A 54,498-nucleotide genomic window follows, 5' to 3' on the forward strand; every position below is an offset into this window, starting at 1 on the left:
TCAGCGAGCTTGGCCGCCATTCCCTCTGCAGCCTGTTGTGGCGTCAGATAGGCGTAGTCACCGCGCCGGTCACCCAGCGGGTGGATATACGGATGCACACACACGAATCGGCCACCGGCCTGCAGCAGCCCCTCCATGGACGTCCGCAGAGCGGCCACGCCGGAAGCTGTTGTCGCAACAGGGTTGGTGGAAATAGCCACGGATCCTTTCACCGCGTTCAGCCGCGCCGTGCTGTTGTCCAGTTCTCCGGGGGCAACTGCATGGCAATCCTGCAGACCTTCGTGGACGGCCTGCAGGGGTTGTGGAGTTGTAAAAGTAATGTCTGTCCAGGGCATGGTTATTCCTTGTTCCAGAAGCACCACCCGAAGGTGCGGACAGTTGCCCATACTATCCAGGCCACCACCGGCTTGCCCTGATCTTTGATGCATTCGCGTAGTATCCAATCGGCGTCTGAGCGGGAATAGCCCAGCGCATAGGCGATATCGTGCTGGTTGCAACAGCCCTCGAAGGACGTCCTCCAGGGAAGGCCAGTGCAGCCGTTGGTGCTAGGCGACATAGGACACCTGCATGCCGTCTATGGCCGCAACCTTCTCGGCGTCGGTCTTGGAGTCATCGTCGCGGATTTTGTCAAGCTCCGCTTGGTAGTTCCTGCGCTGCCGGGCAACGATGCCGGAGAGGGTGGACCAAGCTACGTCGTTTGCAATGATTTTGGCGGCCAAGGCATTTTTTCCCTCGGCGGTCTCGGTTGTGGCATCAAGCCAGGGGGTTGTCTCTGTGGAGTTGTGATTTTCATGTGCCTCAGCCTCCTTGAGCTGCTTGGCCCATGATGTCTGTTCGAATGCGCCGTACTTAATGGCGTGCGGCTCCAGGGCCGCGTCCGAACCGGACACGATCTCGCCCTGCCTGCTTGCGTAGGCGGCATCCAGGTCAATGTTCCACTCCGATCCGTTCCAGATGGAGAACTGCTCATGGGGCGGCTCCAAGGGGGTGTAGTTCTCAGGAACATCCGCACCCTCGGAAAAGTATTTCACGGCCAGATTGCCGGTGTGCCAATGCGGCACCTTGGCAACGGGGTTCGGGTAGCTGATGACCAGCCAACCGTTCGCCTCGGTTTCCATCGGGCTGCCCTGGTCGTGCGTATTGGGGTCGCCGGAAAACGGCTCGCGCCGCACCGGTATCGTGCCGACCTTTGCCAACCGCGAAAGCCAATCCGCTTCGGGCTCACCGTCCCTGCGGTTCAGGTAGTTCGCGGGAATGGTCGAACCGTCGAACTCAAAGTCCGAAGCCTGGCCGACATCACCATTGGGAAATCTGATTTTAGTCACGTTCATGGAGTCCTCGCTTTATGCGTCAATGATTTGTTTGAGGCCGAACCCGTCACCTCCTGCCCCTCCAAGGGCCACGGAAGTGCCGCCCGAAATGTCGATGGTGATTGTGTCGGCTATTTCGCTGCTCATGAGGATAGTAGCCCCGCCACCAGTGGACCCACCGCCACAGAGCAAACCCTGCGAACGATCTTTGGATCCCCTGCCGCCTAGTGATCCTTTGGATTCAACTGCACCTGTTCCAAGAATCTTTCTGGCGCAGATAAATATCGGTGCAGCCGTGCCTTCCTCGGCTGCCTCGCCCCCGGCGGCACCGGTGTATGTGGCTCCGCCGGGGTTGCCAGCGCCAGGACCTCCTGTGGCCACACCACTGGACGGATCGTCGGAACAACCGCCCTGACCGCCATATGGCTGGCCGTCACCGGGAGGCGTTGAATTGTAGCCGTTGTAATGGCCGCCGCCACCCACTCCGCTGGAGAAACAGGTGGCCGCCGAACCAGCCCCGGATTTAATGGTGCCGGATATGCCGATGTTCACCGCACCGCCACCGCCGCCGCCCAATCCGCTGGCCGCTGTCTGACCGGGATTGCCTGCACTGGTACTGACAGTGAGCCGGGCACCACCCAATCCGCCCACGGGTTGGATGGATACAACTACGCCGTTCCCGAGCACTTCCGGCTGATTTGCCTCGCTGATCACGGCGTCGGTCCCACAGCCCGACATGTCGGAAAGGCCGGACTCCGTAAACCCCTTGGCAAACCGTGCCCAGGTAGGGCCATTCGGCCCAACGGCGCTGCCGTCGGACGGGGCAACCGGCGTGTTGCTTGTGATTACGGCATCTGCGGGATTGGCTTTGCATCCACGTGCAGTCATGGACACAGTGCCGTCGATGGTCAAAGTGGCGTCGAACAGGAGCTGCAATCCCCGGCAGCGATTGGTTGTGGTCAGGGTATACCCAGCGTCGATTTGGCCGTTTACCCCATTGATGATGACCATATCGCCGTCCTCGACGGACGGGACCATGGCCACGCTGCCAACGATGGTCCAGCCTGGAATGGGCTGCCATGTGACGCCACCGTCGTACGACTGCTCGGCACCAGCAGACGAAACAATGCGGATGTCGCCGTCGCTACGGTCCCCGAACCAGTTCCCATTGCCCTGCCTGGACCTTTGAATTTTTCGGCGCAGCCAAGACATTAGGCTACCGCCTTGAAATTATACTCAACGGATGCCAGGGGCTTGACCGTAGCGTCGTTGGGGGCGGTGAAGGGCGCAATATAAATGCGGTCGATGGCAAGCGGGTCGGCAGTCCCTTCATAGGCTGTTTCATCCGCCCACAAGATCACAGCCGGTGTCGCGCACGCCCACCCGCCAGTGGCATCCTGAACCACGGTCAGGTCATAAGACCCGCCGGGCTTGTAGTTGGAAATGGTGAAACTGGTCACATCCGTGTCCAATAGCAGGACCGCGCTGGGGTTGGCTTCGCAGTCCCACACCACGGCCCCGGCGGTTATTCTCAGGAGAGTCTGGGCGTACCGCTGGCCTTTGGCGAATTCGTGGGGATCGGAGAGTAAGTCGACAACTTCATCCGTCGTGTGGTCGTGATCTTTTACCGCGTAGACGTTCCCCAGCTCTCCGTCCGGTGTCATGGGCCGGAAGTCGGTAACGGTCCTGTCTGCAGCGATTTCGGCAATCTTCTGGCCGTAGTGGTTGTCGTTGGTCCCGTCCACATAGTCGCCGGGATCCGTGTACACAACCTGGACCACGGCTACCCGGTCGGATCCCTGGGGCTGCAGGGCAACGTCCAGGAACACTTCGGCAGGAAGTGTCGGAGCCAGCTCCTGGGACGCTGCCTGAACAATACGGATCCCCTCAACATAGCCGAGGCCGAGCTGCAGCTTGAAGGTCCCCGCGTCGTCAATGACCAGAAAACCATCGTCGAAGAAGCAGGCCCCGCCGTAAATATCGAAGTTAGAAAGTCGTTCGCGTTCGTCTATGCCCTTCATCCGCGCCGTGAAATCAATCTGCCAGGTGTCCGCATTCACGTTGATCTGTGTCACGTCCTGAATGCCGGAGTATTCCAGCATGAAATTGCGAGTAAGAGCGTTGCCCATGGTCGGGTGAGCCGTTTTCCACTTGGAAAGGGTAGGGCAATACGTGATAGCTACCACGGCGTCGTCCTCGGATGAGTATAGCCCGATCCAGTTGAAGTCGAAGTCCCCGATGTCCGAGGTCAACAGCATGGAATAAACCACTTGATTCGGGTTGATGTAGCCTCTGTTTTCTTCCGGGATCGGATACGAATAGACGATATCCCCGACATTCGGCATTCCCTCGGTCCGGTCTACGGCTGCAGCCGCGTCGAGTCCGTCCACATTGGCGAGGATGAACGTGTCGATGACCAATCCGGTTTCCTGATTTTGGTGCAGGGCGATAAGGTTCTCGCCTGCGTTGGTAATGGCACTGCTCATGGTGGCTCCTTACAGCTTGGCGGCAATGACCGCCGAGTCGTTGTTGAATTCTTCCAAGCGTGGCCCGATGGTCAAGGGCGGGACGCCTGCGCAAAATGTCTGATAGTCGTTGTCAAATGTCTCCACCCTGACGTTTACAGTCAGTGGCGAGATGAGGGTCCATTCATATCGTCGGCAGGTTCGGCTATAGTGTTGGATGAGTTCCTGCAGCAGGGCCTGATTGTCCGCCAGTTGGGTGTCGGAGAGTTGTAGGCCGATGACGTCCCAATCCCGGCCCGGCATCCGTTCCTCTATTTCGAGGTAGTCCACACCCAAACGCTGGAAGATGCGTTTGAACCCGGCCACGCTCCCGGCGTCTTTCGCATTGACGTAGGCGTACTTCACGCGCAGTCGGTACAGGGCAAGCGGCTCGCCGGAGAAGCGGTCAATGTCCCGTTGCCAGGCTATGAGATCCAGGACTGTTTCGGTACAGGTTCCCGGGTTCATCTGCTGGGCAGGCCAGATAGCCCAGGCCATGACCCTGGAGAACCACTTCTGCGCGGCCTTGGCGAGCTTGCTCAACTCCACCCCGGACATCCAGAAGGGCAGGGTTACTTCGGGCGTTGTCTGTTCGTCTGCCATTACGCAGCCTCCTCATCCGGCGGTAGCGCTACGGAGAGTGTACCGAGGACGGGCAGGTCCATTGCCGACACAATGTCCGTTGCCCTGTCGAACTCAACAGAGAGAAGGTCGGTAAGATTTGCATGCAGCTCCTTGTCCATTTGAGAAAATGAAAAGCGGCTGTACGGCTTGGTCTTGGTCATGTCGAAGTCGGTATTTTCCCTGAATGCACATCGGATTAAGTCGTCCGCGTCCTGCTGCAGGGCCTCCTCCCGCTCTTCGGAAAGGTTGGGCTTTGGGTAGACGATGACTCCCAGGTCGTAGGCCGTTTCTGGCATGGGGTAACAAATCATGTCGTCGCCGTGGCCGTGGTTGCCTGAATCACGCACGTAGGTGTTGATGTTGTCCACGAACTCCTGCGGAGGCGCGCCGGTGTCCAGCATAATGAAACAGTTGGCGGTGCCGGGGCCGCGAGGTCCGTCATGCTCGAAGTACAGGTAGTCGAGCCGGATCCCGGTGTAGCCCCCGATGATGACCTTGTAGGCCGCGTCATGGTGGAGCTGCCCCACGGCGCTGAATTGATTGCGGCAGCGCAGGCGCAGCTCCTCGTTGCTCTCTTCGTTGGCTCCTGGGGTGGACAGCCAATCGGCTGCGTTGGTGACGGACGCAACGCCGGGAATGGGCGACTCCAGGATGGAATAGTACCCAGGACCGAGGTTATACGCGGCCCCTACCTGCTCGGCCTCCACGGGGGCGGTGAAGGTCAATGAGCCATCCGGGCAGGTGGTGTCCTGGGTGACGAGAACGCGATAGATGTACCCGGCCAGCGTCGGGCTTTCGATGACCGTTCCGGCGGGAATGGTCAGTTCTCCGGCGGACGTCTCGCGGGTGAAGGTGACGACGCCTAGGGCCTTGGAAGCGGCTTTGCGCTCCAGATCCACGGCCCAGGCGTAGACGTCGAGCCATGCGCCTTTGGCGTATTTCAGAAAGAGATTCGGCAGGGCCGTCTCGATGAGCAGGTCGACCAGCATCTTGCAGGGAGCGGTAACAATGGCCGTGATGAGACGCCAGAAGGGACTCCAACTGGAATCGTTGGTGATGAGGCTGCCTTCGTCCTCGTTGATCTGCTTCCACTGCGCCTCCATCTCCGCTTCGGTGGTGGGGACGCCTGCTTCGGTCAGCATTTTCTCGAATAATTTCTGGCTCATGAAATCTCCACGGTTGTGTAGATGGGACCGAACTCGACAGTTTCGGCCTGCAGGTAGAAAACACCCAAGGACGGTTCAGTGATTGCGCATGTTCCAGGAACAATCCGCTCATCGTTGTCCACATCCATGGTCAGCTTGACCACGTTCTCGGCTTTCTTCCGTTCGTCCCGATTGCCCACCAGCTCGACCAGCAGGCCGGTTTCCCGGATCATGTGGACGATGTCCTGGGCGATGGAATCCCGGTTAGAACACCGCTCCGGGATGCCTCCGGCGTCAAGTGTGATGTCATCGTCTGTGATGAGGAGGTCAAAATACTTTTCTTCAGCCATGGCCTAGCCTTCCATCATAAGTTGTTCTTTCATCGTCATAGTATCCACGCCATGGAAGTGGTTTTCCTGTTTGCCGATGGTGCGGGATTCGCTTCGGTTAGCGTTCACGGTTTTGGCTATCTGGTTGGCGACACCGCCCGGTGGGACTACAGCCCGTCTGGACGCGTCCAGAGAAGGGGAAGACGTAGGGGCCTCTGATTCGGATCCAAACCCCAGAAAAGAAGCGATGGCGCTGAAGTTGTCCACCACGAAGCCAATGGGGTTGATAAGGGCCATCAGTCCATCAAGGACCCAATCAATGACGGACATGATTGCCTGACCCCAGGACGTGTCCAGGAATGCGGCCTTCAGGTCATCCCACCAGTAGACGGCAGCAGCCACGGCAGCGATAAGGGCGATGATGGCGAGCGTGATGAGGACAACGGGGTTTGCGGCCATGGCCGCGTTGACGAGCCACATGACACCCTGGAAAGCCATCATGACGGCTTTGCCGAGTATGCCTTCCTTGGTAAACAGGGCCATGGCCCACTTGGCCGCGCCGATAGGACCGGCCAGAGAAATCATGGACAGTTTCATCAAACCACTCACCAACGCCAGCGCACCCATGGCGGCGACCATGGCTGTGACCACGATAATCCCGTAGCCGATCCACCGCGTGAGGTTGGGGTATTTCCCCATCCATTCAACCATGGAAGCGGAAGCGTCGGCAAAGCCGTTAATAATCGGGTCCAAAGCCGGAGCCAATCCATTGCCCAGAGCGATGGTAATTCCCTTGACTCCTTGTGAGGCCCGTTGCAGCGGGGTGACCATGTGCGCGGCCATTTTTTCAGCCTTTTCCATGCCCTTGACCTGGCCGAGTTTGTCCATGGAAACGGCAAGCCCTTTGGTATCTGCCATGAGGAGCTTGATAAGTGACACGGCTTCATCGGAGCCGAATGCGTCCTTCAGAAGGTCGGATTCATCCACACTCATGCTATCGCCGAATTTTCCTTTGAGCTTACCCAAGATATCCAGCATGCCAAGCATGTTGCCGTTGGAATCAACAAAGGAAAGATTGAGCTTGTCCTGGGCCTTGCCTGCGCCGGTCAGAAAAGCCTTGTACTTGGTTCCAGCCTCGGAGCCGGACATGGTGGCCTGGAGTTTGCCAAGCACGGCCATTTGTTCGGTGATTCCAACCCCTGCGGAGGTGGCGTTAGCCCCTAATGCGGTCCATCCAGCAGCCCACTTGGAGCCGGTTGTCTTGAACATCTGCACCGCTGTAGCTGTCTGTCCGGCCAACTGTTCGATCCAGTTGCCTTTGCCCATGCGTTCGGCTTCCTCCTGGAAGATGCCATACATGGTCCCCATGTAGTCAGTGATGGTTCCCCCGTCCGACTTGGTGGCGGTTGCCAGGACGTTGCCTGCATTGGTGAAGAGGGCAAGTTCGTTGCCTTGCAGCCCATTGATGGCAGACTGGATGTCATAGGAAGAGGACACAAACCCATCGGCGGCACGGCCATACTTGATGGAATATTGCAAAGCACTGCTGGAAAGCCCTTTCAGAACAGCCGGGTCAACTTCCAGGGATGCAACTTCGCCCACGGCTTGGCGCATTTCCTCGGCTGGCTGGATGAATTTGAGCAAGCCATAGCCTGCAGCCCCCATCCCAGCCGCGCCGGTGCCGACCTGGGAAAAGGCTTTTTGCGAGGCGTCAGCCATGAAATTGAGCTTCTTCTGGATTTTGCCCACCGGGCCGGACACCCGGTCCAGCAGGTCAATAATAAAGGAGAGCTTTTGCAGCTTCGCGCTCATCTTATCCCTTCATGGCTTTGGCAATGCCGTTGGTTATGGCAATGCTCATTTTGTCCCAATATTCCTTTTCCAAAAACAGGGCGGTGCCCATGCTTTCCGTGGACGTTTCCTGGCCTGGCATCCACTTTTGATGCAAGGCCAGGAGCTGGGCCACGGCGTCGCCGCCTATTCGTTCGGCGACTTTTTCGACTTTCCCACGATGATGGACAGATCAGGGGTGTATTCACTGACCAGGCTGCCAACGAGTTCGAGAGCCGCGCCAGGCTTCTTGAGCAGATCCTTCAGGTCGTCTTTGGTGTCGTCGGTCACGGTGCGCATGAGCAGCGAGTGGGCAGGGGCCACTTTGTTGGTGGGCTGCATCTCATTGATGAACTTGTTGTATGCATCCGGGGTCATTTCGAAAGTCAGGTCCGTGCCGTTGACTTCCAGGGTAATGGTCTTGTTCATAGTTTCCTCCAGTTACTTAGTTTTTCATGATCTCAATCGCCGTGCGGACTCCAATCGCGGCAACAAATGCCACGCAGCCCCACACCATGCGTTCAAGGGTCTTTATTTTTACCTGGTTGCTTGCACACTGCCGGGACTCGTTGATCTCTCGGATGTCGGATTGAATGGCTTTCACCCGTTCATCGATGCGGACAAGCATGTTCTGCAGGTCTTGACTGTCCATTGCGCTCACTTGCCTCTGGTCTCCATGAACTTGGTGAAGAGCGGCATGAGGTTTTTCACGGTCCGTTCCCCGAACAGGAAGCCCAGGACAAGAATGTTCAGCACGATGATGAGGATGCCTTCAGCGGTGAATTCGCCGGTGAGCGTGGTCATGGACACGTCCCAGGAGTTGCTGAATATCTGCCAGTCAACAAACAGGGTGAAGTATCCGAATAACGGGCGCAGGCAGCCCCGTGCGAAAATGATGAAGCGACCGACAACAGGGAGTGAAGCCAAATCCTTGGCAGTGCCTTCCAGTTCGGCAGCACGGCGGGTCACCTCCTTGTCTGCATCCACGGCCAGAGCCATAAGGGCTTTTTCCTGCTTATGCTCTGCCTCGCTAATCCGTGCAGCCAGTTCGGCCTTTTCCTTGTCGCTCATGGACGGGGGGAAGTAGGCCTTCACTGTGTCGGTGATGGTGCCGACCAAGCCCTTTTCTCCAGTGAAGAATCCGGTGACTGCGGAGAGAAAGCTCATCGCACACCCCCGGAAGCATCTGTAATATGCATCTGGGCGGACTCGTTGTCGGCCATGGTCTGCAGGAAGCTCTTGAACGTATTGCCGGAACTCAGGACAGCTCGGTTGGGGCCGAGATGCCCGAAATTCCGGCCCAGAAGGACGCAGCCTTTCGTATCTGTCTCGGTGTTCCCAGGGTGCAACAGGATGTGAGATCGGCCCGGTACGCCAGTGATCTCGAAGGTGTCTCCGTACTTGGGCGAGTTGACCCGCTTGACCACATAGTCGCCTTCGGGGATGCAGGACACGTTTTGGGCGTTGCCTCTGTCTTCGGGTTCCAAGGTCACGCAGGAGGCTTTGCCGTCAATCTTGAGGACTCCGAATGTCCCGGCTTCGCTTTTTTCAACGCGGATGAGTTCTATAGTAGTGATCATTCTTCCTCCAGCTCGACCTGGCACTGTATGCACAGCTCCACGCCGGGGATGGCTTTGCGGCGGGCCTCCGGGATGACGTTGCCGCATTCGGCGCACGTCTCCCGGCTGGGCCTTCCGGTGTTCTTCAGTCCGGCCTTGGCAAGAGCCGATTTCAGGCCCAGGCGTTCAGCTTCGGATCCCATGTCGCAAAAATCAGCCATGCCAAGGCTCCTAGATCAGATCTTTGGTTTCGGAGGAGGCCAGGTACGGGACGCCATTGATGCGGATAAAATCCGGGCTGGTCACATCAAAGGGCAGTTTCGTCGTGTGCTTTTCACCGCCCTTTTGGTCGATATCCAACAGGGACTCGATCTTGAAAGCACAGCCAAAGGCCTCCACCTTCATTTCTTCTTCGCTGCCGGAGTTGGCATAAAACAGGCAATCAAATGGTTCGAGTTCCCGGAATGAACCGGCAGACTTGGCCGCTTCCGTGATGATGCCCAGGCCGGTGGCGTCCACCTCGATTTCTCCCGAGGCTTCGACGTCTCCCAGAAGCCGCCCGTTAGGTATGCCCCGGTCCTTGGCAACGCTGGAATTATCTGTGATGGACAGGGTTGCCTTTTCAACGTGGAGCAGCAGGTCGCCGATGTTGATGTCAAAAGATTTTCCGCTGATACGGTTCATGATGCCTCCTATTCAGCGTAGTTGGTCAGGTCCAACAGGATGTTGCAGGTGATGTCCTTGGGGCAGTTGTAGGGCCGGACAGTCATGTGGATTTTCACCACGGTTTTCGTGACCCATGTGATGACGATGTCGCCGTCCTTGGGTGGCTCGATTTCACCGGGGAAGGTGATGTTCATGATTTTTACGGATTTGCTCATCTCGCGCAGGGGCCGCATAAAATAGTTTTCATGGTAGGCGGTAGAGGTCGGGGTGGAATTAAGCTTGCGGTCTCCGATCTTGGCAACGGCCAGCGGGTAGACTTTGCGCATGGCCTTGTGGACAACGCGTAGATATTCGATCACCTGAAAGTCACCGCCCGGTACGTCCAGGACATTGCCGTCACCGAAATACACGCCGGGGTAGTCGGGATACCATTGCGGTACTGACCAGCGTTCAGCGTCCAGGGCCTTGAGGACCGACATGTCAACGGCGCGCCCGTCCTTGTCCTTGGGTTTTTCGGAGCGGATGCCCACCACCGGGCCGGTGTTCACGCGCATGGGCGTGTCGGCAACAGTGACGGATCGGTTGCAGAGCCGTCCGCAGTAGGCTCCCAGGTCGTCGGGCCATATGGTCGCCACCGGGTTAACCTGGTCGCAGGCCAGATTGTTGAGGATGGCGTTGCGGTCGGTGGTGAAATCGCTCCACGATTCCGTGTCCTTGATGCCTTCGCATGTGGGGATGAAGATCGCAGGCCGCATATACTGCGCCATGATGTTTTTGGCCTTGAGCTGGAAGGCCTCGACCTCGGCGGAAGTCTTGACCGGATCGGTGATGGCAATGGCTTCCGCGTTCATGTTTTCCATGGCGTAATCCACTGCCGCGTCCACGGTGACAATGTCATCCAAAGGCAGGACCGCTGCCGCCCAATTTTGTCCTGCATTGGCCTTGGCCGCTGCAACCTGTGTCTTCAGGTTGGAAGCGTCCGCGCCCAGAACTTCGTCCAGTTTCGTGTCGGTGTTGACGGTCAGAATGGAACCTTCGTTCGTCCCTGCGCCACGTCCGAGAAACAGGAAGTAGCGTTCGACGTCCGCGATATCTCCCTGCAGCAGATTGAGTTTGTCTACCTGTACAATGCCCAGCGACATGGTGGTCTCCTTTTAACGGTTGGTGATCTCGGCCATGGTGTCTCTGGCGAGTTCGTTGAGAAATTCTTTTTCTGTTCCGGGTTTCGGTCCGAGGAAGGGGCGCGCAGCCGGTTTGACTTCCCATTGCTGTTTGCCGCGCTTGGTGCCTGTTCGCATGTCTCGCAGGATGGCCCCGGCCTGACCAACAGACAGGTGGTCCATGATCCATTTGATGGACACGCGCCGGAGTGTGCAGCCCTTGCCGCGTTTTTTCTGGACGCGCAGCCGGTAGCCTTCGGCCTTCAATGCCTTGGCCTGCGCTCTGGTGGTCGGGGCTTTATAGTCGGGCCGCTTGTAGATTTTTTGGGCCTTGGCCGTGGTCCATGGTTCCGCGATACCGTATTGATGGCGTCCGGCAAGTCGTGCGGTGTAGTCATTGCCGAAGGTGACTTCCACCCGGTCCGTGCCGCGCATGTACGGTTTTATGTGTCGTCCGAATCCGCGCAGCATCTTGCGTTTGTTGCGGGAGTCCTTGCGTGGTTCCATGGACGTTCCATGGATGGTTTTTTGCTGGCGAATGTTCGCCTTGGCGGCTTTGGCCACCTTGCGGCCCATGCGCATGGTGATGTTGCGCCGGGTCCGGGGAGACATGGACAGGATGTCCAATTGCTCATGCAGTCGGAGCCGTCCACGCGGATCCGTTTTGAGGCGAAGGGGGGCGTTACTCGACGGCATCAGCTGCCCCTTCCAAGGTTTCCAGCGTGTCGGCTACGTCGATGAGAACGTCTGCAATACGCCATTTTTTGCCGTTATAGGTGATAGGGCCGTCTTCGTACGGCACGATCTCCAGGGCTTCCTCGAACTCTATGGCCATATCAATGTCGGCGGTCCGGTCATCGTTCAATGAAATATCTATGTCGGGATCCTTGAGGCCCATGTTTTCGCGTTCCGGGTCGTTCTCCTGAAGCCACGCCGTCACAAAGGCTATAAACAACCGGCCATCGTCGCTGTAGTCCTCTATCTGGATCACGCCTTCATACTTGAAGCGTCCGACCTCGATGCCGTGGCCGAGGTTTTTGCCCGTGGGGATGATGGTCCCTTCGTCGGCAAAGGAATGGATGGCGTTGCCGGTTGCGCCTGCATCCTTCAGAGCTTCGGTCAGAGCTTGCAACAGCCTCATATAAGCTCCACGGTGACGGGGCTTTCACCCTTGAAAGAGGCAATGGCATGCTGTGCGTAGGCAAGGAATGTGCTTTCGGTTTCCTCGTTTTCCCGCGCCTCGTTTCTGGCGGCTTCGCGCCGGTTAACAGTAGAGAATTGTTGCAGCAGGAAGGCCTTGGCGTGGCAATACACGGCCCGGCGGTAATGGATGAGCTTGACGGATTCGCCACCCAGCGCGTCAGAAGGAACGGCGGCAAGGTTCTCGTAGTCGAATTCGGCCAGCCCCTCGCGCCAGTGCTTGAGCTGGGTGTTTGCCCAGGCCATGCCGAGCTGCAGCCCATCCACAAGGATCATTTCCTCGTAGTCGAAGGGGAGCCGGTATCGTTTCTCGAAATCCGCAACAGAAAGGTCAGGCCACCATCCGTCATTATTCACGGTGGTGGTTGATTCTTTGGTGGTATTGCCTGAAAAGCTCATTGTTGGTCCTTTGTTGGCTGCCCCCTTCGGCCTGGTCACAGGCTATTGCCCGAGCAGGCCTTGGGGGCAGCAGCGTATGGAGGAGCTACTTGTCGGAGTCCTTGGGATCTTCGCCGTCCGGCTTGGCTTCGGCAGCCGTGACCTTCTCGGCTTCAGCGGCCTTGGAGTCGTCGAGTCGTTTGGTCACTTCTGCCAACTTGGTCTTGACGGATTCGCCGAGGTCGTAGGCCTTTTGCAGATACTTCTGCGCGGCTTCAAGGTTGCCTGCTTCGTCTTCGAGCAAGCCCCTGAGCTTGTAGATTCGGCGGGAAAGTTTATCGGTGATGTCCCATGCGTCCGAGCCGTCCGCGCCGGTCATGGCGTCGAACAGGGTGGAGAAATACGGTTCCACGGAATGGTCGGAATCCAATTGGTTCTTGGTCCACGTTTCCATGCACCGGGTCATGACGGTTTGGACATCGCTTTTGTACATATCCGTGGGCATGTCGATGTTGTTTTCAATGCAATAGAAGCCTATTTTGAGGGCCAGTTCCACGCTGGCGACATCAAAGGACCAAACCATGTAATAGGGCAGCAGGTCGTGCTTCCAGCCCTGATCCATGAGGCGGTGGACATAGTCGATATACCTGGGGATAAGCGCGTTCAGCTTGTGCTGGGTCTTGGCCTCACGGGAGTTGAAGCCCGAAAGGGTTTTCAGATCTTCGCCCAGGGAAGCGTCGAGCAGCTTGGAGAGCTGGTCTTTGCCCATGGAAGTCTTTGCGCCGCCGGGTGTGCCGACAACAGATGCGGACGGGGGCGTTTGGCCGTCTTGAAATTTCTTCTGGTTTTTCTTCATCAAACTCATGGCTCACTCCTCCAGAGGTAAAAGGTGGGTGAGGGGGCAGCAGGGCCACCCCCTCTGTGCAAATCAAGGAAGATTATTCCCAACCGTCGCCAGCGGCGTTCGGCATTTTGACGTTGTTGTCCTTGAATTCCATGCCTGCGAAAGCGCGGGGTTCTTCAACCACGTAGCCTTCATTGCGGGAGTTGAAATCTTCCCAACGGTCCTTTTCAGGCTTGTCCTTGAGGTAACGACGCCAGGAGCCGGACTGGTGGTAGATGGAGAGGTTTTGGTAGCTGGTCACGATCATGGTGCGGTCCGGGATGAAACTCGGAGAGTCCCAGGGCATGCCGCCCATCAAACTCAACGCCTGATCAACACCGGCTTTTTCGGAAGGGGTGTTGCCCCATTTCTTGTAGAAGGTGCCGGTGCGGGTGCCGATCAATTCTTCGCCGACCAGTACGACAAGATTGTTGCGCAGATAGGTGGGGATTCCCTGTCGCAGGTCATGGGCTGCATCGTCCAAATTCTCGTAATCGCCGCCGGGACCGATGCGGATTTCTCCGGCGGTCGCGCCTTCTGTCAGGATGTTGCCAGCCAGCTTTTCACGCATGTACTGGAACCACCCTTTGTTGACGTCCTGCAGGAGTGGGTAAGTCTCAATGTTGGTGTTGGCTGCAGCCTCGACACCGTGCCAGCCGATCATGACTCGGTCGTTGGCAATCTGTTGCTGGACATACGCGGTATACAACGCGCCGAGGTTGGGGATCTTCTTGGCCCATGCGTCGAGTGTTGCGTATTCGATGTAGACATCGGAGTTGGTCTTGTGGAGCTGGTATTCCCATTCTTCAAGACCGAGGATGTTGCGGGGCTGCCGTTCGGTGTTGCCGTCCGAAGTGTTGGTCCGTCCGGACGCAGGGCTGTTGGCAGAACCAAGGACGTTCTTTCCGGCAAGCTCTTCAACGCCAACCACGTTAATCTTGCGGAGGAAATCTTCCTTTTCAACGATCTTGTCCTGGAATCGCTGTTCCAGCTCCGGGGTCACGCTGAACTGTTTTTCAACGCTTCCCACATTGTAGTTGGTTGCGAGCTGGGTGAGGAACGCGGCAAACAACTGTTGGGTTGCAAAATTCATGGCCCCTCCTACAGGAAGTCCGCGCCGGGAGTGGCGGGAGCATTGTTTTCAGGGGCATTGGTGCCGGGGTTGACCTGCTCGAAACGCTTGGTCAGGCCATCGACCTGGGCGGAGAAGTCGGTCTTGAGGGCGTCCAGCTTGTCGCTGAAAGGCTTCATGGCTGCCGAGATATCGGCGGCGAAGTCCTGTGTGCCTTCGTCGGAGGGCGCACCGTCATCGGTGCCGGGTTCCTCAACGGGCGGCTGCGCGGCGAACTTCTGTTCAAACGAGTCGAGTCGCTTGTCCTGATCGTCGAGCCTGCCCATGAGCTGGTTGAACTGCTGTTCGTTCATGGTGTCCTCTTCGGGTTCGGGGGTTGCCCCCTGGTTGTGGGGAATATTGAGGCCGAATTTCCGCATGGCGTTGGTGAACCATGACGGGGCTTCAGTGTCCGACTGGCCTTCCTGCAGGTCGCCGAGTTCGACGCCGTCAACAAAAAGGTCGTCGGGGTTCTGCTTCCGGTGAGAAAAATGGAGTTCCGAGGTGCCGAGACTGGCCGGGATGTCCGTCACGGCCAGGCCGGTCAGGTAACACTTGCCGGATTTGGCAAAGTCGGGGGTCAGCTCCATGGAGGTGAACAGCTTTTGCTTGTTCTTGTTCTGTGACAGCAACCATTCGTTGGGCTGCAGCTTGGCGTACAGGCTGACAATGCCGTCCTTTTCTTCGGCTTTCAGCGCGACGACTTTGCCGAAGTTGCCGTAAAATCGGAAATGGTCAATCCAGATCACGGCGGTGTATTTCGCGGGATCGTATCCCTCGGCAGCATCAAGCAGCCATTGGCCTTCGATCTCCCGTCCGTCCATGGTTGGACCGGACTGCCCTATCTTTTTCCAATCGGTGGTGAATGTATTCGGCATGGCGCAAGAGTACGCGTGGTGGAAAAGCAGATGCAATAAAAGCAATTCCTATTCATGAAAAAACGGAATTGAATCAGGCGCATACTCTATAAGGTCAATGTATTGATACTGCATGAATCAGCATGCAGATGAAGTCATACAGGCTGCCAAGTCGCTTTATTTGAAAGGAAACAAGGTCGGCGAGATTTGCAAGACCTTGTCTGTCCCAAAACGGACGGTGTACCATTGGCGTAACATCGGCCAATGGGATTCCCTTTTTGTCGATGAGTCGGCAGTGCATTGCGTGGCCCGTCGATACACCGTGCTGGTGGAACGTGAGGACAAGACCTCCGGCGAGCTGAAGGAAATGGATCGGCTCCTGGATCACATGCTGCGCTTGCGTGAGATGAAGATCCGGGAGATGGAAGCCGCCAATGAGGAGCGCGACCAGGGCAAGCCGGTCGTGGGTGGCAGGACGCGCCGTCCGAATAAGAAGCGCGGCAAGGTCATAAAGAACGATGTCTCTCACCTTACGGCCAAAGACTTCAAAGATAAGTTCCACGCCCACTACTATGAATACCAGCATGAGCTGCGCCGGAATAAACACCACCGAACCCGCAACATTCTGAAGTCCCGCCAGATCGGAGCCACCTGGTACTTTGCCCAGGAGGCCTTCGAGGACGCCACGCTTACGGGCGACAATCAGATTTTCCTTTCAGCTACCCGCCGTCAGGCCGACGTGTTCCGCGCCTACATCGTGGCCGTGGCAAAAGAGAAATTCGACATCGAGCTGAAGGGCAAGGATGAGATTGTCCTGCACACGGCCAAGGGACCTGCCACGCTCTATTTTCTGTCCAATAATTCCAAGTCCGCGCAGTCCTATCATGGGCATGTGTACATCGATGAATATTTCTGGATCACGAAATTCAACGAGCTGTACAAGGTCGCCACCGGCATGGCCGCGCACAAGAAGTGGCGGCGCACCCTGTTCTCCACGCCGTCCGCAGTCACCCATGACGCCTATGATCTATGGACCGGTGACCGTTTCAACAAACGATGGAGGCGCAAAAACAAGCGTAAGGAATTTCCCTCTTTCAAGGAGTGTCAGGCCGGAGCCGTTGGGCCGGATAAAGTATGGCGGTATGTCATCACCCTGAAGGACGCGGAAAATGGCGGCTGTGATCTATTCGACAGTGATGAGCTGCGTTTGGAATACAGCCCGGATGAATTCCGCAACCTGTTCATGTGCGAGTTTGTGGATGACACGCAGGCCGTGTTCAAGCTCCACGATTTGGAAGCCTGTTATTGTGACATTGACGACTGGACAGACTTTGATCCAGACGCTCTGCGCCCATTCGGCGACATGCCTGTGTGGGGTGGGTATGACCCCAGCCGCCACCGGGATGATTCTTCCTTTGTTATTCTTGCGCCGCCACTGAAGCCGGGCGGAAAGTTTCGGATATTGGCCCGGTTTAAATGGGTCAATAAGTCTTTCTCCTGGCAGGCTGACCAGATTGAGGAACTGACCAAGCGTTTCAATTTCGTCCACATCGGCATCGATGTCACCGGGCCGGGGTATGGCGTGTATGAAAACGTGAAGGCGTTTTTCCCGGCAGCCATGCCCATCCATTACAGCCTCACCACCAAAATAGAATTGGTCCTGAAGGGCAAGGACGTCATCGAGAGCGGACGCCTGGAATGGGACGCCGGACAGTCCGACATTGCCCACGCCTTCCTGACCATCCGGCAGGACACGACCGGCAGCGGTATGGTCACTTATTCGGCAGGACGGACCGAGGCCACCGGCCATGCGGATGTGGCCTGGGCCATCATGCACGCCCTCTACAACGAACCCCTGAACGTGAAGCATAAACAAAAAGTCGTCATTGCCTGACAACAATAAGGAGCATCCATGAGCGATTCCCAGATATTTACTTTTGGCGATCCAGAGCCGGTTCTGGATGGTGCCATCTATGACAATCTCGGCGCGTACCTGTGGGACAATGGGCGATACTATGAAACGCCTGTTCCGCTGACCGGCCTTGCCCGGCTTCTGCGCGCCAACGCCTACCATGGCCCGGCCCTTGGGTTTAAAACTCAGCAGATCATGCGTGGCTTTCATGCATCCAATGCGGTCAGTCGTAAGGCCATGAAAGCCATGGCAAAGGATTATGTGGTTTTTGAAAATGCCTATTTTCAGAAGATTCGTAATTTCATCGGTGAAGTGGTGGAGCTGAAGCACCTCCCGGCAATTAACATGCGTCGCATGAAGGAACCGGACACCTTTTGCATGCTTCAGATCCACGGCGAGCTGCTCCCGTTTGAACAGGGCGAAGTCCTGCATATCAAGAGCTATGACGTCAGCCAGACCATTTACGGTTTGCCGGAATATCTGGGCGCGATCCAGTCCATGTTGCTCAATGAAGAGGCCACCCTGTTCAGGCGCAAGTATTATCGGAACGGCGCGCACATGGGCTACGTGTTTAATACGACGGGCAACATAGACAAGGACGCTCAGGAACAACTGAAAGAAAAAATCAAAGGCACCAAAGGGCTGGGGAATTTCCGGTCCATGTATGTCCATATCCCTGACGGGGACAAGGACTCCGTTCGGATTCTGCCAGTGGGTGACTTCTCAACCAAAGACGAATTGGAAAAAATCAAGAATCTGTCTCGGGATGACATTATCGCGGCCCACCGCATGCCCCCGGCCCTGGCCTGCCTCATCCCGCAGAATCAAACCGGCTTCGGCGACATCGTCAAGATCGACGCCGTGTATCAGAAAAACGAGATCCACCCCATTCAAGATGAACTGGCCGAGGATATCAATGAAGTTCTTGTGCAGCGTGACCGAATCTCGTTTGACCGTGAAACTGACAATCAGGCAGTGTGATGAATCAACGAGGAAAACACCATGGCATTCAGAGTATATTGTCCCACATGCGGCAAGGTCGCCCGAATCACCAGCTCCAACAATATGAACCGGCAGTTCAAGCAGGCATATTGCATCTGCTCGAACCCGGCTTGCGGCCACACGTTCGTAATGAATGTCGAGTTTGACCACACCCTCAGTCCCTCGGCCCTGTCCATCCCGGAGAACCTGCGCAAGCAGATCCGCGAGACAGACCCCGCCCACCAGGCTTCCTTGTTTCAGGACATGGGTATCGGCTGAATTTTATACAAAATAGAAAGCCCCGGCAGCGTAAATGCTGTCGGGGCTTTGCTTTTAATCTGACTTAGGATCGTTCAATTCTTGCGGAGATGCGATTTGAATTGTTTGTGTCACGGTGTCACCTACATGTTCCATCTCGTTGAGGATTCCTCTAAGGAGGTTGGTGAATCCGATATTGAATCCAATCAGGCTTAAGTAAAAAATTCCAATAAGAAGTGCTGCTAAGAATGTCCCGATAATACTGGAAGTGATGTTTTTCCTCCAACTGCCTTTCAGTCGATCCTTGATTTCTTCTTCCATGACTGCAGTCATTTCTGTGACGGTATCAGCGCTAACTTCGTTGAAGACTGCCGCCATTTTTTCCGAAGCATCTTGTTTGTATATGTCTACATGTTCACAACAGGTTTCATGGAATGCTATGAGTTCTTTATCTGAAGGCCCTCGGTTGTTTGTCTCTTTGAACTGCTTGATGTAAGCTATTTTTTTCTTTTTATAGAGGCCATAAGCGACGAGCCCGAGGAAATCCTCGGGCCCTTCGACTATTTTTTCGTAAATGAAATTGTAATGGCGTTCTTTATTATCTGATTGTGAGGACTTTTTCGAACGCGGCCCTGACTTTTTCTTTGTCATAAATAAATTCCGGCATCTTAACAGATGACCTGGCTTTGCGCCTAGGTTGAGAAGATTCGCCGGATACAATACGTGTGTTCGCACGCTTGACGGCTTCCGGTGTTACTTCAATCTTGACCATTGTTTCCTCGCAAAGTGCTAAAATGATGACACTTTTTATTTTTTTCGTTGCAAGATGACAACATTCTGCCTTTCATTTTAGAAAAAAACAAGAAATTTGTTTCTTGGCGTGGTTTAAAAAAAATATAAAATGTTTCAATCTTTTAAATAGGCATCCGTGGGCTGTCACGCAATAGCGAAGCCCCGACCTTGATCGGGGCTTTCCTTTTTAATTATTTCGAGCCGAGTCCAATGCCTCTAAACAGGCGTCCAGATCGTTGGCTAGGAGGTTGAGTAGGGCTGCTAGGCCGACTCGCTCCAATTGGTTGGATAAGTAGCGTAGGGAATGGACAACAAGGGAAACTCGGTTGAGGGCTTGGTCCGGTTCCATCATACGGCCTCCCGCGTTTCCAGTTGTTCGGCAATGCCGAATAACTTGCCGGTCAGATAGTCCAAAGTCGTGAATTCATCCGGGATGAGTTCACGCAGTTGGTTCAAGATGTCCGCTACATCGCGGATGTCCTCAACAGGGGAAGGGGTGATTGTTTGTGCCATGAGAAACTCCAAGTGTAGTTAATGCGGCACTGCAAAAAGCAAATGCCGGGTGGTAACTACAGCTTGGAGCTGCTGGCTTATTCCCCCGAAGGGTATTGTATTAGGCCACCACCCGGCATGAAGATCATACCGTATTGCCCTATCTAGAGGGCGCAAAAAAACCACTTCTCTCGGGCGTGGCAACCGCCAAGGTGTAGTTAGCACCAAAGCCAGTAAGCCATAGAGAACGGGGTGGTGTCAAGAAGCTGTATCGTTTCCCTCAATGACCACAAGTCCATGATCTATCAACGCATCAATAGCATCACTAACTGCGTCTTCCTGTGAATAGATTCTCATGTTGAATTTCGTTTATTGTTGTTTTGACGGAACTGCAGTCAATTCTAAATATGTCTTTCCATCTATTTTCGAGGCGGTCATGGTTATTAAAGCGTTAGAGTGCTCGGATATTTGTTGAGAGCCAATGTCTTGAACAGCAGCTTTGAGCATGGAGGCCCAGTAAAAGGCAATCTGCATATTCGTGAGGCTTGGATCTATGCATCCGAAGAAAGCGATCATGGTTTTTGTAGGAACCTCCATTTTCCCTTTTTCAGCTAGGCAACTCATACCGGCTTTGGTCAGCATGCCACCTGTTTCCGCAATATGAAATTCAACACCAGAAGCTTCATACTGTGACCATGTACTTTTTTTGAATTCAAGCCCAGTTAGCTCTTTGAGCATTGAATCAATGAAAGCCGTGTATGTAGTGTTAAAAGCAGGAGGCATTGGTGGTGCTTGGCCCGTGACAGCTCTTTCAATGGCAGCTTGGTCTACAGAAGGAGGGGAATGTTGGATCCCTGGCGAAAGAGACATAGCTGTGCCATTGCATGCGTATATATGTTTGTCTTTTATCCAATATCCCGCCTCGTTATTAACGAGAATTGCTGACCCCCCGTAGAGCGGATACACTTTCCAGTTTTCAACATTGTACGGAGTTGTCCAAGTCTTACTGATTTTTTCATAACCGTACATTTCAGGTCCCCACCCTCCCAGTAAAAGAACTGAGCATAGGATAAGAACCTGTAACAATCTAACCATGATACCTCCTCGTTATGGGGTGTCCTTTATCATTTTTTTTGTTGTCTGTGTAGGGTTCAATTCTGAGGGGACTTGGGACGTAAAAGACCCCGGCAGTATCCACACTGCCGGGGCTTTTCCTTTATCCTTTCTCCGTATCATCCAACGCCAACAAACATTCCATCACATCATCCCCCAGCAGATGGAGAAGTTCGCCTCCGTCTGGCTGATGTTCGGCCAGCCAGTAAAGAGCTTGGGCAATCCGTGAGAGTTTGTTCAGGGTGTCTTCATATGAGATCGGGTTCTGGTCGAGCATGCGTAATCTCCAATCATGAGTGGGTGCCTTCCCTCAAAGGCCATGGTGCGCACAAACGATTGGCGCGTGGGGAGAAATACGCTGGAATTACGAGTGAAATTGGATCAACTAACTGATTTAATGTGGTTTATGGATAACGGCGAGCAGTGGAAGTGTGGTTTCCATTCCCTCAATGGGGGAGGGGGCATCGGAAAAGTGTAACTTTTGTAATCAGCATAGCTGAATCTGCCGCCAACCCGCAGTATGCCTTGATTTCATGAACATGGTCAAAATGTAATTTTACTGTAAATAAGTGTAACCAGAAATGTAATGAGTAATAAAATCAACAGGTTGAAATATTGAGAAATGTAATGGATTGAGTGTAATTAAATTACATATTTATTACTAAAAAATTACATTTCATGATTCCCTCTTAGCCGTTGGCACTCATAGCTTTCTGAGCTTTTAAAAATTGTGATTACAAAAATTACACTTTTCCGAACCCCTCCCCTGTTTCCAGAAATTGCCCCTCACGCGTGACGCGCCTGCGCATACGTGCGCGTAAAATACTGGCGCGGATTCTCACGTATAAGAAAACCGGCACCATGATGACGGAGAATACATAGTCCGGTATGTCCAGCGTGCTGGCCTAGGGTAGATAGAATTATGGCCGGACTTGAAATTGTATTTTGATGTGTTCGACTTGCGGTGGGATCTGGACCATGGCACCCGCTTCTAGGACGTCTATGCCGATCATGGCAAAGACAGATCGGCCAGACATGCGAATAGTGTCAATAGGTACTATTTCATCTTGATCTACCTTTGCTGAGAACTACGGTTTACGCGGCCAGTTCGGTTGACATATTCGACAATTCAGGAGCAACCTCCTCAAGAATCATATTCTCTATTTCATCTTTATTTTGGAGGCTTTCCTTATGGCGAACCCCGATCATTTGAAAATATTGGAACAAGGCGTTGAGACTTGGAATAAATGGAGAGAGGACAATCCAGAAGTTGTTCCAGACTTTCAAAACGCGGAACTCAATGGCCTGATCTGTAATGCCCCAGAGCTTGTGGGATTGCAGTCAGACAATCAGATCTTTCAATGGAAAACAATCCAATGGTTGCACGGCGGAGAGGCAGTGGTAGTAGCTTTTGACCCAATTGAGAAGATGACCATCCATGGGATAAATTTTCAGGGGGTGGATTTTCGAGGGGCTCAACTCAAAGGAGCAAAGTTCTTGGGAGCGGATTTTAAAGAAGCAGATCTCCGAGGGGCCAACCTCCATATGGCACTCCTTTGGGGGACAATCTTTCACAAGGCAAAACTCAACAATGTAGTTTTTGATTTCGTAGAAGCTTATGGGTCGAGTTTTTATAAAGCAAAATTTACTGATGCCTTTCTCCAAAGCGTCAAATTTCAGAGAACCAATTGTGTAGAAGTGAGTTTCAAAAGAACGAAGTGTCTTGGTGCCGATTTCTCCGACTCGGCTATTGAACTTGCTAATTTTCAATCGGCTAAGCTTACTAAGGCTATTTTTCATGGTTCGAGTATTATTGAAGCGAAATTTCAAGGGGCAGAGTTGTCTTGGGCAAACCTGTCTGACACTCAAGTCGCTGGCGTTGAATTTGACAATAAAATGAATTGTAGGGGAATCTCTGTGACCAACTGCGAAGGCAGTCAAAGATTTATCCGCCACGTTATGGACTTGGATTACATCGAGGAGACCAAAGAGAAGCATCCCAAATTCTATTGGTGGTGGAAGAACACTTCCGACTGTGGGCGTTCCTGGGGGCATTGGGCAGTTATCTCTTTTGGCATAGCGATGATCTTTGGTGGTATTATGGATCTTAGTCGTCATTTGTTGACTTGGTTCCCGTGGATGGATGCTTTTGTTCCAGCTATGCAGGCCAGCCATTTGCAGGATGGTTGGCTCACTCCATACTATTTCAGCATCGTGACCTTCACCACCCTGGGATTCGGGGACGTTGTCCCGGTTAATACTGCGGGCCAAGTCCTGTTGATCCTCGAAGTGGTCACCGGCTACTTCATGCTCGGCGGTCTGATAACGCTGTTCGCAACCAGAATAGTGCGGCAGAGCGGATAGAGCTGCGGTGCTCATAGCTCTGCATTCTATCAACTCGTCTGCGCCTGGGTGCAGTCTTTAATCATGTCTTCCACAGCCTCGGCCTGGCTTTTCACCAGGGCCACGCCAGGGTAATATTCATCCAGCCTCTGGATTAGCCGCATGAGCATCTGGATTGATTCCATAGTTGCGTGTTCTATTTCGATGGTTCCCATACTTCCTCCTATTTTTGAAAAATCCAACAGCGGACGGTTTTTCCTAAGTGTCGGCTATTGATGGCCCGGCTGGATTCTATGAACTTGTGCCGTTTGCCGTGGGGCAGCAGCTTCTTCAGTTGTCTGAGATCGGGCATCTCCTGGCCGTGCCGTTGGCACATCTCGCGGATCTGCTCCAAGTTGATGGCGAGCTGGTCGCTCTTGTTCGAGTGGTTGAGGAAGTCGTCTTCCTTGGTGGGGTGCTGAGTGTTCAGGTAGTGGTAGCTTTCCCAGAACTGTTCCAGCATGGGGTGATCGTGGGCAAGGCGTTGTTCTCGAGCTTCGGCCCTTTTCAAAATGTAAGAGGCCAGGGCTTCCTGTCGTTCTGAGGTCATGGCTTTGGGAAAGAGGACAGACAAAGCATCACCGAACGCGGCTACTTGGGCGTGGTTTTTTACAATTCGTTCATTGCGGATTTTTTCATTTTGTCCGAACAGCCTTTCATATTTAGGGAATGCTTTTTCATAGACCTGCAGGATCTGCCTTTCATGGCGCAGAGCCTTGCGCATGAACCCGCCAACGGTCTTGCTGCTCTGCCGCTCGAACCATCTGGCCGTGTCGCGGGAGTCTGGCTTGTGGTGGCGTTTGTCCACATGGACATGGACAACGCGCTGGAGCAGTGCCTCTGAACCATCGACTTCGGCGTTCTGGCTGATAACCAGGGCGGCTTGGAAAAGGGATTCCTCGACATCGTTATTCCTTCTGGCCACGCCCAAGGTGCCGGTGCCGCGACCATTGAAGAAGGGCTTGCACAGGTCGAAGTCAAACTGCTTGGCCTTGCCATCTTTGCTGCCGTCGTCTCTGTCTGATTCGATGATGACAACAGGCAAGTTCGACACCTGGTTAAAGGCTCGGCGGCGTCCTGCCGTGGTGGCCTTCATGACGTCGAAGCCTTCGTAATCGTCCCGGCCAAAGAGCTTCCAGAGGAATTCAAGGACCGTGGATTTACCCGCGCCTGGTTCTCCTGTGAATTCAAAAAAAGGCCAGCTCTTATGCTTGGTACGGATTTGCTGTGCGAACAGGCTGCCAAGCCAGAAGGCCAGGAGTGCGAGGCCCTGCCAATGGAATGCGCTGTGAAAGTTTTCTAGCCAGGTCGTGTCGAATTCTCCATCTGTTTCGATTGAGACGCCGTTCAGAGTGGTCTTGATTCCGGTCTTTCCGACCTGGAAGTAACCATCATTGTTCAGTTTGATTTCTTGCCCGTTGAAGTAGGCCGCATTTTGAAAAACATAGGCACTTGAATCGCGGTCATATCCCACAAAAGGGATGGCCGTGACGGTTTTCATTTTTGAATTCAGCCAGCCATCGCGCAGGATTTTCAGTTGTTTGACTTCGCCGTCAAAGGTGCCGCCTCGGGATTTGTTTAATAGGGACTTGTGGAAGGCATCCGGGCTGGTGATGTTTGTACCCTCCAGGCCGATGATGTCCGAGGGGTTGCCGTTGGAGTAATTGATCTGGAAGACGTAGCGTTGCTCCTCCATGATCTCGTCACGCTCCATGTAGAGGAAGCGGGGATAGACGTTTGATATCTGGTCTACGTCGACATTCCGAATGAATATGTCCCAACCTTGTTTGGAACTCAGTTTGATGGGTTCGGGGTCCGATTCTCCATCCTGTTTTTTCTTGGGGTTCAAGTCCATTTCCAAAGCGCCGGAGTTGATTTCGATGCCGTATAACGCTGCTTTGAAATCAAGGATGAAGGTTCTGTATGGGTGGCGTTGGTAGAAGAAGTAGGCCTTCTCCTCCACGCTTTCGGCCATGAAGAGTTTGCCTTTGTAGAGGCCGTTCTCAATGAGGGTTTTGTTCAGTTTGTGTTCCCGGTGGTAGTCGTCCCAATCCTTCCCATTGTCGGGGAGGATGAGGACTTCTACTTTTTCTCCCATCTTGTTCAGCAGCTTGGCGTCTTTGATTGTGCCTTTGCGCCCGGCCTTGTCACCATCCAGGGCTAATACCCATGTGATCCCTTTCCCGGCATGCTCTTTGATAAAGGCTTCCGGGAAGTGGTTGCTTGAGATGGTTGCAGCGGCTTTGATGTCGTAGTGGTAAAGGGCGATGGAATGGAAGATTGCCTCAACAAGAAAACAGCGGTCGCCTTCTTCGAGGGAGACTGTGGGCGGGAGCCATGCGTCCCCCTTGAACAGAGAGCCATCTGGTTTGCGCTTTCCCCCGATATTGTTTTTTTGCCCATCGGCTTTTGTCTTGTCTATGAGCCTTTCCCAATATCGCGTTTTCTCCTTGTCCAGGTAGAACCGGACCGTGTGGCACATGGTGGTGGAGCGCGGGAATGTGTACGCGGCTTGCTCATACCACCCCCGGATCTTGGAAAGGTCGAATCCTCTATCCAGCCCCATGACGGCATCGGCTGTTTGGTTCGGCTTGTTTTCCGTCGGAGCATATTTTTTTGAGAAGTTGGTGAACAGCTCCGGCAGCAGCTCACGCGTGGAAGCTGTCCAGCCGCACTTCGTTTCTCTGTTGCAGCTCACCCTCCACGGTTCGTCTTTCTTGATCCAGAGTTCATGCTTACCACACGCAGGGCAGATTCCTTTACGAAGGTGAGTATTGCAGTCAACAAACTGGAGAGAGGAATCCTGCATTAACGACCGGACAATCTCATCGGCTCCAATATCCTGGCGGTAGTTAGTCATTGACGCGCATCTCCGGGGCCTGTGTCAGAGAAAAAACAGGGTCGCCCATGGGGGAGAAGTCCGGGATGTTGTCATGCATCTGGTGGAAGTCTCCCAGGGACATATATGAAGCGCGTCCTTTTGCTTCAGTGTCGGTGGATTTCAGCAAATCGACTAACTCCATGTTGAGTCTGTCGGCAATGAAGGAAAGACCGTTGGCATCGATGTGTATGCAGGTCCGTTTTCCTCGTCCTTGCCCTTGGCCCTCAATGGTCAATGGAAGGTTTTTCAGGAAGCTATGGAGTTCGCACAGCTTCCTGAAGCGGAGGGCTGCAGGGAGCATGTAGAAGATTTGCTTGACCAGAACGCGACGGTCGCCGTTGTCCAAGGCCGAGTACATTATTTCTGCCAGGGACTTTAGCCGCTCCTGTTTGCGGATTGCGATAAATTGTCTGCTCATGCTGAAGCCCCTTTTCCTTCTGCTGCGAGATCCCGCTCGAGGATTCGCAGATCGGCGATAAGCTCATAGCCTTCTGTCAGGATGTCCTTTGTCTCGTTTATGAGTGTTCTGACTTCTCCTTGGTCAAGAACTCCGTCCGCGACGGCTTCCTGCCCTTTGCGTCCGAGGTCGCCAACTTCTCCGAAAATGTTTGCAATACGAAAAGCGAGATTTTCACAGTTCACATCTCGGTCAACCTTTGGGATGCCGTAGGTCATGACCTTGGCTTGGAGCCATTGCAGGACCAAGCTGTTGCCGACCACATGGCAGAATCTGGGGAGATATATTATCGACGGGAAAAAGTTTTCTGTGCTGAAAACTCGCCGGACATATGATCCGCTCCATTCCATCTCTTTGGCGATGGTCTGAAGGTCCTTTGGTGATTGCTCTATAGCTAATTTGAAAGCATCGATGGCGTCCAAATCGGCCAGCCCTTGTGTATCCATTCTCTGGTCCATGTTGTTGTTCCTCCGTGTTGAACACATGGGTTGCGGGGATTTGTCCCCGTGCTAGGACTTAGTCTCGCCCTTGAATAATTGGGGTTGCAGATCCTCAATGGGGATCTGCAATTTTGCGTAGTAACGGACGACCGAAGCCTCCGGCACAGACGCTGCCTTGCAGTGCCTCATGACGGTGGATCGGTCGGTCCCGACCATGCGAGCTAGGTCCGCATAACTAAGTCCGTGCCTCTGTCGATATTGTTCAAGTGCGTTTTCCATGGGGCTTTTGTTGCATGCCTACAACAATAAGGTCAAGCTAAAAAATGAGCGTTGTCTCAGGGGGTGGGTTTATGTCAAAAAACATGGACAGTTATAAAATTACACGTAGGGCAATGGAATTGATCCTTGAAGAGGTCGATCGGAGAGTGTCCAATGGTGAGTCTCAGTCGGCTATAAGTCGTTTGGTTGGTTGTGACAGGGCGACCGTTCATCGTTGGTATACTGAACGCATTGTCCGCGAGAATACCTCATTTCGAGATATGGTTCGGTATCTGGATCGGTTGCGAATTCCTTTGGTGAAGGTGTTCGGGAGTGGTGATGATTTGCCTCCACCATCTCCTGACCGTGCCATGACGGTACTGGATAAGGCTATCGCTTCAACTCTTGTGGCTGCGGCAAAGGCCCTGGGTAAAGATTACGATGATGTGTCCAGGGAGCTTGAAAGCTTGGATCTTCCCGATGTTGAGTCATTGTTGAAAGGGCGAGAGCCTATGCGGGCAAGTGATTTTTCCAAAATGTGTAGAGCCGTGGGAGTCTCTCCGGAGGCTGTCCTAAAGCGGGCTTCAGGTATTACAGAAGAGTAGTTTTCTCTGATTATGTGACCTAGTTCTCACATCGTGTTGACTTGCGTGTTACACATGTGCAACACAAGAGCCTTCTTAATTAAGAGGGCTTTTTAATGGAACATTGGTTGAAAATGGGGGCGGCATGCGAGGCGTGCAACATACACCGTGACACCATGCGCAAATGGTGCCGGGATGGTGTTGTCACAGCCAGACAGATTCCCGCCGGGAAAAGAAAGGATTGGCGAATCCTTGAAAGCTCCCTCCCCATTCATTCCAACGAACTGGAAAGCAAAGCCCTCACCCTGTTGCAAAGGGCCGGGCTGTGATGGTGGACATCATGGGTGTGAGCAGGAAGCCGTTCAAGGTGGCCGGTAGAAACGGCTACTATTATAAGATTGACGGCAAGAGATTGACGTTAAGTACCCGTGATTTTGTTGAAGCCTCCCGGCTTTTGAAAATAATTAGGACCGCATATCTAGAAGGCAAGGTTCGCCGGATCACCGGGGAGTGTTCAAAAAATCTAGGTCAGTTTGCCGATGAGTTTGAGGTTTGGGCTTTGGATACACAGCCCAGCAAAACATTCAAAGCCAACCGGCTGGCCCTTCGGAAAATCATCGAGATTGAAGGACGTAACGTCCGCCTCGACAGGCTTACCCTGAAAACCATGGATGAGCTGAAGCGCAAAAATCGAAAGCTGAAGCCATCCAGCATTAACAATTACCTGCGCCACTCAAAGGCCGTTATGAATAAGGCCGTGGAGTGGGGATACCTCCAAGCCAATCCCTTCAAGGGTGCCAAGCTCCTACCCCAGAAAAAGCGGGTGGGCTTCATTGAGCCAAAACAGATTACGAATTTCATTAAGTCCATCGAAGATCTTGGGTTGCGCCGGTTCGTTGTCGCCTGCCTTTCTACTGGTCGCCGCCGGTCGGAGCTGGTGGAACTGTGCTGGGAAGACATCCTTTGGGAACGGAAAGCCTATTTCATTGCCAAGGAAAAGCGGAGCCTTTGTAAGACATACCCCATGAGCGCGTCTTTTTTGACTCTCTTGAAATCCATGAAAAAGGGTAGAGGGAAAATCTTCACCCGGTGGAGACACGCCGACACCTACACCCACAAGACCAAGGAAGCTCTGAAGGCTGGCGGCTTCGGACATCTTACTCTCCACGATCTGCGCCATTCCTTTTCTGTTGCCATGCTCGAAGGTGGTGGCGGAATGAAGGCCCTTCAGAAAGCTCTTGGCCATTCCGAGTTCCGAGTGACCGCCGATACCTATGCCGACGTCACCGATGATGGCCTACGGGCAGCGGTCAATCTCGTGAAACTTGGGCCTCTCGACCTGTTCTCCGATAAAAAGTAATTTGGGATGGACCCAATATGGACCCCAAAACGCAGAAATGGACCCTTTTATGGGTCCATTTGTCGGTAGTTCTCGTCAGTTTTCAACAGTCAAAAAAAGGGCTGATCCGGCTATAAAGCCGCGTCAGCCCTTGATTTTCCTTGGAGCCAGGAATCGGAGTTGAACCGACGACCTACTGATTACGAATCAGTTGCTCTACCAACTGAGCTATCCTGGCGAAACGGGAGTCGATTTTTAAACCAGGGGATGGTGTTGGGTCAAGTGAAAAAGCGATGGTTTGTTTTGGACGTATGGTGGGCGATTCCTTGCTTTGGGGGAGGTGTTGGTTGACTGGCGTGGTTTTTGGGAGAGGGGAGGGGATTAGTGTATGTCCAAAATGAGGTTGGACCATTCGTCTACCTGAACGGTGACCTGTGGCGGGATGACGATGGTCGAGCTGTATTCTGTGACGATGGCCGGGCCGGTAAAGTTGTTGCCAGGGGCGAGGGCGTTTCTGTCTATGATGGCGGTTTCGTATTCTTTGCCCGAAAAAATTGTTTGGCCTTTGCCGGTGATAGCTGCTGCCGATAGGTTTCTTGGCCCCGGTGTCGCGCGGGAGAACGTCAGCGATGGCTGGCGACCAAGGCTTCTGAGACGGACGTTGACCACTTCCACTGGCTTGTCGTTGCGGTGGCCATATTGTTTCTCGTGCAGGGTGTGAAAAGCTTCGATGGGGGCATCACAGAACGGGACCACTATCTCAAAGGATTGGCCGGTGTATCGCATGTCCAGATACCGTTCGTGGGTGATATCGGATTGGATCAGTCCTTCTGCGGAGAGTTCTGCCTCTCCTCGGGCTTCCAGCTGTGCGAAAGCGTGTTCCATGGCATCAGGGGTGAAGTCGTCGGCACCGCACATGATCGTGCGGGAGTAGTCCTTGACCACGTCGGCCATGAGCATGCCGGTGGCCGAGAGAATGCCGGGATTGACCGGGATGAAGACCGTGGGCATGCCGAGCAGTCGGGCCAGTTCTGTGCAGTGCATGCCGCCCGCGCCGCCGAAAGAGAAGAGGGTAAACTCCCGCGGGTCGAAGCCTTTTTCCACGGAGATGATCCTGATGGCCCGCTCCATATTGGCATTGGCCACGGCCAGTATGCCCTCGGCCAGCTCCACTGGGGACATGTCGAGCTGGTCAGCCAGCGCTTCAATGGCTGTTCGTGTTTGTGTCTCAGCCAGTTCCATGCCTCCGCCGAGGAAGTGCTCGGGAACGATACGGCCCAGATACAGGTTGGCATCCGTCACCGTGACCTGATCGCCGCCCTGCGCATAACAAATGGGACCTGGGGTGGCTCCTGCGCTTTCAGGGCCGACCGTCAGGGAGCCGCCCGGGTCAAGGGCCGCGATGGAGCCGCCGCCCGCACCCACGGTGTGGATGTCGATCATGGGCACTTTCACTGGATAGCCTGAGATGGCCGAGGTCGTTGTCAGCGGGAGGACTTGATCCATAAGGCTGACATCGGAGCTGGTGCCGCCCATGTCAAAGGTGATGATCTTGTCGAATCCGGCCATTTTTCCCAGCTCCAGCGCACCCACCGCACCACCGGCCGGGCCGGACAGGATGGTGCGCACTGATTCCCGCATGGCCGTTGCCGCCGAGATGGAGCCGCCATTGGACTGCATGACGCGCAGAGAGTTGCCTGACACGGCCTGGTTCAGGGAGGTCAGATAGCGGGTCATGATGGGCGAGACATAGGCGTTGATGACCGTGGTGGAGGTGCGTTCAAATTCGCGGAATTCGGCCAGGATATCGCTGGAAAGTGAAGCCGGCAGGTCCAGCGCGGTCAGCATGTCGCCTATCTGCCGTTCATGGCTGGGGTCAAGGAAGGAGAAGAGCAGGCAGACGGCCACGGATTCGGCGCCGCTGTCCTGTATCCGCCGGATGACTGCTCGGGTGGCTTCAGCTTCGAAGTCCTCTATGATGTCTCCTTCTGAAGAAACTCGGCCGAGGATGCCAAAGCGCAGTGCTTCGGGGATGATGTGGGGCTGTCGTCGGTAAGCGAGGTCGTAGAGACGGGATCGATTCTGCCGGCCTATTTCGATGATGTCGGTGAAGCCTGTATTGGTCACCAATGCCGTGCGCACGCCCTTGCGCTCCAGAATGGCGTTGGTCGCCACGGTGGAGCCGTGGACAATGGACATGCCGAGGTCCTGGATGCGGTCATCCAGTCCGAGGGTCTGCACGATATGCTTCAGCCCGTTGATGACGGCCTCGGCAGGGTTGTGCGGGGTGGACAGGGTCTTGTATGTGCCGGTGGTCTCGCCTGTCACATAGGTGAAATCAGTGAATGTGCCGCCAGTGTCGACGCCGATGGTGATCATGCTTGTCTCCCTTGAATGTCGGGGCGCGATAATACAGTAAAGCGCAACGGACCTCCAGTGGTAAGGCTTGCCTTGCTCCAAGGTGTCTGGAAGCGTATAGGTGAGTGTATGAAAGTAGTGCTCACGTATATACACCACAATTGTTTTGTCATGAAAACCGACACGCGCACCTTCCTCTTCGATTGTCCGGGGGACGCTCATCTTCCAGTTAACGGAGCGGACAGTATCGGTCGGGCAGTGGCCGATACCGAGCTGACCGTGTTCATTTCCCATGGACATGAAGATCATCTGAATGAAGATCTTGATTCCCTGACGTCTCCGGCAAAGAGCGTGCAGTATGTGCTGTCAGAAGACATCGAGGACATGCGGCCCGAGGCGCTCCCGACAAAGGGGGAGGTGCTTATCGTGGAGCCGGATGAAACTTACGCGTATGACGGGATGCGTATCGAGACGCTCATGAGCAATGATCTTGGCGTAGCTTTTCTGGTCACGGACGGGGCGTTTCGATTCTATTTCGGTGGAGATCTGGCCAAGTGGATATGGAAAACCGCTTCGGCCAGGGAGCAGGCATTCACCTCGGCCTTTTTTAGACAGGCCATGCAGCGTGTGAGCGACTTCAAGCCGCATGTGGCATTCTCCAATGTCGATCAGCGGCTGGAGAATCTTGCCGGAGGAGTGGAGGCGTATCATGAAGCTGGCGCTCGTGTCTTCGTGCCCATGCATACATTCGGCGAGACAGACTGGTTGCCCCGGTTTGCAGCCTCTCTGGGAGCATCCGGAGACGAGGTCTTTCTCTATGCAAATACCGGAGATCGTGTCGAGTATGTTTTTTGAGTTTACAGTTCTCCCATCATCTTGATATACAAGCTGAATTACACAAATATGACATGTTTACATCTGGGGGCTGCATGTTGAATCGGGTTTTCATTTTTGCCATGGTCGTGGCGCTGGCGTGTTGTCTATCGGGTGCTCCGAGTGCGCACGCAGCAGCATCGGCCGCAGTCTTGCAGGCAGCGGGCAGTTCTCATTCCAGTTCGAAATCCGATACGTCTGTGGCCATCCCGTCGGACTCAACGCCCGAACAGATCAGCGCGATCATGGCCGGATTGAGCGATGAGCAGGTCCGTCGCCTGTTGCTGGAAGAGTTGAAAAAGAACGCTGAGATGGAGAAGAAACCTGCGGCACCCACCGGACTCGAAGGGGTGCTTGCCAGTCTGCGCTCTGATGCGAACTTTGTCCGTGACCGTTTCCAATATCTTTTTTCGGGCGCGTCAACGGCTCCGAGAGACGTGCCCCGGGCCTTCAGCCATTTTCTGGCCGGGGATGATAATATGGGGCCGGGCATGCTTCTGCTCGCCCTGGTGGCATTGTCGGTGTTCTGGGTTGGCGGTACGTTCCTTTTCAAGAGACGGACGGTCCATTTTCGCAAGGCCATAGCCCGCACGCCCGGAGAGCTGCCCTGGTATGAACAGATGGGACGGCTTTTTCTGCGGGCTGTTCTGGATATTTTCGGCGTTGTGCTGGTCGGCGGTGTCGCCTTTGCCTGCTATCTCGTTATTTTCGACAAAGGCGCTGGTTCAAAGATCGTCATTATTGCCTGGTTGTTGGCCATGATTTTCCTGGCCCTGGTCAAGATATCAGCGCGGTTTCTTCTGGCACCGCATGCCCCCTCGCTGCGGTATCTGCCCCTGACCGATGCGACCGCTCAGTATATGTTCAGGTGGGTGGTGAACATTGCCCGGATTCTCGCCCTGAGCATGCTCGTGAACACCATCCTGCGGCTTCATGGAAGTGGTGAGGCCGTGAACTTGCTGGTCATGACCTTTTTCGGGTTTGTCGTCGCCTTTGTGCTGACGCTGCTTGTTCTGTGGAACAAGAAACCCATTGCGGATGCCATACGGCGCAATACCGAGGCCGACGGGCTGGTTCATCAGTTTGCCGACTCCTGGCATGCGGCAGCCATGTTGTATATTTTCGGTTCATGGATGCTCTGGGTTTTCGCCATCATGCTGTTTGGTGCGCAGGCGCGGCTTATCGGAATCATGACATTGCTTCTGGTGCCGGGATATCTGCTTGTGGAGTGGGCCACGCAACGGTTGGTGGACTTTGCCGTGGACATGGCCGGGACACGGATGCCGACCGATGAGGAAGAAGGGGATGAGCTTCCACAGGGACTCATTCGTTTTCAGAAGTTCCTGCGGAACGGGTTTCATGTGCTGGTCCTGGCGGCCACGGTTTTCCTGTTCTTGCGCATATGGGGTATCAATCTTCAATTCGGACGCGAGGTGGTTCGGGCTGCCATATCCATTTTACTGACCTTGATTCTGGCATATATGTTGTGGGTCTATGTCAATCGGTTTATCGAACGTAAACTCATGGAAAAACAGGAAGAACAAAGTTCAGGGAGCGGTGAAGGCGATGGCGGCGGCCCGGGCGGCGACCGTTTTTCGACCCTGCTGCAACTGGTCAAGAAGTTCATCTTCGTGGGTATTGCGGCGGTGACCGTTCTGGTCATGCTGTCCTCGCTCGGTGTGGATATCGGGCCGCTCATTGCCGGTGCGTCCATATTCGGCATCGCCATTGGTTTTGGCGCGCAGACCCTGGTGAAAGACATCATCTCCGGTATATTCTTTTTGACCGACGACGCCTTCCGGGTGGGGGATTACATCGAGACCAGCGGTGCCATGGGCACTGTGGAGGAAATTTCGGTTCGCTCGCTCAAGCTGCGGCACCACCTTGGCTTCCTGTATACCATTCCCTTTGGCTCGATGAAGATGATCAAGAACAACACCCGCGACTGGGCGGTCATGAAGTTGCAGTATCTGGTGCCGTTTGACACCGATATCGGGCAGGTGAAGAAGATCATCAAGAAAATCAACAAGGAAGTGCGAGCGGTCCCGGAACTCAACGAGGTCATGCTTGGCGACATCAAGAGCCAGGGCGTCAAGGCCATGGAAGAGTACGGCATGCGTATGCGGGTCAAGTTCATGACCAAACCCGGTGGCCAGTTCACCCTGCGCAAGCTGGTGCTCGCCAAGATGCGCAAGCATTTTGCCGAGGCCGGGATTGAGTTCGCCAAGCCGCGTGTGGCCGTTCAGATCCCTGATTCCAGCAATATGACCGATGAGGATCGTGCGCATGTGGCCGCCGCAGCCGGAAAGACGGTGGAGGACAAGCAAAAGGCGAAGAAAGCCGCCTCACATGATAAATCCAAATAAGAACGGAAGGATGTACGGTTTTTCTATCTGATACCTGGTGGGACTCATTATGGTGTATAGTCGGGAGTATGAACTTGTAGACGATTGGATCCGTATCACGACTACTGGACGGATCGACTCGGGTGATGAATTCATCGACAAAGTGCTTGTCGGGGCCGACAAGGTGCTTGAACTCGACGTCAGACTCGTGCTGCTGGACGAGCTTCAGCTCGAACTGGCGCTCGATAATCTGGACATCAAGCTGGGGGTCGGCAGTCTTGATCACAGCGAGGTGCATACCTTGGGGTTGCGTATCGCCTGCCTGTTTCCTCCGGCAAACCGGGCGCTCTATACGATGTATGAGACCGTGTACCGGAACAGGTCGATCAATTTTCGTCTTTTTGATGATGAACAGGCTGCTATCGCCTGGCTGAAAGAGTAAGTGGAATCCCTTGTTAGCTGACCTGTTTCGGGTTAGGATTTTGCAATCAACGCGCAACCTCTTGACCCTCAGGAGCCTTTTTTGTCAGCTCAGGATTCTCTGCACGCCTTTTTTCATCCCGATACCGTTGCCGTCATCGGCGCCTCTGCTACACCCGGAAAGGTCGGTCATACCATTGTCTCCAATATGCTGAATGCCGGTTTCAGCGGCAAGCTGTTTCCGGTGAACCCCAAGGGGGGGAGCATTGAAGGGCTGGATGTCATCTCCGATATTGCGGATCTGCCTCGTGGTCTTGATCTGGGTGTTGTTTCAGTTCCTCCCCAATTCGTGATTCCGTCCATCAAGGCCCTGGCCGAGATCGGGACAAAGTCCGCCATAGTCATCACTGCCGGGTTCAAGGAAGTGGGTACTGAGGGATACCACATGGAGCAGGAAATCATCGCCCTGTGCGAGGAGCATGATATGGCTCTGCTCGGTCCCAACTGTCTGGGCATGATGAATACGGCGGCCGGGGTCAATGCCTCTTTTGCCGCAGGCCAGCCCAGCCCCGGCTCCATAGCCTTTTTCTCGCAGAGCGGTGCGCTCTGCGTAGCCATTCTCGACTGGGCGCTCGGTGCGAATGTCGGCTTCTCCAAGTTTGTCTCTCTGGGCAACAAGGCTGTTCTGGATGAAGCGGATATGCTTGACTACCTGAACGAGGATGAGGCCACAAAGGTCATTCTCGGCTATATCGAGAACGTGGAACACGGCGATGCTTTTCTCAAGGCCGCGCACAAGGCCTGTCTGAACAAGCCGGTCATCATGATCAAGTCCGGCAAGACTGCGGCAGGAGCAAAGGCCGCCTCGTCGCATACCGGCGCCATAGCCGGGTCGGATCAGAGCTATACCGCCGCATTCCATAAGTCGGGCGTCATCCGGGTAGGGGACGTCGCTTCCTTGTTCAATCTGGCCCAGGCTTTTTCCTGCCAGCCATTGCCCAAGGGACCGAACCTGGCGGTGGTCACCAACTCCGGTGGTCCTGGCATTCTCGCCGCGGATGCAGCGGACCGCTCCTGTCTGACCATGGCTGCCCTGTCGCAGAGAACCATCCAGAAACTGCAGGAATTTCTTCCCAGCTATGCCGCCTTTTACAATCCGGTGGATATCATCGGTGACGCGGATGCGGACCGGTACGCCAGAACGCTGGATGTCGTGGCGGAGGATCCCATGGTCCATTCCATCATGGTGCTGCTCACGCCCACCGCGTCCGTGGAGATAGAGAAGACCGCGCAGTCGGTCATCCGCATTGCGCGAAAGTGCGGCAAACCGGTATTCGCCTGCTTCATGGGTAAGACCCGCGTGGCAAAGGCCAGGGAACTGCTCATGGAAGCGGATATTCCCTGTTATGCCTTCCCCATAGCCGCAGTGCATGCCATTGAGACAATGTACGAATACTACCTGTGGAAAAGCCGTTCAAAACCTGAGTTCAAGGAGGTCGAGCGCGACCTTGAAACAGCCCGGGGGCTGATCCGGGAACATGAGCAGCGCAAGCAGGCCGAGATCGTGGAATTCGAGGCGCAGCAGATGTTGCAGGCATATGGATTGCCCACGCCGAAGACCGTGTTGGCCCGCTCCTCGGACGAGGCGGTGGCCGCTGCCGAGGAGATCGGCTATCCCGTGGTGCTCAAGATCGCCTCTCCTGATATTTCTCACAAATCCGATGTCGGTGGCGTCAGGGTGAATCTGGGTAATGCCACAGCGGTCCTGAATGCTTTCAAGCAGATCACGGCCCAGGCGCAGCGTATGCGTAGGGAGGCGTATATCGCGGGTTGCCTGGTGCAGGAGATGGCTCCTGCCGGGGTCAAGGAAGTGATCATCGGATTCAAGCGGGATGAACAGTTCGGCCCCATGCTCATGTTCGGTCTCGGAGGTATCTATGTGGAGATCATGAAGGATATCTCGTTCAGACTCGCGCCGCTCTCTCGTCAGGATGCGTTCAAGATCGTGCGCGAGATCAAGTCCTACATGCTGCTTAAGGGGCTCAAGGGTGAACAACCCGTGAATTTCACCGCGCTTCAGGATATCATTCTGGCGATGTCGCAATTGGCTCTTGATCATCCGCAGATACTGGAAGCGGAGTTCAATCCTGTTCTCGTGAATCACGAGCGGGCGCTCGTTGCCGATGTTCGGATGACGCTCCAATTGAAAAACGATTAGGGCGATTATCGCAGTATCAGAGTGACGGTCGGTTCTGACTGGTGTCCGTCAACGGTATCGCCATGCGTTCTCCTTGGACTCTGGTGCTGTCATGGACACTTGGGAAGGGTTACCGTGATCGTTGTTCCCTCTTCATTGGATGATCGCATGGTAATCGTGCCGTTCATGACTTCGGTCATGATCCTTGCTGAATACGTTCCGAGTCCCGTGCCGGTGCGTTTGTTGGCCGTGGTGTACTTGTTGAAAAAGCTGTCTTGGATAGCTTCAGGGACAGGCATGGTGTTGTGAATGGTGAAGGACACATTGGCATCGTCATCATCGATGGCAATAGAGACGGTATCGGATATGTCAGAGGCTTCAATGGCATTCTTTATGAGATTGCCCAACAGAGAATAGAGCAGAGTCTCTTCTGCCTGAAGAGTCAGGGAATCCGAACTTCCGACAGGCTTTCCGCTTCGCGTGAGTTGCAGCTCCACGTCGTTTGCTTGCGCTTCTCCGGAGACATTCCTCATCACTCTGCGTGTGATATTGATGACATCTATGTCTTCCGGCACGTATGTGTATTTACCTGTTTCGATTTTATATATGTCCAGGCTCCTGTTGATCATGTCCAACCCTGTATCCAGGGCAGAGCGCATATCTTTCAACATGTCTTTTTGGTCATCGGTCACGGGTGTGTAGTTCGTAAGGTACTGAATGCCGTTGAGTACGCCGATGAGGGGCGCCTTGAGGTCGTGACGGGTGATCAGCTCCACATCTGCCCTGAGTTCTTCGGCTTCCTTTCCCGATTTAATACGCGCTGACTCCAGGGAGAGCAGGATGATGACAATGCCGAGCAGGAGCGCACAGGTCAGTATGGTCCCATAGGTGGCATAGGTCGTGAATCGCTTCAGCTCATTGACGGACTCCGTGGCATTGAAATGAAACTCGAAGGCACCGAGAAAACGCCCGTTTTTCAGTATGGGGACAACGGTTTTGACCACGGCCAACTCCCTTGTCGCGATGTCGGAGGTCTTTTTGTTTTCCCAGACCAAGTGCGAGGACGTTTCACCCTGAGCGACTGTTTTCTGATAGTAGGGGGCGTTGTTGGTCGTGCCGATTCTGGTTCTGTCACTGGAGTAGATCACCTTCCCGATCGAGGAGTACACAATGATTCCCAGCATGCCGAACTCATGTTCAAGGCGGTAGACATCCGCCATGAACATGGGGGAATCAGTGGCCTTGTTCGTCAGGGCAGACTGTTGGACGGACGAGGGGATGGTGTGCCTGGCGAGCCTTTCGGATTGGGTCTCGATGGCTTTGACGAGGATGTGCGTATAGGCGGGGTAGATGACCGTGGTGTTGACCAGAGGCAGGGCGACGACGGTGATAACTGCAAGTAGAAGGATGCCCAGCAGGGGGCGGCTTCGTCTGTACAGAACACGAGGAGAGATGTGAGCTGATGACGCTGCCCTGGAGCCTTTTGCTGGCTGGGTACATTCTCGCCGGTTCATCTCCGCTACGTCCTCCAGGTTGCTTCTCCTCGGAAATCAAGTGAAGCATACCATACGGGCGAAAAGTAGCAAGTCGATACAACTCGCAAGTGGAACCGTGTGTTGGCGGCGTATCAGGAAGCTGCGGAGCAGGAGAGGATCATGCCGGCAATTTCGCGGAGTATTTTTGCTGCGGTCATGGCGGTGACACCGTTGATGTCCCGGTCAGGGTTTAGCTCCACGATATCTGCCCCGATGATCGGAGCGTCCAGGGCCTGGATGATATCGAGGATGCTCCGGGTACTCATGCCGCCAGGTTCGTGGTGGGAGACACCGGGGGCAAAGGCCGGATCAAGGGCGTCCATGTCGACCGAAATATATACTGGAGTGTCGAACGAGAGCGTGGGCCAGGTTGATTGGTCCTTCATTTCCAGCCACTTGATGCCGAATTGGGCTTTTTGCTCACGCTGATGGCCCGAAGCCGTGCGGATCCCCACTGAGATCAATTCGGTGCAGAGGGACTCTTCCATGATGCGGGAGAAAGGGCAGGCGTGGGAGTGCGGGTTGCCTTCGAACTCATGATAACAGTCCGGGTGGGCATCGAAGTGGAGGATGGTGAATTCCCCCACAGCGCGGTGCATTCCCTTGACCAGCGGGTAGGTGATCGAATGATCGCCGCCAATGAAAATGGGGGTTGTCGCTGCCTCTCCTGCTTTTCTGGCGGCGTCTGTAATGGTTGAAAAAGCGGTCTCCGCACTTCCCGGATCGATCGTTCCGGCGTGGTCTATGACCCCGGAGAGATCATGGGCGGTTTCTGTCCACAGATTGGCCGAGTCGCAATGCAGCGCCTCCACCACTGCGAACGGCCCTTTGGCAGGGCCGCGCAGGTAGGATGAATTGTGGTCCAGTGGAACGCCGATCAGAGAGATGCGGGGCAACATGGTGGTCCTAGAGGATGTAGCGGGACAGGTCGCGATCTTCTACAACATGGTCCAGTTGTTCAACGACGTAATCCCGGTCGATGACGATCTTCTGGCCGGATTTGTCCGGTGCCTCGAAGGAGAGGTTGGCCAGGATCTTTTCCATGATGGTGTAGAGCCTACGCGCGCCAATGTTTTCGGATTCCTCATTGATCTTTTCAGCAGTGGCCGAGATCTCTTCAAGTGCTTCCTTGGTGTATTCGATGGCGACACCCTCGGTTTCGAGCAACGCCTTGTATTGCACGGTGAGCGCGTTTTTCGGCTCGGTCAGGATGCGGTAGAATTCTTCCTTGTGCAGGGAGGCAAGCTCCTCGCGCAGGGGGAAACGTCCCTGAAGTTCCGGGATGAGATCGGACGGTTTGGCAAAATGAAAGGCTCCGGCTGCGATGAACAGGATATGATCAGTCTTGATCATGCCGTATTTGGTGTTGACCACACTGCCTTCCACGATGGGCAGCAGGTCTCGCTGGACCCCTTCGCGAGAGACATCGGCAGAACCGCCGCCTGTCTGGTCGTGCCGTGAGGCGATCTTGTCCATTTCATCGACAAACAGAATGCCTTGCTGCTCAACACGTTCACGAGCCAGCTCGTTGACGGCATCGGGATCGATGAGTTTGTCGGCCTCTTCGTCGATAAGGGTCTGGTACGCGTCCTTGATCTTCATCTTGCGCGTTTTGCGTTTGCCGGGGAACATATTGGAGAAAGCGCTCTGCAGGTTGGAGCCCATGTCTTCCATGCCGGGGATGGCCATGATTTCCACCTGTGCGCCGGACTGCACCGTGACACTCATTTCCACTTCCCGTTCGTCGAGCTGACCGGCCCTGAACATCTGACGGAATTTTTCGCGCGTGGCACTGTCCTTGGGTTCTTCCTTGACCTCTTCGATTTCGCCGGACTGGTTGCCTGCAAAGAATCCCATGGGGCCGCCTTCCTGCGGTTTCTTGCCGGGCAGCAGCAGGTCCAGAAGCCGTTCTTCGGCGTTCTTTTCCGCCTTGATTCGAACCTTCTCAGTCTCTTCCTTGCGGACCATGGATACGCCGATTTCCATGAGATCACGGATCATGGACTCCACGTCACGGCCCACATAGCCCACCTCGGTAAACTTGGTGGCCTCCACCTTGAAGAAGGGGCATTTGGCCAGCCGGGCCAGACGGCGGGCGATTTCGGTCTTGCCCACTCCGGTGGGGCCCATCAGGATGATATTCTTGGGGGCGATCTCATCGCGGAGTTCCGGGTCGATCTGTTGGCGCCGCCAGCGGTTGCGCATGGCGATGGCCACCATCCGTTTGGCGTCGTTCTGGCCGATGATGTATTTGTCGAGTTCGGATACGATTTCTCTGGGAGTCAGATTGCTCATTGCTTCTCCGATATATGCTGTCCTCGGCAGGTTCTTGGCTCCGTTCGAGGATATAACTGTATTATTTTGTGTTGTATTACAAGTAATTGCGATTAATCGTTCGCGCCGAAGCGTTATTTATTCTGTGCTTCGATCACAATGTTGTTGTTGGTGTAGACACAGATGTCGGCTGCGATCTCCATGGCTTTTTTGGCGATGTCTGCGGCAGACAGGCCCGTGTTCTGCTGCAACGCTCTGCCAGCGGCCAGGGCATAGGACCCGCCGGAGCCGATGGCTGCCACACCGTCGTCCGGTTCGATGACGTCACCGGTGCCGGAGATGATGAGGATGTGTTCGCCGTCCGCAGCCAGCAGCATGGCTTCGAGCTTGCGCAGGTATTTGTCGGTGCGCCAATCCTTGGCCAGCTCCACAGCGGCCCTGAGCAGGTTGCCGGAGTATGTTTCCAGTTTGGTTTCAAAGCGTTCGGACAGGGTGAAGGCGTCAGCGGTCGCACCGGCAAAGCCCACGGTTACCTTGTCCTTGTAAATGCGGCGTACTTTTCGGGCGGTATGCTTCATGACCACCGACTGACCAAAGGTGACCTGACCGTCACCGGCCACGGCAGTTCCCTTGTCATCTTTAACCGCTATTATGGTTGTTCCTCTGAGTTCCATTCTTTCTCCTTGCCCTTGCAGGTCATTATAGAATGTCGTTGGCAACGTCGATCCATGTTGTGTAGGCCGTGTCGCCGTGAAGGACCATGGTTACTTCGTTGACCAATTCCGCCTCAAGCCCTTTTTGTATGGTGAGGAGCGCAATACGCGCCGCGTCCTTGACGGGATATCCGTAGACGCCGCAGGAAATGGCCGGGAAGGCTATGGTCTGGATTGCGTGTTCGTGAGCGAGCCGCAGGCAGTTGCTGTATGCATTCTCAAGCAGTCTGGGCTCGTTGTTTGTTCCGCCGCGCCAGATAGGGCCGACGGTATGGATGATATGGGCGGACGGCAGGTTGAATCCGGGGGTGATGATGGCTTCGCCCGGCGGCAGAGAGCCGATTGTACGGATGATTTCCTGACAGGCTCCCTGCAGTTCGACATATCCGGCTCTGCGGTGAATGGCACCGTCCACACCTCCACCACCGGCCAGACGGGAGTTGGCCGCATTGACGATGGCGTCGAATTTTAACGCGGTGATATCGTCTTGGCGGATGATCAGCTGTCCATCGGTGAAGTTCCATATTTGCATATCAGAACTGAAGATAATCTCTCTGTCGATTTTGGCAAGGGGTGAAAAGGAGTCATCAAAAGACTTTCAGTGATTGTGTGTACGTGGTAATGTTCCAGAATGGCAGACCGAGAGCGCATACTCATAGTTGATGATCAACCCGAGAATATTTCCATCATGATCGAGGCCTTGCAGGCATCGTATGACCTGATGGCCGCGACTGATGGCGAAACCGCGTTGGAGCGGGCAAATGGCGAGGCCAAGCCGGATCTCATTCTGCTTGATGTGCTCATGCCCGGCATGAATGGGCATGATGTCTGCCGATTTCTGAAAGCCGAATCCGCCACCAGGGATATCCCTGTCATTTTTGTTACAGCCCTTGATAAGCCTGACGATGAAGCCAAGGGGCTGGAGTTGGGGGCTGTGGATTATATCACCAAGCCCATAAGCCCTCCTGTTGTGGAAGCCCGTGTGCGGGCCCATCTTCAGGTCACCCAAGCCCGTCGGGTGCTGTTGCATCAGAACGAGACCTTGGAAAACAGGGTACGGGAAAAGGCCGCGGATGTGATCCGCATGCAGCAGGAGCGGGTGGAAGGACTGAATAATTTTGCCAATGCCGTGGCGCATCAGATTCGAAATCCGGTCATGTCCATAGGCGGTATGGCGGGGCTGCTGGTCAAGAAGGCCGATGTGGGAACGCCTCTGGCCGAGTATGCTCAGGCTGTGTATGAAAATTCAGTCCGACTGGAGAATCTGGTCAATGTCATCAGCGAGTACGTTACTCTGACCGTGGATAAGACCGGCGCGGTCTCGATACGCACGGTTGTTGAAGAAGCTGTTGCACAGGTCGAGTCCCTTGCCGGTGAGTGTGCCTGTACTGTGGCATTTCAGATGCAAATAGCCGACCGTGAGGTCGTGGCGGACCACAACCTGCTGCGCATGGCGCTTGTGGAAATTCTCAAGAATTCCATAGAGTTTTGTGAAACAGGATCCGTCACGGTTGCCATCGAGGGGGGATTCGGCGTTTGTCAGGAGAACTTGTCGGCAACAGAGCAGTTCTATGCCACCGAGTGCCGGTTCGGGCTGTGCATCAAGGATGACGGGCCCGGTATTCCTCGGGAGCATCTCCCCTATATCCTTGACCCGTTCTTCACCACCAAGGCGCTGGGGGTCGGGCTGGGGCTGACCAAGGCCAAGCGCATCCTCTGCGATGAACTGGGCGGTTCAATGGTGGTGGACTCCACTCCGGGAGAGGGGACATCTGTGACCCTGTCGTTCGCTCAGTGCTAGTCGGCCTTGAAGGTCGACTCGATATCCACACCTTTCACTTCGGCAATGGCTTCTGCATATGCCTGGAACACGTCATCGCGGTTGATGAGACCGATGATGTCCGACGTATTGGTCTGGGCGACGACCGGAATCTGTCCGTAGTCGGTGTTCACGAACCGCAGCAGGGCCTGATAGAGGTCATAGTCCGGGCGTACATAGACAGGGCGCGACATGAGATCCTTCACCACGACCAGATCGTGCAGCTCTTCCTCGAACATCCAGTTACGGACGTTGTGGATGGAGATCATGCCCACATACCAGCCATCTTCGGATCGGCGTACCGGGAAGTATAGCTGGTCCGAATTGGCGATGATGTCGGTCAGCGCCTTGAGCGTGGTGCCTTCTTCCAGCACGATGACATCATGCGGATCGTAGAAATCGGAGACGTGCATCTGTTCAAGCACGTTGATTGTCGCGTCTTCGGTATGGGCCGGTGAGTCGAACTTGTTTTCCACCTGATGCTCGTAGAGCGAGAAATTGCGTCCGAGCACGATGCAGAGGGCTGACGCGAGCATGAGCGGTGCGAGCAGGCCATAGCCCTGGGTCAATTCCGTGACCATGATGAGCGGGCCGATGGGCGCGTTGGCAACCCCGGCAAAAAACGCGGCCATACCGACAAGGATGTAGGCACCGGGTTGCGTGACGATATTCGGGAAATATTCATGGCCGATTTTTCCGACCAGCCCACCGGACATGCCGCCGACAAACAGTGCCGGAGCGAACATGCCGCCGGACATGCCGGAGCCGATGGTGATGGACGTGGCCACGGTCTTGCCGATAATGATGTAGCACATGCCCAGCGCAGGAATCTGGCCGAGAATGGCCAGCTCCAGCCAGCCGTACCCACCGGACAGGATACCTCCGGTGATCAGACCGTCTGTGGCCGTGTACGGGTAGGCGATGCCGAGCAGGCCCATGGCCAGCCCACCGAGTCCCATGGACCAGATGATGCCGACCTTCTCCCGGACAGGGAAGAAAATGTGGTATTTGATGACATGGAAAGTCTTTATGTACATCCAGCCGACCGCAGCGCAGACAAAGGCGAGCAGGGCGTAGAAGATGAGTTCGCGGGGGTCATGGAAGGAGAAGCGCGGAATGCCGAAGATCGGCTCCGTGCCGTAGAAGAACGTGAAGATTGAGTAGGACACAACGGAACTCATGACGGAGGGCAGGATTGCCTCGGCCTCGAAATCCTCGCGGTAGATGACTTCCACGGCTGTCAGTGCGCCGCCTAACGGGGCGCGGAAAATGGCGCCCAAACCGCCTGCTGCGCCTGCCAGCAGAAGCACGCGGCGCTCTTTGGCGGAAAGATTGAATACCTTGGCCAGCCATGCTCCCAGACCTGCGCCCATCTGGGTGATAGGGCCTTCCCGACCGGCAGAGCCACCCGAGGCGATGGTCAGCACTGAGCACAGACCGCGAATGATGGCGACCCGTGGTCTGATGATGCCGCCCTGGTTGTGAAAGGCGTTGATGGTTGCGTCAGTGCCGTCAGTACCGCCATCAATGGTGTCCGGGATGAAGCGCTGAACAAGCCAGCCGGTCAGCAGGGCTGTGCCGGTGGTGCACACAGGGATGACCCAGGGGCGAAATGCGCCTGCGTGTCCGTGAAAGATGCCTTCACCTGCCGGTTCCGGGGAAACGATGCCTGCCATGTTGTGCTGGATGATGAATTTGCCGAATTCCACCAGCCAGAAAAAACCGGCGGCCACAAGGCCGGAAAAGGTGCCGACAAGAACGCCGATGACAAGCCATCTGAAAGCGGTGACGGTGCGGTACGATTTGAGTAGGTCAGCCCAGTAGTTGATGAGACGGGCAATAACTCGGAGGGACATGCGATTATCCTGCGTCTGGACCAGAGCCCAGATAAGGGCGGGTCAGTTTGATGGCTGCGTCGGGCTGGGAAAGGATCTGACGGCCCAGTTCCACATCCGTGCGGATGCGTTCTTTCAGTTCGTCGATGCCATTGAATTTCTTTTCGTCACGGATGCGTTGGACAAAGTGAACGCGAATGTCTGTACCGTATAAATCACCGGAAAAATCGAGGAGATGGGCTTCAACAGACAGGGCGTCATTGCCGAAGGTGGGGTTCTTGCCGATATTGGCGACCCCCATATACGGCTCTCCTTCCACTTCGACCCAGATGGCGTACACACCGGGTTTGGGAAAGAGCTCGTCCACCAGTTTGAGGTTGGCTGTGGGGAAACCGAGGAGCTTGCCGCCCCTGTTCATGCCGTGCACCACTTCGCCCTTGATCTGATAAAAACGTCCAAGCAGCGGGCGTACAGGCCAGACTTTGCCAGCCTGGACCAGGTCGCGAATGCGGGTGGAGCTGACGATGGCGTTGTCAATGGACACCGGGTCCAGTCGGTCCACAGTGAATCCGTGTTTTTCCCCGAGCTGGCTCAAGGTCTCGAAGTCTCCTGCGCGTCCCTTGCCGAGGTGGTAATCGTATCCGATGACCAGCTCTTTCATGTTCAGTCCGTCCACCAGATATTTCATGACGAATTCTTCGGGCGAGAGTCTGGCCATGTCCATGTCGAACTTGAGGAGCAGGCAGACCTGGGGGCCGTACTGCGAAATGAGTTCGATTTTCTGTTCTGTCAGGGTGATGAAGGGCGGCGTCTTGTCTGCGCGCAGAACCCGGAGTGGGTGGGGATCGAAAGTGACCACCACGCTGACGAGGCCGCGCGCCTTGGCGCGTACGCATGCCATTTCGATCAGTTTCTGGTGCCCTTTATGGACTCCATCGAAGTTGCCGATGGTCACGCATGAGCCGGCAATGGAGTGTGCTAAATCCTGTAAAGTGTGTGCGACGATCATTTGATTGGTGTCCCGTTGAGAAAGAAGAGCAACCTACGCCAAAAAGTTACGGTGTACAAGGCTTGCCTATTTCTTGATTTTGGAGCGCATTTTGATCACTTCATCGAGTTCCTTGAGTTCAGCCTTCTGGTCTTCGGATTGGGCCAGATGTTCTGCCTGCTGGTAATGTCGGCGAGCTTTGCCAAGGTCCATGGAATAGGCTGCGGAATAGGCCAGGTGCAGGTTTCCACCGAATATGTCCCCTGATTCTCCAAGGATCATGCCCAGTTGATAGTGCACTTCCCAGTCCTCCGGTACGAGCTTGGCAACCTTGCGCATGTTGGTTGCGGCCTGAACATACTGCTTGGCTTCGGACTGGAGTCGAGCCAGGTAGAAGAGGGCCAGGGCGTCACGCTTGTTCTTGATGACTGCTTTTTGGAGCAGGCTGAACGCTCTTTTCTGCTCGCCTGTCTTGAAATAGAAAATACCGGCTTCACGGACAATGATCGCATCCTCCCCGTCAAGACTCAGCGCCTTTTGAAAGGCTTTCAGGGCGTCATCGCTGCGCTTCAGACGCTGCAGGGTAACACCGAGTCCCATATAATCCATGGGCGTGTATTCTGTCTTGGGCTTGTCATTCCAATAGGCCAGCGCAGTCTCTGCGGGAGACATCTTTGACCGGACAAGCACCTGGATCTTCTTGAGTCGCTCATTGTTGTCCTTGCGGTCCAGCAGCGTCTTGGGCATGCGCGCGATTCGGTCATTGAGATAGGTGATACGCTCGCTGGTGCCCGGGTGAGTGGAGAGGTAGGACGGCATCTGAGAACTGGTGTCGAACCATCTGTTCTTCATCATGATTTCAAATGTCTGGGGCAGGCCTTCGGGGTTGTACCCCGCCTTGACCAGAGAGTTGAGGCCGACATGGTCCGCTTCACGTTCATCTTCCTGTGAGTACTGGAGCATCGCCGCAGTCGCCGCGCCCGTGGATCCCATCATGATCGCGGACCCCATCTTGGCGGCGTTTTCACCACCGCCAGCCACGCCCAGAAGCAGACCGGCCAGCACTCCTGCCGTGGAAAGGAGTGAAATCTTTTTTTGTTTTTCCAATCGGCTGGCAACATGGCGTTGAGAGACATGGGCGAGTTCGTGCGCGATGACTCCAGCCAGTTGGGATTCGGTCTTCACAGCCTGTATCAAGCCGGTGAAAACATAGATGAAACCGCCCGGAATAGCGAAGGCGTTGAGCAGTGGGTTGGACACGACAGCGCTTTTGACGCGAAAGGGCATTGGGCGTTTGCCGGTCATGACGCGTGCCACGACCTCGCCCACATAGTCGGTAATATAGGTATCTCCCACCATGGGCATCTGGCTGCGGAGAATGATGTCGAAGTTGCTGCCCATCTCGTTTTCCTGACGGATAGTCAACTTCTCTGTATCAAAGGGGTTTGCCAGCGCAGGGGTGATGACAAGGAACAGGGCGGCCAGCAGCGCCGGCAATATGGTGAAAACACGCTTCATGGTGGTATTCCTGTTGGAGTGATTCACTCGTATTGTAATCATTTGGGCATGCATGGCAACCATGGGAAGAAAGCGGCACAAAAAAAGAGGGCAGGACCAGTCTGATCCTGCCCTCTTTGTCAGTATGAGTGAGGCTACCGTGCCATGGAATCCAGGAATTCACGGTTGTTCTTGGTGCCTTTCATCTTGCCGCGCAGGAATTCCATGGAGTCGATGGAGTTCATGGGGGAGAGGAGCTTGCGCAGAATCCAGACGCGGTTCAGCACGTCTTCTTCAAGCAGCAGCTCTTCCTTGCGGGTGCCGGAGCGGTTGATGTCAATGGCCGGGTACACGCGCTTGTCGGACAAGTGGCGATCCAGATAAATCTCCATGTTGCCGGTTCCCTTGAACTCTTCGAAAATGACTTCGTCCATGCGGGAGCCGGTGTCGATGAGAGCTGTGGAGATAATGGTCAGGGAGCCGCCTTCCTCGATGTTGCGAGCCGCGCCAAAGAAACGCTTGGGGCGTTGCAGGGCGTTGGCGTCAATACCACCGGAGAGCACGCGACCGCTTGACGGGGTCACGGCGTTGTATGCGCGGCCCAGCCGGGTGATGGAATCGAGCAGGATGACGACGTCACGCTTACGTTCCACCAAACGCTTGGCTTTTTCAATGACCATGTCCGCTACCTGCACGTGGCGCTGCGGAGGCTCGTCAAAGGTGGAGGAGACGACCTCGGCCTTGACTGTGCGCTGCATATCCGTCACTTCCTCGGGCCGCTCATCAATGAGCAGTACGATGAGGTCCACCTCGGGGTGGTTGGCGTTGATGGAGTTGGCGATGGTCTGGAGCATGATTGTCTTACCGGTGCGGGGCGGGGCCACGATGACACCGCGCTGGCCTTTACCGATGGGAGACAACAGGTCGATGATGCGAGCGGAATAATTCTTGTCACCATTCTCAAGCCGAAGCTGTTCTTCGGGGTAGAGCGGAGTCAGGTTGTCAAAGAGCACTAGATTCTTGGAGTGCTTGGGGTCTTCGAAGCCGATTTCGGAGACACGAAGCAATGCGAAATACCGTTCACCTTCCTTGGGAGGGCGAATCTGGCCAGAAACGACGTCACCCTTGCGGAGGCCGAAGCGGCGAATCTGGGAAGGGGAAACATAGATGTCATCCGGTCCGGCCATGTAGCTGTACATGGGGGAGCGCAGGAATCCGAATCCGTCAGGCAGGATTTCGAGAACGCCTTCGCCAAATATCTGGCCGTCCTGAGAGGCGCATTCCTGCAGCAGTGAAAAGATGAGCTCCTGCTTGCGCATGGTGGAGGGGTTTTCCACCCCGTACTCCATGGACAAATCAGTGAGGTCCTGCATGGACTTGAGTTTGAGTTCGGTTAGGTTCAGGCTGCCGCCATTCCCGTTACCGTTGCTGGAAGGGACTTTGTTGTGGGGTTTGCTCTTGGGCTTTGCGCCGCCTTTGGGAGCGACGTTGCCTTTTTTGGGAGCTTTACTTTTAGGCGCGACATTGCCTTTATTAGGCGCGCCTTTTGTTCCTTTGCTGTCGTTGCCAGTTTTTTTAATGGCCATAGGTGAAATTTGGGTTTGAGGTTGGGTGATGAAAAGAAAGGTGTATTTATAGTATATGTATGATCTCAGAAAATCCTGAGAATTATGGCTGGTATAAAATAAAAAGGGCGGAGTAGGCTTGTTCGATCGATCAGTCAGGTCGTGATATGAAAAAGCATGCCATTTTTCAAGTTGCGCAAACAGCCTTAAGGGTCATCAAAAAAATAAATGGTAGTGGGAAATATAATCAAACCGCGAAGCGGCATCAAGAATGGAGTTATCGTAAAAGAGGGATTTTGACAAGCCCTGCTAGTCTTTTTTCTCCTGAGCTTCAATGACATCTGCGAACATTTCGTTAATGGCGTCTTTAATCTGCTCCTGAGTGCGGTCAACAGAGTATGCCAGTTCCATGGAAACCAGGCCCATTGCTTGTTCGAGCAGACGGCGTTCACCAAAGGACAGTTCTTTGTCCTTGCCTATGAGGAACAGCTCTTTGAGCACATACGCCACGTCTGACAGATCGCCGCTTTTGAGCTTCTCAGAGTATTCGCGGTAACGACGGTTCCAGTTTTGACCCGTGTAGCCGGTAAATTCACTGCGATCATCAAGAGATTCGAAAATTGCCTGACCGATGCGCTTGCTGCACACGGAGCGAAGCCCCACATTCTCGGCATTGGCTACAGGGACCATCAAGGTCACGTTGTTGCTCAAGATGCGGACTATGTAAAAATCGGCTTTAACACCACCGATCTCCTGAGACTCGACACGTTCGACGCGGCCGACACCCTGGGAGGGATACACAACCAATTCATTTACCTTGAACACTAGGAACCTCGCCTCCGAAAAAACAATTTATTACATACGACAGAAAGACATCATATCGAAAACCGGGTGAAGAGTCCACGATTACTCGGATTCTTCTTCATTGAGGGAAAAGGAATTGATATGCTGGGTGGCAAAACCGATGCCACGTCGATACATGATGTCCAGACCTTTGAGAGCGTGAGCGATTATTTCGGGAAGATAGTTTACGGTTTCTGGCGCGAAAGGTTCCAGAACCCAGTCACTGATCGGTTTGTGTGGATCGGTGGGGCGCCCTACGCCAAGACGCAGACGGTAAAATCCCGGTGTACCGAGTCGATCCTGAATTGATTCCAAGCCGTTATGACCGTTGTTGCCGCCGCCTTTCTTCAATTTCATTCGTCCGACCGGCAGGTCGAGCTCATCATGGACGATCATGACATCGTCCGGTTTCAACCCATGGCGACCACAGATCTTTGACACGGCCTTGCCGCTCAGATTCATGAAGGTCATGGGTTTGGCCAGCAGGCGGTAGGCCCCGGCGAACTTCATCCGCCACAGCGCATAGTCTCCGGATTCCTCTATCTGCTCCAGGCGCATGGATTTGCGTTCCTGACCAAGAGCCAACAGCGCATCGACACACATGAACCCGATGTTGTGTCGGGTGTCTGCGTATTGGGGACCGGGATTGCCCAGACCTATGATGGCACTTTTATATTCCATGGCTCATGAATGCGGTTGTGGTGGGATGAACACAGAGGAGCTTATCAGGCTCTTGCCCGAGAGGCAAAAAAATCCCGGAGCGCGGATCCGCGCTCCGGGAAGACGTATCAATGGGTAACTCGAAACTATTCGGCTTCGCTTGCTTCGTCTTCTTTTGCACCGACGATAGCGACTTCAGCTTCTTCCTCGTCACCGACTTCATCTTCTTCAGAACCGCGCATTTCGTTGACAGCAACGACTGCGTAGTTCTCGTCGAACAGCGGGCTGACGCCTTCGGGGAAGGTGACTGCCTCAATGTGAATGGAATCCATGATATCCAGTTCGGTGATATCGATGGTGATGGATTCGGGAATGTCCATGGGCTTACAGATAACTTCGATGCTGTCTCGGTAAAGCTCAATCTGGCCGCCAAGCTTGACGCCCTTGGATTCACCGATGAGTTCGAAGTGGACTGCGACCTTGATTTCCTGGGTCAGGTCAACACCAAAAAAGTCGACATGCTCGGGCACGCCTTTGACAGGCTCGTTGCGGACACGCCACAGCAGTGCAGGCATGGTTTCGGTCTTGCCGCCACGGTCCAGAACCAGGTCGAAGACCTGTGCGGTGCCGAGCTGGGCGTATGCTTTCTGCAGGGGGACCATTTCGACCTTGACCGGGATGTTGACGCCCTTGGCATCGTAGTAAATTCCGGGGACCATGCCGGTGGCACGGAGACGACGGTTAGGGCCTTTGCCCAGTTGAGTGCGTTCTTCAACGTTGAGTTTCAGCAGTTCTGCCATGAGAGTTTCTCCTTTTGCGCCCTGGCCGTCACCTTTTGACGGACGCTCGCGCATCAATAGGTTTGCGGGATAAATCCCTTATACGAAGAGTACGGACACGGACGATTCCGTGTGTACATTGTTGATTGCTTTGGCCAGCAGGGAAGCCACGGAGCGCTGTTTGATCTTGGAACAGGCCTGGGCCTGTTCGTTCAGCGGGATGGTGTCGGTGACAACCACCTCGGAGAATGCGGATTCTTCCAGACGCTGGATGGCGGGGCCGGACAGGACCGGGTGCGTGGCGCAGGCCATGACGTCCTTGGCGCCGTTGTCCATGATGACGTTGGCAGCGGCGCACATGGTGCCGGCGGTGTCGATCATATCGTCGATAACCACGGCGACCTTGTCCTTGACGTCACCAATGATGTGCATGGCCTTGGCCTGATTGGGAGCGTCGCGGCGTTTGTCCACGATAGCCAAGGATGCGCCGAGGCGTTTGGCATAGGCACGGGCGCGTTCCACGCCACCTGCATCAGGGGAAATAATGACGAAATCCTCGTCGCGGTCACGCAGATGTTCCATCAGGGCGGGGGCGGCGAACAGGTTGTCCACCGGACAGTTGAAGAAGCCCTGAATCTGTCCTGCGTGCAGGTCGATGGTCACCAGTCGCTGCATGCCTGCCGTGGAGAGCAGGTCTGCCACCATCTTGGCTGAGATGGGAGCGCGGGGGACGACCTTGCGGTCCTGACGCGCATAACCGAAATACGGCACCACGGCGGTGACGCGGGATGCGCTGGCGCGTTTGAGTGCGTCCAGCATCAGGCAGAGTTCAATGAGGTGGTAGTTGACCGGCGAACAGGTGGGCTGCACAACGAATACATCGTCGCCGCGGACGTTCTCACCAATCTCAATGCGGATTTCCCCATCGGAGAAGCGTTCGCGCAGGACCGGGGAAGACTTGGTCCCCAAATGTTCACAAATGGCATCAGCCAGTTTGGGGCTTGCAGATCCGCTGATGATCTTCAATTCGCCGTGCATGACTACCTCATTATAAGATTATAAAAAAATGGCTGGGGCGGAAGGATTCGAACCCTCGAATACATGGACCAAAACCATGTGTCTTACCACTTGACGACGCCCCAGCAAAAAAAATGTCGATAAACGGCCAATCGCGGTGTTGCTGTGTGCAATTCAGACCCTTGTGTGCCTGAATACGCAGCGGTTGACCGGTATCTCTGATGGAGACCTATTGGCATTCCATCGTAAAAATTTCAATCCCGTCCTTTTCAAGGGCCTTGGCAGCGAACGTAGCTGTAACCCTGTCAGGAAACAGGCCGAACAGGGAGGCCCCGGATCCGCTCATCGCAGCTTTTTTCGCACCATATTCAAGGAGGTTATCCTTGATTTTTCGAAGTGTCGGATGCGCTTCGAAAACAACCGGCTCAAAGTCATTGACCATGTCCGCGGGCGAAACGGGAGCTGGATTCTTATTACCAGATTCTTGGGATGTCAAGGATTCTGCGATATTTGGAAATCCATTCTTTTCATCCCAGCATTTAAATGCCCAGGGGGTGTCCACGTGTATATCCGGGCAGGCGATCAGCAGGGTCATCCCTGTCAGATCCACTGTTGCCGGGGTCAGCACTTCGCCTATTCCTCCGGCCCAGGCCGGGCCGTCCATGAGGAAGAAAGGAATGTCAGCACCCAGGGTTGCCGCCAGAGCGATCATTTCATCCTGGGACAACGCCTTGTCGCCGGCCTCGGAGTTGAGCCATTTGAGCATTGCCGCACTATCAGAGCTGCCGCCGCCGAGTCCGCCGCCCATGGGGATGTTCTTGGTCAGGGTAACAAAAATGCCCGGCTGGAATCCCGTGGCAGCCCCGTAGGCTTTCCACGTCTTGTATATGAGATTGGAGGTCGTCTCCAGTTCGGGCCTTTCCGGGCAACGGATATAGAAATGGTCATCGTGTCCCGGTTCTATTTTCAGCAGATCGCACGGCACGTCTACCGGATAGAATAGCGTACGCAGCTCGTGGTAGCCATCCTCTCGTAGGCCGAGAATCTCCAGGTGTAAATTGATCTTGGCCGGAGCGACCAGAGTAGCGGGGGTGATTGGCATAGGCGATCCCAAGAAAAAGGGGCTCCGTGAGGAGCCCCGATGAGTGTTAGTCCAGAGGCAGGGCGACAAAGCTGTTTTTGCCCTGTCGCTTGATGAGCAGCATGACCGCTCCACGTTTCTTGTCACGTTGGATCACGCCTTCAAGTTCTTTCACGGTGTTGACGTCCTGCTGGTTGGCCTGGATGACAACATCACCCTGACGGATGCCTTCTGCTCCGGCAGCGGCGTTGGGG

60 protein-coding genes and 2 tRNA genes (2 of these 62 only partly in view) are annotated in these 54,498 nt (G+C 54.7%); 12 read left to right on the forward strand and 50 right to left on the reverse strand.

Features of this window, described 5'->3' with window-relative positions:
* The 23 genes from SRBAKS_RS16045 to SRBAKS_RS16155 form a co-directional block, all read right to left on the reverse strand.
* Window positions 1-335: the start of a hypothetical protein gene (locus SRBAKS_RS16045; RefSeq protein WP_229591903.1), read on the reverse strand. 571 nt of this gene lie to the left of the window's left edge; 335 of the gene's 906 nt are visible here — the first part of the coding sequence; it begins with the start codon at window positions 333-335; the stop codon falls past the left edge of the window.
* Between the two features lie 2 nt (window positions 336-337).
* Complete coding sequence (locus tag SRBAKS_RS16050; RefSeq protein WP_229591904.1) at window positions 338-556, reverse strand: RuvA C-terminal domain-containing protein; 219 nt, start codon at window positions 554-556, stop codon at window positions 338-340.
* Window positions 546-1,331, reverse strand: coding sequence for a hypothetical protein (locus SRBAKS_RS16055; RefSeq protein WP_229591905.1), 786 nt, complete (start codon window positions 1,329-1,331; stop codon window positions 546-548). The genes SRBAKS_RS16050 and SRBAKS_RS16055 overlap by 11 nt, the downstream gene beginning before the upstream one ends.
* A gap of 12 nt (window positions 1,332-1,343) precedes the next feature.
* Window positions 1,344-2,522, reverse strand: coding sequence for a hypothetical protein (locus tag SRBAKS_RS16060; protein ID WP_229591906.1), 1,179 nt, complete (start codon window positions 2,520-2,522; stop codon window positions 1,344-1,346).
* Window positions 2,522-3,796, reverse strand: a complete 1,275-nt coding sequence (locus SRBAKS_RS16065; protein ID WP_229591907.1) for a phage tail-collar fiber domain-containing protein — start codon at window positions 3,794-3,796, stop codon at window positions 2,522-2,524. The genes SRBAKS_RS16060 and SRBAKS_RS16065 overlap by 1 nt, the downstream gene beginning before the upstream one ends.
* A 9-nt stretch (window positions 3,797-3,805) precedes the next feature.
* Window positions 3,806-4,417, reverse strand: a complete 612-nt coding sequence (locus SRBAKS_RS16070) for a phage tail protein (protein WP_229591908.1) — start codon at window positions 4,415-4,417, stop codon at window positions 3,806-3,808.
* Window positions 4,417-5,604 (reverse strand): baseplate J/gp47 family protein, encoded by a 1,188-nt coding sequence (locus tag SRBAKS_RS16075; RefSeq protein WP_229591909.1) that lies wholly within the window; start codon window positions 5,602-5,604, stop codon window positions 4,417-4,419. The genes SRBAKS_RS16070 and SRBAKS_RS16075 overlap by 1 nt, the downstream gene beginning before the upstream one ends.
* The gene (locus SRBAKS_RS16080; RefSeq protein ID WP_229591910.1) at window positions 5,601-5,933 is read right to left on the reverse strand and encodes a DUF2590 family protein; all 333 of its coding nucleotides are present in this window, start codon (window positions 5,931-5,933) and stop codon (window positions 5,601-5,603) included. The genes SRBAKS_RS16075 and SRBAKS_RS16080 overlap by 4 nt, the downstream gene beginning before the upstream one ends.
* A gap of 3 nt (window positions 5,934-5,936) precedes the next feature.
* Entirely contained in the window at window positions 5,937-7,724 is a 1,788-nt protein-coding gene (locus SRBAKS_RS16085) for a phage tail tape measure protein (RefSeq protein WP_229591911.1), read from the reverse strand.
* 1 nt (window position 7,725) lies between these two features.
* A complete protein-coding gene (locus SRBAKS_RS16090; protein ID WP_229591912.1) occupies window positions 7,726-7,878 on the reverse strand; it encodes a DUF6890 family protein in 153 nt (50 codons plus the stop codon).
* 11 nt (window positions 7,879-7,889) lie between these two features.
* Complete coding sequence (locus tag SRBAKS_RS16095; protein WP_229591913.1) at window positions 7,890-8,171, reverse strand: putative phage tail assembly chaperone; 282 nt, start codon at window positions 8,169-8,171, stop codon at window positions 7,890-7,892.
* A 16-nt stretch (window positions 8,172-8,187) separates the two neighbouring features.
* Window positions 8,188-8,394 (reverse strand): hypothetical protein, encoded by a 207-nt coding sequence (locus tag SRBAKS_RS16100; RefSeq protein WP_229591914.1) that lies wholly within the window; start codon window positions 8,392-8,394, stop codon window positions 8,188-8,190.
* Window positions 8,395-8,399: 5 nt separating this feature from the next.
* The gene (locus SRBAKS_RS16105) at window positions 8,400-8,909 is read right to left on the reverse strand and encodes a hypothetical protein (RefSeq protein WP_229591915.1); all 510 of its coding nucleotides are present in this window, start codon (window positions 8,907-8,909) and stop codon (window positions 8,400-8,402) included.
* Window positions 8,906-9,322: a DUF5675 family protein gene (locus SRBAKS_RS16110; protein ID WP_229591916.1), complete on the reverse strand. Its 417-nt coding sequence runs from the start codon at window positions 9,320-9,322 to the stop codon at window positions 8,906-8,908. The genes SRBAKS_RS16105 and SRBAKS_RS16110 overlap by 4 nt, the downstream gene beginning before the upstream one ends.
* Window positions 9,319-9,522 carry a TraR/DksA C4-type zinc finger protein gene (locus SRBAKS_RS16115; protein ID WP_229591917.1) on the reverse strand — a complete coding sequence of 68 codons (204 nt, stop codon included), beginning with the start codon at window positions 9,520-9,522 and terminating at the stop codon, window positions 9,319-9,321. The genes SRBAKS_RS16110 and SRBAKS_RS16115 overlap by 4 nt, the downstream gene beginning before the upstream one ends.
* 10 nt (window positions 9,523-9,532) lie before the next feature.
* Window positions 9,533-9,985: a DUF2597 family protein gene (locus SRBAKS_RS16120; protein ID WP_229591918.1), complete on the reverse strand. Its 453-nt coding sequence runs from the start codon at window positions 9,983-9,985 to the stop codon at window positions 9,533-9,535.
* 8 nt (window positions 9,986-9,993) lie between these two features.
* Complete coding sequence (locus SRBAKS_RS16125; protein ID WP_229591919.1) at window positions 9,994-11,109, reverse strand: DUF2586 domain-containing protein; 1,116 nt, start codon at window positions 11,107-11,109, stop codon at window positions 9,994-9,996.
* A gap of 12 nt (window positions 11,110-11,121) precedes the next feature.
* Complete coding sequence (locus SRBAKS_RS16130) at window positions 11,122-11,823, reverse strand: phage virion morphogenesis protein (protein ID WP_229591920.1); 702 nt, start codon at window positions 11,821-11,823, stop codon at window positions 11,122-11,124.
* Entirely contained in the window at window positions 11,810-12,268 is a 459-nt protein-coding gene (locus SRBAKS_RS16135; protein ID WP_229591921.1) for a phage tail protein, read from the reverse strand. Before SRBAKS_RS16135 ends, SRBAKS_RS16130 begins: the two co-directional genes overlap by 14 nt.
* The gene (locus SRBAKS_RS16140; protein WP_229591922.1) at window positions 12,265-12,726 is read right to left on the reverse strand and encodes a head completion/stabilization protein; all 462 of its coding nucleotides are present in this window, start codon (window positions 12,724-12,726) and stop codon (window positions 12,265-12,267) included. Before SRBAKS_RS16140 ends, SRBAKS_RS16135 begins: the two co-directional genes overlap by 4 nt.
* Window positions 12,727-12,811: 85 nt before the next feature.
* Window positions 12,812-13,570, reverse strand: coding sequence for a phage terminase small subunit (gene gpM, locus SRBAKS_RS16145; RefSeq protein WP_229591923.1), 759 nt, complete (start codon window positions 13,568-13,570; stop codon window positions 12,812-12,814).
* A gap of 73 nt (window positions 13,571-13,643) precedes the next feature.
* Window positions 13,644-14,681, reverse strand: coding sequence for a phage major capsid protein, P2 family (locus SRBAKS_RS16150; RefSeq protein WP_229591924.1), 1,038 nt, complete (start codon window positions 14,679-14,681; stop codon window positions 13,644-13,646).
* Between the two features lie 8 nt (window positions 14,682-14,689).
* Window positions 14,690-15,577, reverse strand: a complete 888-nt coding sequence (locus SRBAKS_RS16155) for a GPO family capsid scaffolding protein (protein ID WP_229591925.1) — start codon at window positions 15,575-15,577, stop codon at window positions 14,690-14,692.
* 112 nt (window positions 15,578-15,689) lie between these two features.
* Between SRBAKS_RS16155 and SRBAKS_RS16160 the strand changes: the two genes are divergently transcribed.
* From SRBAKS_RS16160 to SRBAKS_RS16170, 3 genes are read left to right on the forward strand one after another with little or no spacing between them, the layout of a single operon-like run.
* Window positions 15,690-17,450 (forward strand): terminase large subunit domain-containing protein, encoded by a 1,761-nt coding sequence (locus SRBAKS_RS16160; RefSeq protein WP_229591926.1) that lies wholly within the window; start codon window positions 15,690-15,692, stop codon window positions 17,448-17,450.
* Between the two features lie 18 nt (window positions 17,451-17,468).
* Window positions 17,469-18,449 (forward strand): phage portal protein, encoded by a 981-nt coding sequence (locus tag SRBAKS_RS16165; protein WP_229591927.1) that lies wholly within the window; start codon window positions 17,469-17,471, stop codon window positions 18,447-18,449.
* A 21-nt stretch (window positions 18,450-18,470) separates the two neighbouring features.
* Entirely contained in the window at window positions 18,471-18,728 is a 258-nt protein-coding gene (locus SRBAKS_RS16170; protein WP_229591928.1) for an Ogr/Delta-like zinc finger protein, read from the forward strand.
* A gap of 54 nt (window positions 18,729-18,782) precedes the next feature.
* On the opposite strand, the gene SRBAKS_RS16175 is transcribed toward SRBAKS_RS16170, so the two are convergent.
* From SRBAKS_RS16175 to SRBAKS_RS16190, 4 genes are all read right to left on the reverse strand, one after another.
* Window positions 18,783-19,358: a hypothetical protein gene (locus SRBAKS_RS16175; RefSeq protein WP_229591929.1), complete on the reverse strand. Its 576-nt coding sequence runs from the start codon at window positions 19,356-19,358 to the stop codon at window positions 18,783-18,785.
* Window positions 19,359-19,847: 489 nt separating this feature from the next.
* Window positions 19,848-20,012 carry a hypothetical protein gene (locus SRBAKS_RS16180; protein WP_229591930.1) on the reverse strand — a complete coding sequence of 55 codons (165 nt, stop codon included), beginning with the start codon at window positions 20,010-20,012 and terminating at the stop codon, window positions 19,848-19,850.
* A gap of 348 nt (window positions 20,013-20,360) precedes the next feature.
* On the reverse strand, window positions 20,361-21,020 hold the full coding sequence (locus SRBAKS_RS16185) for a hypothetical protein (RefSeq protein ID WP_229591931.1): 660 nt from the start codon (window positions 21,018-21,020) through the stop codon (window positions 20,361-20,363).
* 187 nt (window positions 21,021-21,207) lie between these two features.
* Entirely contained in the window at window positions 21,208-21,381 is a 174-nt protein-coding gene (locus SRBAKS_RS16190) for a hypothetical protein (RefSeq protein ID WP_229591932.1), read from the reverse strand.
* A gap of 914 nt (window positions 21,382-22,295) precedes the next feature.
* On the opposite strand from SRBAKS_RS16190, the gene SRBAKS_RS16195 reads away from it, so the two are divergent.
* Complete coding sequence (locus SRBAKS_RS16195) at window positions 22,296-23,468, forward strand: pentapeptide repeat-containing protein (protein WP_229591933.1); 1,173 nt, start codon at window positions 22,296-22,298, stop codon at window positions 23,466-23,468.
* A 29-nt stretch (window positions 23,469-23,497) separates the two neighbouring features.
* Here SRBAKS_RS16195 and SRBAKS_RS16200 read toward each other — a convergent pair whose 3' ends face one another.
* From SRBAKS_RS16200 to SRBAKS_RS17980, 5 genes are all read right to left on the reverse strand, one after another.
* Complete coding sequence (locus tag SRBAKS_RS16200; protein WP_229591934.1) at window positions 23,498-23,662, reverse strand: hypothetical protein; 165 nt, start codon at window positions 23,660-23,662, stop codon at window positions 23,498-23,500.
* 8 nt (window positions 23,663-23,670) lie between these two features.
* Window positions 23,671-26,346, reverse strand: a complete 2,676-nt coding sequence (locus tag SRBAKS_RS16205; protein WP_229591935.1) for a toprim domain-containing protein — start codon at window positions 26,344-26,346, stop codon at window positions 23,671-23,673.
* Window positions 26,339-26,785, reverse strand: a complete 447-nt coding sequence (locus SRBAKS_RS16210; protein WP_229591936.1) for a hypothetical protein — start codon at window positions 26,783-26,785, stop codon at window positions 26,339-26,341. Before SRBAKS_RS16210 ends, SRBAKS_RS16205 begins: the two co-directional genes overlap by 8 nt.
* Window positions 26,782-27,270, reverse strand: coding sequence for a phage regulatory CII family protein (locus tag SRBAKS_RS16215; protein ID WP_229591937.1), 489 nt, complete (start codon window positions 27,268-27,270; stop codon window positions 26,782-26,784). Before SRBAKS_RS16215 ends, SRBAKS_RS16210 begins: the two co-directional genes overlap by 4 nt.
* Window positions 27,271-27,333: 63 nt before the next feature.
* Entirely contained in the window at window positions 27,334-27,543 is a 210-nt protein-coding gene (locus tag SRBAKS_RS17980; protein ID WP_430708949.1) for a helix-turn-helix transcriptional regulator, read from the reverse strand.
* Window positions 27,544-27,614: 71 nt separating this feature from the next.
* Between SRBAKS_RS17980 and SRBAKS_RS16220 the strand changes: the two genes are divergently transcribed.
* From SRBAKS_RS16220 to SRBAKS_RS16230, 3 genes are all read left to right on the forward strand, one after another.
* Window positions 27,615-28,127 carry a hypothetical protein gene (locus tag SRBAKS_RS16220; protein ID WP_229591938.1) on the forward strand — a complete coding sequence of 171 codons (513 nt, stop codon included), beginning with the start codon at window positions 27,615-27,617 and terminating at the stop codon, window positions 28,125-28,127.
* Between the two features lie 95 nt (window positions 28,128-28,222).
* Window positions 28,223-28,435 (forward strand): helix-turn-helix domain-containing protein, encoded by a 213-nt coding sequence (locus tag SRBAKS_RS16225; RefSeq protein ID WP_229591939.1) that lies wholly within the window; start codon window positions 28,223-28,225, stop codon window positions 28,433-28,435.
* A gap of 11 nt (window positions 28,436-28,446) precedes the next feature.
* Entirely contained in the window at window positions 28,447-29,466 is a 1,020-nt protein-coding gene (locus SRBAKS_RS16230) for a tyrosine-type recombinase/integrase (protein WP_229591940.1), read from the forward strand.
* 141 nt (window positions 29,467-29,607) lie between these two features.
* Here the strand turns inward: SRBAKS_RS16230 and SRBAKS_RS16235 are convergent.
* Window positions 29,608-29,683 (reverse strand) — tRNA-Thr (locus SRBAKS_RS16235).
* Window positions 29,684-29,826: 143 nt separating this feature from the next.
* A complete protein-coding gene (locus tag SRBAKS_RS16240; protein ID WP_229591941.1) occupies window positions 29,827-31,824 on the reverse strand; it encodes a hydantoinase/oxoprolinase family protein in 1,998 nt (665 codons plus the stop codon).
* Between the two features lie 108 nt (window positions 31,825-31,932).
* On the opposite strand from SRBAKS_RS16240, the gene SRBAKS_RS16245 reads away from it, so the two are divergent.
* The 4 genes from SRBAKS_RS16245 to SRBAKS_RS16260 all read left to right on the forward strand — a co-directional run bounded on the left by SRBAKS_RS16245 (window position 31,933) and on the right by SRBAKS_RS16260 (window position 37,659).
* Entirely contained in the window at window positions 31,933-32,658 is a 726-nt protein-coding gene (locus tag SRBAKS_RS16245) for an MBL fold metallo-hydrolase (protein WP_229591942.1), read from the forward strand.
* 74 nt (window positions 32,659-32,732) lie between these two features.
* Window positions 32,733-35,042 carry a mechanosensitive ion channel family protein gene (locus SRBAKS_RS16250; protein ID WP_229591943.1) on the forward strand — a complete coding sequence of 770 codons (2,310 nt, stop codon included), beginning with the start codon at window positions 32,733-32,735 and terminating at the stop codon, window positions 35,040-35,042.
* A 49-nt stretch (window positions 35,043-35,091) separates the two neighbouring features.
* Window positions 35,092-35,463 carry a hypothetical protein gene (locus SRBAKS_RS16255; protein WP_229591944.1) on the forward strand — a complete coding sequence of 124 codons (372 nt, stop codon included), beginning with the start codon at window positions 35,092-35,094 and terminating at the stop codon, window positions 35,461-35,463.
* An 81-nt stretch (window positions 35,464-35,544) separates the two neighbouring features.
* A complete protein-coding gene (locus tag SRBAKS_RS16260) occupies window positions 35,545-37,659 on the forward strand; it encodes an acetate--CoA ligase family protein (RefSeq protein ID WP_229591945.1) in 2,115 nt (704 codons plus the stop codon).
* A gap of 89 nt (window positions 37,660-37,748) precedes the next feature.
* Here SRBAKS_RS16260 and SRBAKS_RS16265 read toward each other — a convergent pair whose 3' ends face one another.
* The 5 genes from SRBAKS_RS16265 to SRBAKS_RS16285 all read right to left on the reverse strand — a co-directional run bounded on the left by SRBAKS_RS16265 (window position 37,749) and on the right by SRBAKS_RS16285 (window position 42,692).
* Window positions 37,749-39,152: a sensor histidine kinase gene (locus tag SRBAKS_RS16265; protein ID WP_229591946.1), complete on the reverse strand. Its 1,404-nt coding sequence runs from the start codon at window positions 39,150-39,152 to the stop codon at window positions 37,749-37,751.
* A gap of 113 nt (window positions 39,153-39,265) precedes the next feature.
* Window positions 39,266-40,072 (reverse strand): agmatinase, encoded by an 807-nt coding sequence (gene speB / locus SRBAKS_RS16270; protein ID WP_229591947.1) that lies wholly within the window; start codon window positions 40,070-40,072, stop codon window positions 39,266-39,268.
* 7 nt (window positions 40,073-40,079) lie between these two features.
* On the reverse strand, window positions 40,080-41,468 hold the full coding sequence (gene hslU / locus SRBAKS_RS16275; protein ID WP_229591948.1) for an ATP-dependent protease ATPase subunit HslU: 1,389 nt from the start codon (window positions 41,466-41,468) through the stop codon (window positions 40,080-40,082).
* Between the two features lie 113 nt (window positions 41,469-41,581).
* On the reverse strand, window positions 41,582-42,121 hold the full coding sequence (hslV, locus tag SRBAKS_RS16280) for an ATP-dependent protease subunit HslV (protein ID WP_229591949.1): 540 nt from the start codon (window positions 42,119-42,121) through the stop codon (window positions 41,582-41,584).
* A 25-nt stretch (window positions 42,122-42,146) separates the two neighbouring features.
* Entirely contained in the window at window positions 42,147-42,692 is a 546-nt protein-coding gene (locus SRBAKS_RS16285) for a macro domain-containing protein (protein ID WP_229591950.1), read from the reverse strand.
* Window positions 42,693-42,791: 99 nt separating this feature from the next.
* Here SRBAKS_RS16285 and SRBAKS_RS16290 point away from each other — a divergent pair, with 99 nt between their 5' ends.
* Window positions 42,792-43,961 (forward strand): ATP-binding response regulator, encoded by a 1,170-nt coding sequence (locus SRBAKS_RS16290; RefSeq protein ID WP_229591951.1) that lies wholly within the window; start codon window positions 42,792-42,794, stop codon window positions 43,959-43,961.
* Here the strand turns inward: SRBAKS_RS16290 and SRBAKS_RS16295 are convergent.
* The 11 genes from SRBAKS_RS16295 to SRBAKS_RS16345 all read right to left on the reverse strand — a co-directional run.
* Window positions 43,958-45,835 (reverse strand): chloride channel protein, encoded by a 1,878-nt coding sequence (locus SRBAKS_RS16295; RefSeq protein WP_229591952.1) that lies wholly within the window; start codon window positions 45,833-45,835, stop codon window positions 43,958-43,960. The genes SRBAKS_RS16290 and SRBAKS_RS16295 overlap by 4 nt on opposite strands.
* A gap of 4 nt (window positions 45,836-45,839) precedes the next feature.
* A complete protein-coding gene (locus SRBAKS_RS16300) occupies window positions 45,840-46,823 on the reverse strand; it encodes a bifunctional riboflavin kinase/FAD synthetase (protein ID WP_229591953.1) in 984 nt (327 codons plus the stop codon).
* 66 nt (window positions 46,824-46,889) lie between these two features.
* On the reverse strand, window positions 46,890-48,320 hold the full coding sequence (locus SRBAKS_RS16305) for a M48 family metallopeptidase (protein ID WP_229591954.1): 1,431 nt from the start codon (window positions 48,318-48,320) through the stop codon (window positions 46,890-46,892).
* Between the two features lie 134 nt (window positions 48,321-48,454).
* Window positions 48,455-49,702 (reverse strand): transcription termination factor Rho, encoded by a 1,248-nt coding sequence (gene rho / locus SRBAKS_RS16310; RefSeq protein ID WP_283816568.1) that lies wholly within the window; start codon window positions 49,700-49,702, stop codon window positions 48,455-48,457.
* Window positions 49,703-50,173: 471 nt separating this feature from the next.
* A complete protein-coding gene (locus SRBAKS_RS16315) occupies window positions 50,174-50,689 on the reverse strand; it encodes a CarD family transcriptional regulator (protein ID WP_229591955.1) in 516 nt (171 codons plus the stop codon).
* Window positions 50,690-50,770: 81 nt separating this feature from the next.
* A complete protein-coding gene (gene pth / locus SRBAKS_RS16320) occupies window positions 50,771-51,388 on the reverse strand; it encodes an aminoacyl-tRNA hydrolase (protein WP_229591956.1) in 618 nt (205 codons plus the stop codon).
* A gap of 125 nt (window positions 51,389-51,513) precedes the next feature.
* Window positions 51,514-52,167 (reverse strand): 50S ribosomal protein L25, encoded by a 654-nt coding sequence (locus SRBAKS_RS16325; protein WP_229591957.1) that lies wholly within the window; start codon window positions 52,165-52,167, stop codon window positions 51,514-51,516.
* Between the two features lie 78 nt (window positions 52,168-52,245).
* The gene (locus SRBAKS_RS16330; RefSeq protein WP_229591958.1) at window positions 52,246-53,184 is read right to left on the reverse strand and encodes a ribose-phosphate diphosphokinase; all 939 of its coding nucleotides are present in this window, start codon (window positions 53,182-53,184) and stop codon (window positions 52,246-52,248) included.
* Window positions 53,185-53,213: 29 nt separating this feature from the next.
* Window positions 53,214-53,288 (reverse strand) — tRNA-Gln (locus SRBAKS_RS16335).
* Window positions 53,289-53,392: 104 nt separating this feature from the next.
* Window positions 53,393-54,265: a 4-(cytidine 5'-diphospho)-2-C-methyl-D-erythritol kinase gene (gene ispE, locus SRBAKS_RS16340; protein WP_229591959.1), complete on the reverse strand. Its 873-nt coding sequence runs from the start codon at window positions 54,263-54,265 to the stop codon at window positions 53,393-53,395.
* A 46-nt stretch (window positions 54,266-54,311) separates the two neighbouring features.
* Window positions 54,312-54,498, reverse strand: partial view of a Do family serine endopeptidase gene (locus SRBAKS_RS16345; protein WP_229591960.1) — the end only. Its footprint extends 1,235 nt past the window's final position; the window shows 187 of its 1,422 coding nt (coding positions 1,236-1,422); its start codon lies beyond the right edge, outside the window; it ends in the stop codon at window positions 54,312-54,314.

The organism is Pseudodesulfovibrio sediminis (assembly GCF_020886695.1).
GTDB lineage: Bacteria > Desulfobacterota > Desulfovibrionia > Desulfovibrionales > Desulfovibrionaceae > Pseudodesulfovibrio > Pseudodesulfovibrio sediminis.

What these genes read in the sequence shown, in the direction of transcription:
- SRBAKS_RS16060 (WP_229591906.1), bottom strand. Translation starts at nt 2,522, where the DNA reads ATGTCTTGGCTGCGCCGAAAAATTCAAAGGTCCAGGCAGGGCAATGGG.
- SRBAKS_RS16095 (WP_229591913.1), bottom strand. Translation starts at nt 8,171, where the DNA reads ATGAACAAGACCATTACCCTGGAAGTCAACGGCACGGACCTGACTTTC.
- SRBAKS_RS16325 (WP_229591957.1), bottom strand. Translation starts at nt 52,167, where the DNA reads ATGGCAGAACTGCTGAAACTCAACGTTGAAGAACGCACTCAACTGGGC.
- SRBAKS_RS16295 (WP_229591952.1), bottom strand. Translation starts at nt 45,835, where the DNA reads ATGTCCCTCCGAGTTATTGCCCGTCTCATCAACTACTGGGCTGACCTA.
- hslV (WP_229591949.1), bottom strand. Translation starts at nt 42,121, where the DNA reads ATGGAACTCAGAGGAACAACCATAATAGCGGTTAAAGATGACAAGGGA.
- SRBAKS_RS16140 (WP_229591922.1), bottom strand. Translation starts at nt 12,726, where the DNA reads ATGAGCTTTTCAGGCAATACCACCAAAGAATCAACCACCACCGTGAAT.
- SRBAKS_RS16245 (WP_229591942.1), top strand. Translation starts at nt 31,933, where the DNA reads ATGAAAGTAGTGCTCACGTATATACACCACAATTGTTTTGTCATGAAA.
- SRBAKS_RS16255 (WP_229591944.1), top strand. Translation starts at nt 35,092, where the DNA reads ATGGTGTATAGTCGGGAGTATGAACTTGTAGACGATTGGATCCGTATC.
- SRBAKS_RS16085 (WP_229591911.1), bottom strand. Translation starts at nt 7,724, where the DNA reads ATGAGCGCGAAGCTGCAAAAGCTCTCCTTTATTATTGACCTGCTGGAC.
- SRBAKS_RS16225 (WP_229591939.1), top strand. Translation starts at nt 28,223, where the DNA reads ATGGAACATTGGTTGAAAATGGGGGCGGCATGCGAGGCGTGCAACATA.
- SRBAKS_RS16070 (WP_229591908.1), bottom strand. Translation starts at nt 4,417, where the DNA reads ATGGCAGACGAACAGACAACGCCCGAAGTAACCCTGCCCTTCTGGATG.
- SRBAKS_RS16125 (WP_229591919.1), bottom strand. Translation starts at nt 11,109, where the DNA reads ATGTCGCTGGGCATTGTACAGGTAGACAAACTCAATCTGCTGCAGGGA.
- pth (WP_229591956.1), bottom strand. Translation starts at nt 51,388, where the DNA reads ATGGAATATAAAAGTGCCATCATAGGTCTGGGCAATCCCGGTCCCCAA.
- speB (WP_229591947.1), bottom strand. Translation starts at nt 40,072, where the DNA reads ATGTTGCCCCGCATCTCTCTGATCGGCGTTCCACTGGACCACAATTCA.
- SRBAKS_RS16290 (WP_229591951.1), top strand. Translation starts at nt 42,792, where the DNA reads ATGGCAGACCGAGAGCGCATACTCATAGTTGATGATCAACCCGAGAAT.
- SRBAKS_RS16215 (WP_229591937.1), bottom strand. Translation starts at nt 27,270, where the DNA reads ATGGATACACAAGGGCTGGCCGATTTGGACGCCATCGATGCTTTCAAA.
- SRBAKS_RS16195 (WP_229591933.1), top strand. Translation starts at nt 22,296, where the DNA reads ATGGCGAACCCCGATCATTTGAAAATATTGGAACAAGGCGTTGAGACT.
- SRBAKS_RS16300 (WP_229591953.1), bottom strand. Translation starts at nt 46,823, where the DNA reads ATGATCGTCGCACACACTTTACAGGATTTAGCACACTCCATTGCCGGC.
- SRBAKS_RS16285 (WP_229591950.1), bottom strand. Translation starts at nt 42,692, where the DNA reads ATGCAAATATGGAACTTCACCGATGGACAGCTGATCATCCGCCAAGAC.
- SRBAKS_RS16305 (WP_229591954.1), bottom strand. Translation starts at nt 48,320, where the DNA reads ATGAAGCGTGTTTTCACCATATTGCCGGCGCTGCTGGCCGCCCTGTTC.
- SRBAKS_RS16205 (WP_229591935.1), bottom strand. Translation starts at nt 26,346, where the DNA reads ATGACTAACTACCGCCAGGATATTGGAGCCGATGAGATTGTCCGGTCG.
- SRBAKS_RS16160 (WP_229591926.1), top strand. Translation starts at nt 15,690, where the DNA reads ATGAATCAGCATGCAGATGAAGTCATACAGGCTGCCAAGTCGCTTTAT.
- SRBAKS_RS16110 (WP_229591916.1), bottom strand. Translation starts at nt 9,322, where the DNA reads ATGATCACTACTATAGAACTCATCCGCGTTGAAAAAAGCGAAGCCGGG.
- SRBAKS_RS16265 (WP_229591946.1), bottom strand. Translation starts at nt 39,152, where the DNA reads ATGAACCGGCGAGAATGTACCCAGCCAGCAAAAGGCTCCAGGGCAGCG.
- SRBAKS_RS16190 (WP_229591932.1), bottom strand. Translation starts at nt 21,381, where the DNA reads ATGCTCGACCAGAACCCGATCTCATATGAAGACACCCTGAACAAACTC.
- hslU (WP_229591948.1), bottom strand. Translation starts at nt 41,468, where the DNA reads ATGAGCAATCTGACTCCCAGAGAAATCGTATCCGAACTCGACAAATAC.
- SRBAKS_RS16210 (WP_229591936.1), bottom strand. Translation starts at nt 26,785, where the DNA reads ATGAGCAGACAATTTATCGCAATCCGCAAACAGGAGCGGCTAAAGTCC.
- SRBAKS_RS16180 (WP_229591930.1), bottom strand. Translation starts at nt 20,012, where the DNA reads ATGGCACAAACAATCACCCCTTCCCCTGTTGAGGACATCCGCGATGTA.
- SRBAKS_RS17980 (WP_430708949.1), bottom strand. Translation starts at nt 27,543, where the DNA reads ATGGAAAACGCACTTGAACAATATCGACAGAGGCACGGACTTAGTTAT.
- SRBAKS_RS16240 (WP_229591941.1), bottom strand. Translation starts at nt 31,824, where the DNA reads ATGATCACCATCGGCGTCGACACTGGCGGCACATTCACTGATTTCACC.
- SRBAKS_RS16055 (WP_229591905.1), bottom strand. Translation starts at nt 1,331, where the DNA reads ATGAACGTGACTAAAATCAGATTTCCCAATGGTGATGTCGGCCAGGCT.
- ispE (WP_229591959.1), bottom strand. Translation starts at nt 54,265, where the DNA reads ATGCCAATCACCCCCGCTACTCTGGTCGCTCCGGCCAAGATCAATTTA.
- SRBAKS_RS16155 (WP_229591925.1), bottom strand. Translation starts at nt 15,577, where the DNA reads ATGCCGAATACATTCACCACCGATTGGAAAAAGATAGGGCAGTCCGGT.
- SRBAKS_RS16200 (WP_229591934.1), bottom strand. Translation starts at nt 23,662, where the DNA reads ATGGGAACCATCGAAATAGAACACGCAACTATGGAATCAATCCAGATG.
- SRBAKS_RS16220 (WP_229591938.1), top strand. Translation starts at nt 27,615, where the DNA reads ATGTCAAAAAACATGGACAGTTATAAAATTACACGTAGGGCAATGGAA.
- SRBAKS_RS16150 (WP_229591924.1), bottom strand. Translation starts at nt 14,681, where the DNA reads ATGAATTTTGCAACCCAACAGTTGTTTGCCGCGTTCCTCACCCAGCTC.
- SRBAKS_RS16120 (WP_229591918.1), bottom strand. Translation starts at nt 9,985, where the DNA reads ATGAACCGTATCAGCGGAAAATCTTTTGACATCAACATCGGCGACCTG.
- SRBAKS_RS16105 (WP_229591915.1), bottom strand. Translation starts at nt 8,909, where the DNA reads ATGAGCTTTCTCTCCGCAGTCACCGGATTCTTCACTGGAGAAAAGGGC.
- SRBAKS_RS16135 (WP_229591921.1), bottom strand. Translation starts at nt 12,268, where the DNA reads ATGAGGCTGTTGCAAGCTCTGACCGAAGCTCTGAAGGATGCAGGCGCA.
- SRBAKS_RS16050 (WP_229591904.1), bottom strand. Translation starts at nt 556, where the DNA reads ATGTCGCCTAGCACCAACGGCTGCACTGGCCTTCCCTGGAGGACGTCC.
- SRBAKS_RS16330 (WP_229591958.1), bottom strand. Translation starts at nt 53,184, where the DNA reads ATGCACGGCGAATTGAAGATCATCAGCGGATCTGCAAGCCCCAAACTG.
- SRBAKS_RS16080 (WP_229591910.1), bottom strand. Translation starts at nt 5,933, where the DNA reads ATGGCTGAAGAAAAGTATTTTGACCTCCTCATCACAGACGATGACATC.
- SRBAKS_RS16170 (WP_229591928.1), top strand. Translation starts at nt 18,471, where the DNA reads ATGGCATTCAGAGTATATTGTCCCACATGCGGCAAGGTCGCCCGAATC.
- SRBAKS_RS16115 (WP_229591917.1), bottom strand. Translation starts at nt 9,522, where the DNA reads ATGGCTGATTTTTGCGACATGGGATCCGAAGCTGAACGCCTGGGCCTG.
- SRBAKS_RS16230 (WP_229591940.1), top strand. Translation starts at nt 28,447, where the DNA reads ATGGGTGTGAGCAGGAAGCCGTTCAAGGTGGCCGGTAGAAACGGCTAC.
- SRBAKS_RS16065 (WP_229591907.1), bottom strand. Translation starts at nt 3,796, where the DNA reads ATGAGCAGTGCCATTACCAACGCAGGCGAGAACCTTATCGCCCTGCAC.
- SRBAKS_RS16250 (WP_229591943.1), top strand. Translation starts at nt 32,733, where the DNA reads ATGTTGAATCGGGTTTTCATTTTTGCCATGGTCGTGGCGCTGGCGTGT.
- SRBAKS_RS16165 (WP_229591927.1), top strand. Translation starts at nt 17,469, where the DNA reads ATGAGCGATTCCCAGATATTTACTTTTGGCGATCCAGAGCCGGTTCTG.
- SRBAKS_RS16185 (WP_229591931.1), bottom strand. Translation starts at nt 21,020, where the DNA reads ATGTACGGTTATGAAAAAATCAGTAAGACTTGGACAACTCCGTACAAT.
- gpM (WP_229591923.1), bottom strand. Translation starts at nt 13,570, where the DNA reads ATGAGTTTGATGAAGAAAAACCAGAAGAAATTTCAAGACGGCCAAACG.
- SRBAKS_RS16100 (WP_229591914.1), bottom strand. Translation starts at nt 8,394, where the DNA reads ATGGACAGTCAAGACCTGCAGAACATGCTTGTCCGCATCGATGAACGG.
- SRBAKS_RS16175 (WP_229591929.1), bottom strand. Translation starts at nt 19,358, where the DNA reads ATGACAAAGAAAAAGTCAGGGCCGCGTTCGAAAAAGTCCTCACAATCA.
- SRBAKS_RS16075 (WP_229591909.1), bottom strand. Translation starts at nt 5,604, where the DNA reads ATGAGCCAGAAATTATTCGAGAAAATGCTGACCGAAGCAGGCGTCCCC.
- SRBAKS_RS16130 (WP_229591920.1), bottom strand. Translation starts at nt 11,823, where the DNA reads ATGCCGTCGAGTAACGCCCCCCTTCGCCTCAAAACGGATCCGCGTGGA.